We start from the raw sequence: 47,977 nt of genomic DNA, 5'->3' as shown, positions 1-47,977 counted from the left end.
CCCCACCCCGGATGGGTCACCCGGGAACCGTCACCAACCCGTTACTTATCTCGGGGACAAAAACAGTGAATTGACCCATCTGCCAGGAGTTCTGAACGATGCGGTTCCTGCCCTGGCCGGCAGGTCCTTGGCGGTCAGGGCGGGAGCGGCGGGTGATTTACCTGACGCTTCAAGTACACCCTGGGCGAAGATGGGCTGGCCTACAAGTAAATTTCAGTACAGCGCCCACTTTGTAGCCACCCCCGGCTGGGACCAGCTGCGCAGCTACACCTCATCAGCAGTGGAGCCGGAAGACTTCGACGATTTCTGGAACCGAACCATTGCCGACGCCCGGGAGTTCCCGCTCGACGCCGAATTCACCCCGGTGGGGAACCTGCTGAGTGTCATTGACAGTTTCGATGTCACGTTCGCGGGCTATGGCGGGGATCGGATCAAAGGCTGGCTGCATCTGCCGGCCAACCGCGGCGCCGGACAGGAGCTGCCCGTGGTGGTGCAGTATGTCGGCTATTCGGGTGGGCGCGGCCTGCCTGGTCCAGCAGGACACAAAATGGGCGCAGGCAGGCTACGCGCACTTCATTATGGACACCCGCAGCCAGGGGTACGGCGGCACCCTTGGTGCGACAGCAGATCCGCATCCCTCCGCCGGGAAGGTGTCCTACGCCGGGCTGATGACGCGTGGCATTTCAGCCAAGGAAGACTACTACTACCGCCGCGTTTTCGTTGACGCCTTCACGGCATTCTGTGCACCATGGCCGACGTCCCGTTCCTGCAGGATTTTCCCCGCGCCATCGACATCGCCCCGCGCGGCCCGTACCCGGAAATTGCGAATTTCCTGGCCCGCCATCGTGACCATTACGAGCCGGCACTCGGGGTCCTGGGTTACTTCGACGGTGTACACCTGGGCCGGCGCGCCACGGCGCCTGCCCTGTTCTCCGTTGCGCTAATGGACCATACCTGCCCGCCATCCACCGTCTTCGCCGCATACAACGCTTATGGCACCGGGCCGGCGGACGCCCCGCAGGCCGCTCCCGCTAAGTCGATCGAGGTCTACCGGTTCAACAACCACGAGGGAGGCCAGGAACACCACTGGGTTGCCCAGTTCCACTACCTGGCGGAGCTGCTGGCCGGTTAGCCCACGCTCGGAACCACTGCTGCGTGCGCTTCAGATCCAATGTTCCGCCCGCCGTGCGTTGCGGAACGAGCGGAGTATCTAGTGTTCCGCGAAGATGCCTTCGGCAACGTCCAGCCCTGCCTCCATCTCGCTGCTGTCCTCGTGAGAGACCGGGCCGACCATCGTGGCGGTGCCCTGTGTGCCAATAATCGCCTTGGCGGAGAGCGCCCGCGATACGTTGACCTCAAGCGGGTCCGGATTGACGAGGGCCTTGCTGTGCAGACGAAAGATCGAATTGTTGAACCGGATCTGCACGTTCCCCAGTCCCGGTGCCGGTACCATCAGGTCGGCGTCGCCGGCGAACGAACGAACGCCGATAACGGGGCCAGGAATGCGTACCGGGTCCGGCGTCGGAAAGACGAACACGCCAAAAGGCGTACAGGTGCCCGTCCCGGGTTTGCCCCCGCCGGGTACCACCTTGGCCAGGAGCTTTCCGATCATATCCAGCAACGGTTTGGGTAGGCGCTTTTTGACCCCTGCGGGGATGATTTTGTCCACCGGAACCTGCAGCATAAATCCGAGTCCCGTATAGCTGTATGCCTGTACCTGGCGGGTCTGGATATCACGTATCCGGTACGCTGCGGTGGTTCGAGCGACACCGAGCATACCCGCCGTTCCGGGTATCGGCAGGGACTGGACCTGGTTCTTCAGCGAGGTGAAACAGATCTCGAAACGATCCGACGATGGCCGCACGGGCGGGGGCCTGAGCCCCGGCGGGTGAACTGATACCTGCACAAGGCGCCTGCGCGGGTCCTCGACGTTGGGGACCGCGTCTTGGAAACCCAACCCGCGCTGGTCCCCCATGGTCACTCGTCCCGGCGGAATGCCGGCCGCGGCCAGCAGACATTCCAGGCAACGCGCCACCGTCGTCATCCGCCAAAACGAAAGACTCAGGTTGTGATCAACGTTGCCCGTTCTCGAGGCAAAACCATCGACGCTGATTTTCCACCCGGCGTCGGAGAAGCGGCCCGAGCGAACATCGGCGGCGATCTTTGCCACCAGGATTTGCAGAGCCTGAAGGTGCCTGGCGCGCAAGGCATAGTCATTGACCTTGTAGTCCCAGAGTTGAACTCCGTAGACGCGCGGGTCCTGGGTGGTCCGGGGTTCTGCCACCCCCTCCTTCGTTGATGCACCGCCTAGCCGAAACTTGGGTTCGTCGCCCCGCAGCGCGCCACATACCGGAGCCCGGGGTGAGGGCGCCTCCAATAAAGCGAAGGGTGCAGCCTCCAGTGCGAAAGGACCCGCTTCGTCAAAGGACTCCGATGCCTCCACCGATTCGGCTCCCTCCACTGCCTCCATCGCCGGCAGCGACTGCATTTCTTCAACTTCAGCGCCCTCGTCCGCGTAAAGCGCCTCGTCCAGATACGCTGATTCATCCGTGAACGCGGCTTCGTCCCTCTCCCCGACCGTTGTCCATTCGGCGGCGGGCGCTTCCGGGAGGATGCTGCCCGCCGCCAGCTTCACAACGTCCGGTACATCAGCGGACGGATCCACCAGGAATCTCCAGCCGAAATGGCGGGGAATGTTGCCATGGCTGACCCTGGTGCCTTCGACCCGGAAGCTGGGCGAGGCGGTATTCCGAAGGGCTGCGTGCACGGCCTCGCTGTGTCGGGCCGTTTGCTCCCCTGGCCGGTAGATAACACGGAGGGCGCCCGTTCCGGCCGCCATTCGGCGCTGGGCCCAGCCGATCAACCGTGCCGGGTCGGTGTAGAGGGCATCGAACGTGTAAATCTCGTGCGGGTTGTTGTGGTCAAGGATTGACATCAGCGCCGCCCCGCCGCCGGAATGCGCCGTAAGGATCAGCCTGTCCACCGCCACCGTGGCGCCCGTGCTCGCGGTGAATCTCTCAAGGGCGGCCGCTACAAGGGCTTGGAGCCCACCCGCTTGGGTCAGCGCCGGAAAGGTATAGCGCTGGTTGTTGTGCCCGGCCTTGGTCCGGGGGGCGTGGTTGCCGCGCGGCAACACCAAGAGCGTCGGTCGGGTCCGGGCAGGTCCGCCCGGCTGCTCCGGGTTTGCGATGTCCAGCCCGCTGAACGGCTCCTTCTCCTTCGCGATGTTCAGGGCATATCCGCTGGGCGTGTGCCCATGCAGGTGCACTACCACGTCGACGACGGACGGGCGGGTCATGGCATTCCACTTCAGCACAAGATCGGGATGCGTGCCCGCGTGTGATGCCAGTAGGGGCAACTCATTAACGACCAGCCTGCCGGCCGCCACATCTGATGCGGTTCCCGGATGGACTGGCGGTAGTGGCCGCGGCGGTGCGGATTTCCGGTGCCGCCTGTAGCTTTCGATTTCCGCGAGCGCCTTGCGGTTCTTGTCGCCGCTGAAGTAAGTCCATTTGGCCCAGGAGCCGCGCACGTCAACGTGCGCGAAGTTCCCGCCGATGCCGACGCCGATTCCTTCACCGCAGGCGTCGAGCGCCAGCTTCGCGATCTGCATTCCGTTCAGGCCGGCGATCTTGATGTCCGCCGCTTGGCCGCTGCAGTGGCGGCTGAGCGTTGGGCTCTTCCCAGCTCTGCGGTAGACCGCAACGTTCCGGGCCCAGGAACGGTATCCCGATGTGATCTTAACTGGCCGGGCCGCCCGGTCACGGATGGCCTGGAGCGCTGTCACAAGCTCCGCGGAAATCCTCGCCCGGTCATCGGCCCGGCCCCCGCTGGAGGCGAGTTCGCCCACGGTGAAGTTCCTGGAGAGCTTTTCCTTCCGGACGCCGGCGCCGGTCGCGTAAATGGGGACTCCGGTGTTGTGCGGGTCCCAATGCTCTTCCCCCTTCCCTTGATTGCCGGGGCTCGGGACCAGTACAAGTCCGGTTTCGAATCCCTCATGATGCTGGCCTGTCAGCAGCGGCTCTGCTGCGAGCATTGAGGCAAGTTCGGATTCCTCAACCTCGCCGTTTTCCTGCGCCTGACCGCCCAGTTCCCCGGCGCCGTCGGCGAATTGATCAGCGGCCTCGTCCGTTGCCTCGTCGGCGAATTGATCAGCGGCCTCGTCCGTTGCCTCGTCGGCGAATTCATCAGCGGCCTCGTCCGTTGACTCGTCGGCGGTTTCGTCCCAGCCAAGCTCATTCCAGGCCGCTTCGCCGGTACTCTCGTTCCATTCTGTCTGGCCGGCATATTCGTCGGCATATTCGTCGGTTGTCTCATCCCATGACGTTTCGCTGCCCCCGTCTGGGAGGGAGAACACGCTTGGAGTGGGCCATGACTCGGTGCCAACGTCCGGGACCAGATGCGCCGGGGGCGCAAATATGCTGGACATTTCAAGCTTTTCCATGGTCGTTCTTTCGCTCAGAGCCGGGGCCCGGCTGGGGCCCGGTTTCCATTACTAGACGGGACCGTCACTGGAACGGAAGCCCCGGGGCCCGGGAGCCTGGTGGGCTGCGCTGAACGCAGGTCAAGTTGGGGGCGGCGGGTGGTGATCGCCAGGTCCTTGACCCGCTCGCCGGTGCCCGATTGCCAGAGGTCGATGATGCGGTTCATGGTTTCGGCAATCTTCGGGTTGGCCACGCCGTCCTTCTTGTAGAGCAGTGTCGCCTTGTCCGTGGCGTTGAACATGCCCAATTCGATGAGCCACATCAGGGTGGACACGAGGTCTGCGAGTTCGAACAGCTCACGCGCCTGCCTCGAGGGGGCGATCCCCACCACTTTGCCGATGGCCGACAGCCGGTCGGCTGCATTCCCCAGCCCACCGGCATTGGCATGCAGGTCCACGACCAGTGACGTATCGTATTCAACGGTCAGGTGGAACCAGCTGAGCATTGTGACGTAGGCAAATTCCTCCTGAGAAACCATTCCGCCGCGCCGTCGGAGCTGCAGCATTTCGCCGATGGTTTGGCAAAGGTAGCCGATATACGTGGGATCCGTGGAATTGGAGCCCGAGGAGTTTCTGTCATTTTCGATGCCCATCCAGACCTGCCTGAGCAGTTCGTTCCATAGTTCAAGGAATCTGGTGTTGCCGGCGGTGCCGATGTTGAGCTTCCAGGGCTGGCCTTCCACGGCCTTCGTTGGAGCGTGCGGCAGGTCCAGCCCAAACATTCGCCAATAGATGTTGCGCCGGTTGATGCTGGCGTCCGGCCGCAGCTGGCTGGTCATCAGCCCGCCCATTCCGAAAAGCGGTGGATCGCGGAAGAACAGCTGCTCGGTATTCCGTGCCCAAACCAGGGTATCCACACTGGGCGCCGGAAGGCTCTCACCCCATGCGTAGCGCCGCACCACTTCGCCCAGGATCTCGAAAACGCCGGTCGCTTCCACCAAGTAGGCGTAGAGCAGGTTCTCCCATACCGGCGGGGGCGTCAGCTTCTGAAATGCGGATGTTGGGTTGTAGGGCTGCAACGGAGTTGGCGAACCTGGCGCCGGGTCAATGCCGGAAAGCAGGGTATCGCGAAGCAACTGGGGCAGCGTGGTCTTGGTAACGGCGTCCGGATCCCCCAACGGCACCGGCACCGAACCTCCGCCGCCGAGGATCGCCTGCCAGGCAGGGTTGGCAATTCCGCCTTGAGACCACACTTCTTCCAGCCATCTGCTGAGCTGCAGCGGGTGGACGGCCATTACGGCGTTGGCCTTTTCTTCAAGTTTCCATGCGGGCGCTGGTGAAACTGGATCGGGGATTAGTCCGACTAATGTCCGGAACATGGCTAGTCCTTCACGGTGGCTGAGCCGCCGGGCTGGCGGCGGGAGGGAGTCTCGGATACTGGGCTGGACGGGACCGGGCGGCCGGTGACCGAGGTCTTTTGTTTGCTGCGGTTCCTGCCCTTGTCGTGGAAGTGCGGGACTCCCACGGCTAGCGGCTCGCCATGGGCATCCCAGACTTCAACGGAAGCCACCTCCGGGTCCGCGATGACAAGTTCCCAGTACTCGTTGTCGACGTCGCCTACGGAGTAGAACGACTCGAACGGCGGATGCGGGTAGCGCAGCAGGATGCTGGCCGCGCGGCTTGGCAGTGCCTCGACGAAGGTCAAGGTGTAGCGTGCGTTCCGTGCATCGCCGGGACTGATATCAGGGGATGCGAGGATCGCCTTGTCCGGGGTTTCCCCGTGCCGACCGAAGTTTCCCAGACCGTTGCGGAGGGCGCGGAACTGCAAAATGAGTTGCTGCTGCTCCGGCCGGAGCTCCTGCTGCGGGCCGCGTCCGAAGGCGCTGACCAATTGGGCGACGTTCTGCGCGAACTGCTCGGCAGATCCCTGCGGGGTGTATTGCTCGGTCATGGTGTCATCTCTCCTGCTTATGCGGCGATGGGCCGCTCGCCGCCGAGGCGGCTCAGCCACGTTCGCATTTCGGTTGGCGTGTTTTGGGACTCGAGGCCGCGGAGTACGCTCAAGGCCAATATCCGCAGCGGCTCCAACCGCTGCAGATGGTTCGAGGTGTACAGCGAGTCCCCTGACCGCTGGGCCAAGCGGTCGAGTTCGGCCGGGGACAGCCGCCGAGGGTCTGCGAGCGCAGCAAGCGGAACGCCGTGGAATGCCTGCATCGGTTGGCGCGTGCACACATCCACGATGGTCGGCAGCAGGGGCATGCTCTCGGCCATGATCTCGGCAACCTCGCGGGGAGCCTGTCCCAGCGGGTACCGGGCCAGCCACCCGGCGCCCAGCACGTCCCAGGGCCCGGCTCCGTACCAGGAGCGGCAGAGCGCCACATTAAACTGGACCCGCAGCGCCGATATGGGGTGCGGATCGCCCGGGAGCATGCGATAGACGAGCTGGGCAGGGCCGTCAACAACCGTCGCCAGCGCTGGTACCGGCGCGTAGCCCAGCAAGGCAAAGGCGTACACGTCGCCGGCCACCTCCGCAGCCCAGGCCCGCCATACTTCGGCCACCAGTGTGTTGTGCGGTGCCAAGGCCTTGTAGAGTGCTGTGCCCAGTTCCGTCGTCCACCCTGTCAGGTGTGCCACCTGGTGACCGGTCTCGTGGACCAGGGAAGTCGGCTGCCAGAGGTTGTGCCTGGTGATCTTGATGGCAGCGGCCGGCGACAGGGAGGAATCCCACAGCCGCGCCCCGGCACGCAGGATGGAGGCGCCCAAGCCCTTGTCCAGATAGCAAAGCGCCGGCGGAGTGTCGATGTTCAACGGCCGGAGAACCTGGTCCATGCTGTAAACGGCAAGCGCGTCAAGGCCCCGCAGCACCGATGCCACGACCGGATTTGTCCGGGTGTTGACTGCGTCGCCGTAGAAATCGATGACAGCTTCGGCCCGGCTATAGCGCCGCCGCAGGATCAGCAACTCCGACCTAACGGCGGCGAGTTCGCCAACGGTCTCGGCGGCCTTGAGCGAAAAGAGGGCACGATCAGCGTGGGCGGTGAGGCGAACAACGACGGAGGTCAGGCTCCGGCGGAGGTTCAGGCCAAGGTAAGACTCGAGCTCCTTCCACGCCGCCGGTGACGCCGAAACCTCCAGGTCGCCCAAATCGACGCACGCTCGGCGCCAGTGCCGGATTTCGACACCGAGGGCCGCCCTCGCGGCGGTGGTACTGGAATCAGACATGGTGCCATCCCGGCTTCGCCGAAACGGTTGGCGGCCGCAGGGCGGCTGTCGGATGTCCGGTAACCGATGTGAAGGTCACGGTGAGGGTGACGCCGGAGGCCGGGTCCGCGACGGCGGCGCCCAGCTGCGCGCCCCGCTGGACCAGGTATTTGGAGATTGCGGTACCCGTTGACGCTGCCATGGCTGCGGCGATCCGGTTCGCTGCAGCAGGATCGCTCACCAGGGAGGAGCGCAGCAGCCGTCGGCTGATTTTCGTTGTCAGGTGTGGAAGGTAGATGGCACGAAGTTCCGAGAGTACGGCAGGCAGATCCCGCTGCCCCGAGGGGGCTGAGCGTTGGATGGATGCCAGCAGCGCCCGGGCCCGGCGCTCCGAGAGCCTGATCGCTATCCGCAGTTGCCTGCCGGCCGGATCCCAGTCAATGACGAGCAGTCGTCTGGGCCGGGCGCTCTTGCGTGCCGGCAGCTGCCCGGCGCGGATCCGGAAGTAGCGCTGTCCCGGCACCGGCTGCTGTGCCAGGGGGAATCGATGCAGCGCCAGCGGCGCGCGTCCGAGCCCGGGTTCCCGCAACAGCAGGCCCGCGGCTTCCGCTGTCAGGGGCTGGAATTCGTTGTCGACCGGGTGCTCGCCGGCAGGCAACCCTTCGTCTCGAGTGAAGTGGCCCGGTATCGTGCCCGGCAGCGTCTCGTAAAGGTCGATCTCCGCCTGTACGGGCCAACGGTCAACGCCCCGGTCCAACAGGTACGTTTCCATCGTCCCGCCGTCGGACCATCTTAATGCCCGGGCCTGCTGCCGGCTGATCGGGACGGCGAAGACCTGCGAGTATTTGCGGAACCGGTACCGCGGCCGCAGCGAGCGCGGCATCAGGATCCAGTAGCCCTCTGCGCCGGCAGATTCACGTTCGGGCAGATCTGCCCGCAGGAGCCGGTCGGGCAGGTAGGCCGCGGCGGCCCGCGAAAACGCACGCTGGACCGCGGCGCTGACCTGGAGGGGGTCCTCGAGCGCTTCATCGGTGATCTCGTCGAGAACTTCCATCGCCGTCGCTTCTACCGTGGAGGCCAGGGCCTCCCCGGACAGGGTCTGTTCCTGCTGCGGGCTTGTCTCCAGGCCCAGGGCGGTGAATCCGACGTCGACCCCGGCCTTGGCGATGAGCCGTGCCGCCTCCGGTCCCACCATCCCCTTGATCAGATTCGCCAGCGGAGTGGCAATCAGGTTGATGAGCTTCCCCCGGGCGCCGGTGAGTTTCAGTCCCAGCTTGAGCAGCGGCCGGATGGCAAGGACAACCGGCAGGAACTGTTCAATTTCGGCCGTTGGCGGCTCGGTTCCGGTGTGCTCGCTCAGCGCGCTGGCCAACCGGGCGCGCGCATCATCCAGCCCGGCAGCCTCATCGAACTCGGGCTCGATGTATTCGGATTCGTCGAATTCCCCGGATTCTTCACCGGCGGATTCGACCGGGTACAGCAGGTTTACAAGTTCGGTGTCAAAATTCTGTGCCAGCGCTCCGGCGGACCCCGCAATTTCCTCGGTTTCGGTCGCCGGGAACTCCCCTGCCTCGTCAAGACCAAGCTTGGTCATCAGGATCTTCACGGCCGGCCGCACATAGGAGGGCAGCAAGCGGGTCAGCGGGGCTGCCAGCTTCTTAACCACGCCCTTGAGCAGGGCCAAGCCGATTCCTTTGAGCCTGTTGAGGATAGGTCCGATCAGGTGCTTGCCGATGGTCTGGATGCCGCTTTTGATCGTCTGCAGCCCGCTCTTCGCCAGGTCGATAACGCCCTTCACCGGGTTCTTGATGAAGTTCCCTGCCTGGCGGACCCTCTCCTTGATGAAGGACTTCGCCTTTCGCAGCAGCTTTCCCAGAAAGTTGTCGAAGACCTCCGATCCGAGGGTGGGCGCCGGCTCCAGGGAGTCCAGGAGCTCGTCCAGTTCCTGCTCGCTCAGTCTGGTCAAATCGGTATTTTCCAGGCCCCCGCCGATCCTGTTGATCGAGTTTTCCCATTCATTTGTCAGCGGATCGATCCACTCATCGAGTGCCTCGCGGGTTCCGGCATCCGTCGGCGCCGCAGACCATTCTTGGGCATCGGCCAGCACACGCGAGGCTCCCTCGTTGAGCAGCTGTTCGAGGGCGTCCTCAAATTCCTCGTCATGGAGGGTTTCGAGGAAATCGCGTGCTTCAGCCGTTTCCCGCTCGACGTCGGCTTCGCTGTCAGCCTCGGCGCCAAAGGGGGAATCCGTGTAATAGATCGCTTCGAACAAGGCGTCACCGGACTCCTCGGAAGGAGCTTCGGCCCCCGGGGCTGCCTGGTCGGTGAAATGCGAAAGCCCCGCAAACGGGGAGGTATAGCTCCCGGCTTCTCCGGAAGAAGCCGAATAGGAATCGACGCTCATTTTCCCACCTCCATTATTCCTCTTGATCCCATGATCGGGTCCGGTGTCTTCCGGGCCGTCAATCCTGCGTATCTTCCGGCGTCAGCCGCCGCCCCGCGGCGGGACCGCCGCGCTCCGGGGACCGGGACCGCCGAGTTCCTCCAGCAGTCGCTCGACCAGCACACACACCTCGTCGACGCTGGCGAAGACCCATTGGCGCGCCGGGTCGGCGGGGTTCCCGCCGGTCAGGATGCGGACGATCAGCTGGCCCCCGTCCCGCCTGGCCCGGATAACAATGATCTGGTAGTCGGTATATTCCACTTCTGCAGCTTCCCGCCCGGCCATCGTTTGCAGCGTCAACGTTCCGTCCGCGTTGACATAGTGTTGACACCGGGTGGACGTCGGAGTCTGATGATCAAAGTGATCCATTCACGGCCGCGTATCCGGGGAGGGCCCTGATGCACCCATCACATCGTCCCGTCGTGGCACACTCTGACGGGCGGGTCAGCCTTTCGCTACTCGGAGGGTTCTCCTTGCGCATCGCCAACGCCCCGGTGTCGTTGCCCCTGCACGCCCGCCGCGTTATCGCCTACCTTTCGCTGGACAAGCTCGGGGCACACGACTGCGACCGGACGGTGCTGGCCGAACGGCTGTGGTCCGACTCAACGTCCGAACGTTGCCGCGGAAGCCTCCGGACGGCACTCTGGCGGATCCGCAGCGCCGATTCGCGCCTGATCGATGGGGATTCGGACCGGGTGTGGCTAGCCGACGACGTCGAGGTGGATGTGCACCGCCTGCGCCGACAGGCAGAACGGGTACTGACCGATGTGCGCGGTGAACCCGAACATTCGCAGTTTCTGGCACATGCGGAGGAACTTCTTCCGGGCTGGGACGAGGACTGGCTGTTGCTGGCCCGCGAGCAGTTGCGTCAGATGCGCCTGCACGCGTCCGAGGTAACCGCGCGCAGGCTTCGTGAACGGGAACGCTACATCGAAGCCATCGACGTCTTGCTGGCGGTAGTTGCCGAGGAGCCGCTGCGTGAGTCCGCGCAGCGGCTCCTGATCGATGCTCATCTGGGCGAAGGCAACGTATTCGAGGCCAGGCGGCAGCTCAACGGATATGCCCGCCTGCTGTGGACCGAACTGGGGTTGCGCCCCTCGCCGGAGTTATTCAGGAAGGTCGGCTTGGTCATGCCGGTGCAGGGAACTGCGACGCACTAGTTGCCTGCGCCGGGGGCAACAGCGCCGATACCCTGGTCCGGGGCGAGGGGTCGCAGCCGCGGGCATGCACCGAGGCCACCAGCATCGTCCCGGTCCAGGACCTCTGAATGAGGGCTTCCGATGCCGTCGTCCAGACTTCTCGTTCTTCCCCTGGTTGGAGATCGAAGCCTCCAGTAGCGGCGATGTTCCGGCAGGCCCCCGCCGCCCGCTCCGCGCCAGTAGCGGCACCGGCCAGCGAAAACACCACCATAAAGTGCCTGCACGGACCGCCCCCGGAGTCGTTGCTCACACTGACCCGGATCCGGTCCCCTGCACCCCGGGCCGCCAACCCATGGAGCCGAAGCTTCGGAGCCGGCGACGGGTCGGGAAGCCCGTAAACAAACCGGTGGAAAGCATCGACCACAGACGGCTCACCGCCCGCAACCAGGATGTCGGCCTCCAGCCCGATCGTGGAAAGCGGAGCGCTGCAATGCCGGGCGTATACGGCCCGCATGCAGGCGCGCAGGCGTTCCACCCCCAGCGCGTCGGCCAGCCCGCGGAAGAATCGGCTACCGTCCGGATAGGCATTGACCGCGGTCCGACGGTCAAAGGGACGCCGGGAACACAGTTCCACCGGGGCTTCATTGAAGTCGAAAGCCTCCAATTGGCCGGCGCCGTGCTCATGGTAGGAGGTGAAGGCCTCGTCCCACCAGCCGTCGGCCTGCGAGGCCGGCATGACCCCGCGGGAAAACCAGGAATGGAAAACCTCGTGGGCCAGCGCCCGCCGGGATGTGGTGGCCCCATGGTGGTATTCCATCCCACCGCGGTTGCCGTTGAAGAAGCAGACGAACCGGTTCCCCGGGAACCTGCCGTAGTCCGCCTCGTTCTGCGCCAGCAGACTCTCGATCCTGCCCAGCTCATGGCCGAGGTCCTCCGGTCCGGCGGAGCATTTCCAGGCCTCGACAGTGACGGCGGTGCCCGAGACCGGTAATACCACCGTCGACTTCTGGCCTTCGACGGTGGCCGCCGGGCGGAGCTCCACAAGGTGCGAAAGGGTGGTGAACGACGCCGGGAATGCAACGGACCAGCGTCCCGGGCCGCCAACGGCAACGTCCCCGTTGCTGATCAGCACGTGCGCCACCTCCGTCCCTGTCAGGGTGATGTTGAGGGTGACGGGGAACTGGTCGAACGGAAGGTTGGAGGGGAACCAGGCTTCCAGGTAGCGGCCCGCGAAGAGGTCCGACATGCCCAGCGTCCAACGCAGCGCGGGACCGTCGGACCACTCCAGCACCGGCGGCGAGGCCCCGCCCAGCTCAGCGTGCGGCAACCCCAACCGGTAGCGGAACCGAAGGCTGTGGACGGACCCGCGGTCCTGGAACCGGCGCAGGACCCGGACGGAGCCGGCCGGTCCAGCACCGACGTCGCACCCGCCGATCATTTCCGGATCGAGCGGCACCCCGTCCAGCCAGCAGCTGTCCACACTCTGACGTAAATCGAAAAACGGGTTGCCCCCGGTGGGACCCACCCGATAATCCATCGTCGCCGCGGCCACCGACGTGCCCCGGACTGCATCAAAGGACACCTCGGCCCGAAGCTCCAGGACGTGCACCGGGACCACCATTAAGCTGCCGGCCAGGGTAGCCGGCGGGGCATTGGAAAAGTCCGCGGCCCCAGGGCCCGTGCCACTCACACCTCAGGAATAGCACGGCCGGGAGGCGCTGTCACGGGAAATAGCGCCGCACACCGCCGGACGGTGCAAACCAACGCTCGCGGCGCACTATGGGCACCGCGGCTGCGGGCGGGTGTTAAGGATCCGTCAAGACTTCTGCGGGTCCGGCAGCGGCGACTGAGCCCGGTGTTAGGGTCGGCAGTGACACACGATGCCGGGCATCGCGCGGAGAGGCACGGATGACCACAATGAGCAGGCCGCCTGCGGACCCCTCGGCGGCGCGGCCGGGTGCCCGTGAAAACTTAAGGAGTTGGCTCCTGTTCGGCCTACAGGACGCAAAGGGCACCCACCAAGGGCCCGGTGCCGTGGGTGAATCGCATCTGAAGAAGCATCCATGGTGGCAGGTGATGTGCCTGACCGGCGTCGACTACTTCTCAACCCTGGGCTACCAGCCGGCCATCGCAGCGCTCGCCGCCGGTGTGATCTCGCCGCTGGCGACGATGGTACTGGTGGCTGTCACACTGTTGGGCGCCCTTCCCGTCTACCGCCGGGTTGCCGGGGAGAGCCACCGCGGCGAGGGTTCCATCGCCATGCTGGAGCGGCTGCTGCCCCGTTGGGGCGGCAAGCTTTTTGTGCTCGTTCTGCTGGGGTTCGCCGCTACGGACTTTATGATCACCATGACGTTGTCTGCGGCCGACGCCACAGCCCATGCGATCCAGAACCCGTTCGTTCCGGGCTGGTTGCAAGGCCAAAACGTGCCGGTGACTCTTTTCCTGCTGGCCATGCTCGGCGCGGTCTTCCTCCGCGGGTTTAAGGAGGCCATGGGCGTCGCGGTCGTCCTGGTCGGCATTTACCTCAGCCTCAACGTCGTGGTGGTCATCACCACAGTCCTTGAAGTGCTGGCCCACCCCGTTGCCGTCGGGGACTGGTGGACCGCCCTGACAACCTCCCATGGCAACCCGTTTATGGTGGTCGGCATCGCCCTGCTGGTCTTCCCCAAACTCGCACTGGGCCTGTCCGGCTTCGAGACCGGAGTGGCCGTGATGCCGCAAATCCAGGGAAAGCCGGGTGACACCGAGGAGAATCCGGCCGGCAGGATCGAAGGTGCCCGGCGGCTGCTGACAACCGCCGCCGTCATTATGAGCAGCTTCCTGATCACCACCAGCTTCACGACTGTGATCCTGATCCCCGAGCAGGAGTTCCAACCGGGCGGCCAGGCCAACGGCCGCGCCCTGGCTTTCCTGGCCCACGAATACCTGGGGGCAGGGTTCGGCACTGTCTACGACGTGAGCACGATCGCCATTCTCTGGTTCGCCGGCGCGTCCGCGATGGCCGGGCTGCTCAACCTCGTCCCGCGGTACCTTCCCCGCTACGGGATGGCCCCGGGGTGGGCGCGTGCCGTGCGTCCGTTGGTCCTGGTGTTCACATTGGTCGGATTCCTGATCACATGGCTGTTTAATGCCGACGTCGACGCGCAGGGCGGTGCCTACGCCACCGGCGTCCTGGTGCTGATGACCTCGGCAGCGGTTGCCGTGGCGCTCTCAGCCCGGCGCGCGAGGCAACGCAAGCGGACTCTGGGTTTTGGCGTTATAGCAGCGGTGTTCATCTACACAACGGTGGCCAACATCATTGAGCGCCCCGAAGGCATCCGGATTGCAGCGATCTTTATTGTGGGCATCATCGTGATCTCGTTGCTCTCACGCGTCCGGAGGGCCTTCGAACTTCACGCCACCCAGGTCCATCTGGACCGGCAGGCACTGGAATTTATGTCTGACGATTTGGACGGGCCCATTGCCATCATCGCGCACGAGCCGCTGCGCCTGAGCGCCACGGCCTACCGGGACAAGCTGACATCGGCGATCCAGGTCAGCCACCTGCCGGTGGACTACCAGGCGTTGTTCCTGGAAGTGGTCGTCGACGATTCCTCTGACTTTGAAACGGCTTTGGAGGTGCGAGGGGTGACCCGGCACGGGTACAGGGTCCTGGAAGTCCACGGACCCGTTGTGCCGAACACCATCGCCTCAGTGTTGCTCCACATCCGGGACGTGACCGGATTGATGCCGCATATCTACTTCCGCTGGACCGAGGGAAACCCGGTCACCAACCTGCTCCGCTTCCTCGCGTTCGGTGAGGGCGAGATCGCCCCGGTGACCCGTGAGGTGCTCCGGGAGGCCGAACCCGATGTCACCAAACGGCCCTGGGTCCACGTCGGCTGATAGCCGGACGCCTGACGTCGTGCGCAGCACTTAAAGCAGCACGGACCCGAATCCTCCGTGCGCGTTAAGACAGCGTCAAGATTCATCCTCCGGGCGTTAAGAAACCATCAGGAACCGGATATTCGGCCGTCGCTGGGAGTTGACTTTCACTAGACCCGCAAACGGGGAATGGATGAAAGGAACCTGCGATGGCCGACCTGGCTGTTATCGGAATCCTCATGGTGTCAATGGGATTCGTTATGTGGATAGGCCACGTTGTGGCCGGGATGGTCGGCACCGCCGACGAACGGCCGGAGGGCGGCAAATGAGCGCCGACGCGGTCATGTGGCTGGTCCTGCTGATTGCCGGACTGTGCCTCTTCGGGTACCTGCTGGCCGTCCTGATCCACCCGGAAAAGTGGTGAGCAGATTATGACTTTTAATGCTGCGTCCTTCATCGTCCAGGTGGCCGGACTCCTGCTGGTGCTGGCGGGCCTGCACAAGCCCTTTGGCATCTATCTGGCCCGGGTATTCGAGGGCACAAAAGCCAGCCGTCCTGAGCGCCTCTTCTACCGGCTTGCCGGAATCGACGCGGGTACTGAGCAGACCTGGTCCGTCTACCTGCGCAGCGTTCTGGCGTTTTCTGCTGTATCCATCCTGGCCGTTTACAGCCTCCAACGGCTCCAGGGCGTCCTGCCCGGCAACGGCTCCCTTCCCGGCGTGGACCCGTGGATAGCCATGAACACCGCCGTTTCCTTTGTGACCAACACGAACTGGCAAACGTATGCGCCGGAGGCCACCGTGGGCATTTTCGTTCAGATGGCCCTGCTTGCGGTCCAGAACTTCCTCTCCGCAGCGGTCGGCATCGTCGTCGCCGTCGCCCTCATCCGCGGCATCGCCCGAACGAGGACGCAACGGCTGGGCAACTTCTGGGTGGATCTGGCCCGGACGTCGTTCCGGATCCTGCTGCCGATAGCGTTTATCGCGGCAGTGGTGATGGTCCTCGGCGGCGTGGTGCAGAACTTCTGGCCGACCGACGTCACGAACCAGTTCACCGGAATCAGCCAGACCATTCCCGGCGGCCCGGTGGCGTCCCAGGAAGCCATCAAGGTCCTCGGGACCAACGGCGGCGGCTACTTCAATGCCAACTCCGCCCACCCGTTCGAGAACCCGAACGCCGTCATCAGCTTCTTCGAGGTGTTCCTGATCCTGCTCATCCCTTCGGCCCTGCCCTACGCCTTCGGCCGGATGGTCGGCGACCAGAAGCAGGGCTACACCGTGGCTGCGGTAATGGGCCTCCTGTGGCTTGCTTCCACCACCCTGATGGGATGGGCCGTGGCCTCGGGCCAGGGGGCTGCGACCGCTGCGGCCGGCGGGCTGGGCGAAGGGTTTGAACAACGCTTTGGTCCCGCGCCGAGCGCGATCTTCGCCGCGGCCACCACGCTGACCTCCACCGGCGCGGTCAACGTCGCCCATGACTCCCTGCCGCCGCTGGCCGGCGCAGTAGCCATGGTCAACATGATGCTCGGCGAAGTAGCCCCCGGCGGAACCGGCTCGGGACTTTACGGCCTGCTTATTCTGTCGATCATCGCCGTCTTCATCGCCGGCCTGATGGTGGGCCGGACCCCGGAGTACCAGGGCAAGAGGATCGGCCCAACGGAAATGAAGCTCGCAGCCATGTACATCCTGATCACTCCCACGCTGGTGCTGGCCCTGTCCGGTATCACCGTCCTGCTGCCGGATGCAGTTGCCAACGCCCCGTCGTCCGGTCCCCATCAGTTCAGTGAGGTGCTCTACGCCTTCACCTCCGGGGCCAACAACAACGGGTCCGCTTTCGGCGGCATCACCACATCAGGCCCGTACCTCTCGGTCATGATGGGCCTGGCAATGCTGTTTGGCCGCTTCCTGCCGATTATCCTGGTGCTCGCCCTCGCCGGCTCCCTGGCCCGGCAAGGCAAGGTTCCAGCCTCCGCCGGTACCGTACCCACCCACGGCTTGCTGTTCGGCGCCCTGCTGCTCGGCGTGACAGTAATTATGACCGCCGTGAGCTACTTCCCTGCCCTTGCCCTCGGGCCCCTCGCAGAAGGACTCCTCAAATGACCCGGTCCAGCCCGGCACCCGCCGCGGACACCGCCACCCGAACCTACGCCGACGGCAACCCCCTCGGCACCCCCGGCGAACACAAACACCACACTAAAACCCCGGCAAAACTGACGTTCGCAAGCGTTATGGCCGCCCTGCCTCTCGCAGTCCGGAAGCTCGCGCCCGGGCAGATGATCCATTCCCCGGTCATGTTCACAGTGCTGGTGGGCGCCGCCTTGTGCACTGCGCTCTCCTTCTACCGGCCGTCGGCCTTCGGCATTGCGGTCACCGCCTGGCTATGGCTCACCGCACTGTTCGGCACACTGTCCGAATCCATCGCGGAGGGCCGCGGCAAGGCCCAGGCCGACAGCCTCCGCGCCAGCCGCCAGGGAATCTTGGCCCGGCTCCGGCAGCCCGACGGAGCCATCAAAGAGGTCCCCGGCACCGAGCTTCGGCTCAACGACGTCGTCATTTGCGAAGCGGGAGACGTCATCCCCTCGGACGGCGAAATCATCGAGGGCCTGGCCAGCGTCGACGAATCGACGATCACCGGCGAATCGGCGCCGGTGATCCGCGAATCCGGCGGCGACCGGTGTTCCGTCACCGGCGGTACAAAGGTCCTCTCGGACCGGATCGTCATCCGCATCACCGCCGAGCCCGGCGCGACGTTTGTCGACCGGATGATCAAGCTCGTCGAGGGCGCCGTGCGGCAGAAAACGCCCAACGAGATTGCTCTCCACGTGCTGCTGGTATCACTGACCATCGTCTTCCTGGCCGTGACCATGTCACTGGCGCCGTTCGCCGCCCTCGCCGGCGCAACGCCGTCGCCGATTGTGCTGGTTGCGCTGCTGGTCTGCCTGATCCCGACCACTATCGGGGCCCTGGTCCCGGCGATCGGCATCGCCGGGATGGACCGGCTGGTCCAGCACAACGTGCTGGCGACCTCCGGCCGCGCCGTGGAGACCGCCGGAGATATCACCACCCTCCTGCTCGACAAGACCGGAACCATCACCTACGGCAACCGCCGGGCCGTGAATTTCTTCCCCGCCCATGGTGTTGAGCCGGCCCGGCTTGTGGAAGCGGCCCGGGTCTGCAGCCTGGCCGACGAAACCCCGGAAGGACGGTCCATCGTGGATCTCGCCGCCGGGGACGGTGCTGCCGGGCAGGATCTGGCAACGCTGCAGCGCAGTTCCGGTGATTTCACGGTGGTCCCTTTCAGCGCCAGCACGCGTATGAGCGGGCTGGACCTTGACGGCCGGCAGATCCGAAAGGGCGCCACCTCTGCAGTGTCCGCGTTCGTTGCCGGTTACGGCGGCCACACCCCGGCGGAGGTCACGGACCGCGTCAACGACATCTCCGCCGGGGGCGGCACTCCCCTGCTGGTCGCCCAGGTGAGCCAGGACGGCAGCGCGGAAATTTTGGGGACCGTTCACCTCGCCGACGTCGTCAAACCCGGAATGCACGCCCGATTCGACGAACTGCGGAAAATGGGCATCCGCACCGTGATGATCACCGGGGACAACCCCGTTACCGCCCGGGCGATCGCCGCCGAGGCCGGCGTCGATGATTTCCTGGCCGAAGCAACCCCCGAGGACAAACTCGCGGTCATCAAAAAGGAGCAGGCAGCCGGCCGGCTCGTGGCCATGACCGGGGACGGCACCAACGACGCCCCTGCCCTGGCCGCGGCGGACGTCGGCGTCGCCATGAACTCCGGCACCCCCGCCGCCAAGGACGCTGCCAACATGGTGGACCTCGACTCCGATCCCACCAAACTCATCAATATCGTCGGCATCGGCAAGCAACTGCTGATCACCCGCGGGGCGCTGACCACGTTCTCGGTCGCCAACGACGTCGCCAAGTACTTCGCGATTGTGCCCGCCCTCTTCACCGCGGCCTTCCCGGGGCTCGGGCTGCTGAACATCATGGGCCTGGCAACCCCCTCCTCGGCCATCCTCTCCGCGGTGATCTTCAACGCCCTGGTCATCGTCGCCTTGGTGCCGCTCGCGCTCCGGGGTGTGAAATACCGCGCCGTCTCGGCCAATCAGGCGCTGGCCCGGAACCTGCTGATCTACGGGCTCGGTGGACTCATCGCCCCCTTCGTCGGCATCAAGATCATCGACCTGATCATTTCCCTCATCCCCGGCATCGGCTAGGAAGACCATTATGAACACTCTTACCGGCTATCTGCGCCAGGCCGGAACTGCGCTGCGGTTCCTGCTCCTCGCCGCCCTCGTCCTTGGCGCCGCCTACCCGCTGGCCGTCTTTGGCGTCGGGCAGCTGATCGCCCCGTACCAGGCCAACGGGTCCATCATCAAAGACAGGGCGGGAGCCCCGGCAGCGTCTGCCTTGATCGTCCAGGCCCCCGCCGACGACGCCGGCGTCCAGGATCCGCGGTGGTTCCATGCCCGGTCTTCCGCGGTGAAATGGGACCCGGCGTCGTCATCGGCCAGCAACCTCGGTCCCAATGATCCCAAGCTCTTGGACGCCGTCACCGCCAACCGGTCAGCTGTTGCTGGCGCCGAAGGCGTCGACGCGGAACGGGTGCCGGCAGACGCGGTAACTGCCAGCGGCTCGGGTCTGGACCCGGATATCTCCCCCGCCTACGCCCGGCTGCAGGTTCCCCGCGTTGCCAGGGCGCAGCACCTGAGCGCCGATGCGGTGATGTCCCTGGTCAACAAGCACACCAGCGGCGGCTTGGAGGCCTTCCTGGGCCAGCCTTCCGTGAACGTGACTGCCCTCAACATTGATCTCGCTGCCACGGTACAGTCCAAGTGAGAGTCCACCTGAGAGTCCGAGCGAAAGGATAAGTCCATGGCCCGTGGCACGCTGCGGATCTTCCTGGGAGCCGCGCCCGGGGTCGGTAAAACCTACGCGATGCTTGAGGAAGCGCACCGCTTAAGCCGGCGCGGCGAGGACGTTGTGGTCGCCTGGGCCCTGGACCATGGGCGCAGCGACACCAGTGCCCTGCTAGAGGGGCTGGAAGTTGTGCCGTCCAAGCACCTGGCATACCGCGGGACGGAGTTTGTGGAAATGGACCTGGACGCCGTTCTTGCACGGGCTCCCGGCACCTCGGTAGTGGACGAATATGCCCACTCCAACATTCCCGGCAGCCGCCATGCCAAAAGGTGGGAGGACATCGACGAACTCCTCGATGCCGGCATCAACGTTTTGTCCACGGTCAACATCCAGCATCTGGCATCCCTGGGCGACGTCGTCAGCGCCATCACCAACGTCCGCCAGGCCGAGACCGTGCCGGACGACATCGTCCGCCGGGCAGACCAGATCCACTTGGTTGACATTTCCCCTGAGCTGCTGCGCCAGCGGCTGGGCGATGGCAAAATCTACAGCGGCGACAAGATTGACGCGGCCCTGACGAACTACTTCCGGCTGGGCAACCTCACCGCCCTGCGGGAACTGGCACTTCTCTGGCTGGCTGACCGGGTGGATGAAGGCCTGGCCAGGTACCGCGCTGAACAGGGCATCGAGGCTACCTGGCCCGCCCGGGAGCGGATTGTTGTGGGCCTGACCGGCGGCCCCGAAGGGGAGATCCTGATCCGCCGCGGGGCCCGGATCCTGAACCGCGTCAATGGCGGGGACCTGCTGGCCGTGCACGTCCGGGCGGCTGACGGCGTGGCGGGCGAATCACCCCAAGCTCTCGAAGCCCAGCGTCGTTTGATCCTGGACCTGGGCGGCAGCTACCACGTCGTGACCGGCGAGGATCCGGCTGACGCGCTGCTGGACTTCGCCCGCAGCGTCAACGCCACCCAGATTGTCGTCGGCATCTCACGCCACAAGCGGCTCGCGGGCCTCCTGGGAAGCCTGCTCGGCGGCGGCACCGGGACCAGGGTCGTGCGCGACTCCGGTGACATCGACGTCCACATGGTCTCCCACCCCCTCGGCGGCCGCGGCGCCGGTCCGCGGCGGCAACGGGACCTCGGGCGGATCCGTGTCGCCGCGGGTTTTGTCCTGTCCGTCGTACTTCCTGTACTGCTGCAGATGCTGCTCTCGCTGAACCCGGACCGGAATGTTGCCACCGCAGCACTCATCCAGCTCGCCGGGTCCGTCGCCGTCGCGCTGGTCGGCGGACTCTGGCCCGCCGTCCTGGCCGCCCTCTGGAGCAGCCTCCTGGTCAACTATTTCTCCACACCCCCACTGGGCAACCTGACCATCAGCGACCCGCAGAATCTTCTCGCCCTGTTGGTCTTTGTGGGCGTCTCCGCGGCCGTTGCCGTCGTCGTCGACCTCTCCGCCCGCCGGTCCAAGGAAGCCTCGCGCGCACGGGCGGAGGCAGCCACGCTGGGGGACCTCACCCGCAGCGCCGGCCGTGCCGAGGACACCCTAAAGGGACTCCTCGATCAGGCCCTGGACGTGTTCCAGGTCAGTGGCGCGGTCCTCTACAGTTCCGCCGGAAACCCCGGCACTGGAGGGGCAGGGAAGGCCGGCTGGCGGCTCGTGGCACAGGCCGGCACAGTCCCTTCCGCCGGCCTTGACGGTGCGGAAAACATCGAAGAGATCGACTCCACAACCCGCCTCGTCCTCTCCGGACGGACACTGCCCGCCAGTGACAGACGGTTGCTCGGTGCGTTCGGCGTGCACCTGGCCGCGCAGCTGGAGCGCCAGCAGCTGGCGGCCAGCCGCCGGGACGTCGTGCGGCTTGCCGAGGGCAACACGATGCGGACCGCCATTCTCCGTGCGGTCTCCCACGACCTTCGGACACCGCTGGCGGGCATCAAACTGGCCGTCGGCGGCCTCAGGCAGCCGGACGTCCACTACACCGACGAGGAGGAACAAGAGCTGCTCGCGACCATAGACGAATGCTCTGACCGGCTGGATGCGCTGGTGGGCAACCTGCTGGACATGTCCCGGATCACCTCCGATTCCGTCAATCCGCTCATCAGGCCAGCGCGCTGGTACGACGTGATGCCTGCCGCTCTGCAGGGAATCCCGGCCGGCCGGGTGCGGATCGAGCTGCCCGGCAATATGCCCGAAGTCGAGGCTGACGCCGGAATGCTGGAACGCGTCATCGCAAATATCGTGGAGAACGCCGTCAAGTACGCACCGGACTCCGACGTTGTGATTGTAGGAGCAGCAGGCGGGCTCAGCCACGCAACGCTGGGTGGCCAGCCTGCGGGGGAACTGCGCATCATCGACCACGGCCAGGGCGTGCCGGCGGAAAGCGTCGTACGGATGTTCCAGCCGTTCCAACGCCTCGATGACGTCCCGCAGGCAACTGGCGTGGGTCTGGGACTGGCTGTTGCCAAAGGCTTCACCGAGGCGATGGGCGGAACCCTGACCGCGGAAGGGACACCAGCTGGCGGACTGACGATGGTGATCCGGCTGCCCCTCTCTCCCGGGGCGGCATTCCACCAGACTGGGGCCCAAACTGGTGGCCAAACACGGCGTCAGGCGCAGCCAGCCCTCCCGCGGCCGCTGAACACCCAACCCGCGTCCGCGACGGAGGCCACGCAGTGAACGACGTGCTTGTGGTCGACGACGATCCCCACATTCTCAAAGCCCTCAAGATCACCCTGCATGCGCACGGATACAACGTTGTGACGGCCCCCGACGGCGATTCCGCACTTAGGGCCGCCGCCCAACACAGCTTCGCCGTCATCGTGCTGGACCTGGGCCTGCCGGACATGGACGGAACGACCGTCATCAACCGTCTCCGGCAATGGAGCCGCGTCCCGATCCTGGTCCTGTCCGCACGGCACGGCTCCGAGGACAAGGTCCGGGCCCTGGATGCCGGAGCCGACGATTACGTCACCAAACCCTTTGGACTGGACGAGCTGCTGGCGCGGCTGCGGGCCGTCCAACGCCGCAGCATCCAGGCCGACGAAACGCCCATCGTATCCACTCCCGCTTTCACTGTGGACCTGGCTAAAAAACGCATCACCCGCAACGGGGAGGATGTTCGGCTGACCCCCACCGAATGGGGCATCCTGGAACTGTTGGTCCGGAACCCCGAGAAGCTCATCACGCAACAGCAGTTGCTCACCGAAATCTGGGGTCCTGCGTATGCCAAGGAAGCCAACTACCTGCGTGTGTATATGGCCCAGCTCCGCCGCAAGCTCGAACAAGAAGCCGGCAACCCCCGCCACTTCCTGACCGAGGCGGGCATCGGATACAGGTTCATGCCCTGACCCGCAGCCATAAACCCGGCCGGGCCTTTGCACTTGTGGCCCGCGTTGGGCAGGCTGGTCTGATTGGTGCCGGAGCTGGTTTGCGCCGAAGTCCGGCCGGGGTAACGGCCGATGGAAAATTGACGCCGCGGAGTTTTACGTTGTCCCCGGCAGGATGCCCGACGACACTTGCGACGGCAGTCTATGATTCCGGCGTCGGAAAGCGTTGTTATGCACCGCGTAGGCTCGAATGCCGGCGGCGCCGGGCGCGAACGCAACGAGGGTTCGCTGGGGGAAGCCTGCCCGCTGGCGGCGGATTGTCAGCATCGGGTAAACCGGGCTGCTTACCGGGCAGTCCCTGTGGTGCGGCGTGACGAATATCATACGTGGGGCTGGGCTGACAACGCCGCCCTGCGTTCTTGGACGATCACACCGTTGAAAGGGACCTCATGAAAATTGGCAACCGAGCGTGGACCATTGTCGCGGCCGCAGGACTTGCGGGCCTGACCGGATGCTCCGCCCCTGCCGGGCAGGCACCGAGCCAGGATCCGCCTGCCTCCACTTCATCCGCGGCGCAGGCATCGCCGGGTGCAACAACTCCGGGATCATCCGGGGCTTCCTCCGGACCGGCCGCACCGGACGGGGAAACCGTGATCAAAATCCGGGACTTCGCCTATGAGATGCCGGCGTCCGTCGCGCCTGGAGCGACAATCACTGTGATCAACGAGGACACCGCCCCGCACACGGTCACCGCCAAGGACGGTGGGGCGTTTAATGCGCAGGTGGCGGCCGGGCAAACTATAACCTTCACGGCCCCCAAGGACGCTGGCGATTACGCCGTCATCTGCACGTACCATCCCCGGATGGCCGGAACACTGGTCGTGAAATGACGCCGGCCAGGCAGCGCGTAGGCCGGTCGGCTGTTGTGCGGCTGGGCCTGCGCACCCTGATTGCTGCCGGGTTGGCGATCAGTGCGGTGATCCACTTCCAGCTTGCCGCCGGTTACCAAGAGGCCGCACCGGGCGGCGTCGGGCAGGGAACCCTGTTCCGAATCCACGCTGCGGGGTCGTTGCTGGCGGCGGTGTTTGTCCTGCTCAATGGGGGCTCGCGGGCCTTTATTGGGGCGGCAGTGATGTCACTCTCGGCGTTCGCCGCGGCAATCATTTACCGCTACGTTCAGCTGCCGGAGATCGGGCCGATCCCGGCTATGTATGAGCCTGTCTGGTACCCGGAAAAGGTCCTCGCCACCGTCGTCGAGGGGCTGGCCGGGCTGCTGTCCGTTGGTGGATATCTCCTGCTGCGCAAGGGCGCGCAAACGCGCGGGCCCGGCCCCACAGCAGCGGGCGCGAGCCCCCAGGGCCCGCCGGCGTAATTTATCTCACATCCAAACACATCTGGATCCCAATCCGCTCCGAACTACTGCTGTCCCTAACGTGGGACATCACGAACACTTGCATGAGGAGAATGCTTCGATGAAGAAGACACTGCGATTCATGGCAATACCCACCCTTGCTCTGGGAGCGCTCGCCCTTTCCGGTGCCCCGGCCATGGCGGCCGACGGGTCATACCAGTCCACACTGGGACAGATCAACGGCAGCTCCGCGTCCGGCACGGTCACCGTCGACGTCACGGGTAACCAGGCGCACGTTGTGCTGAAGGTTGCAGGACTGGCCCAGACCTTTATGGACGCGCCTTACCCGCATGTTCAGCACATCCACGGCGGTGCCAAGGGCGCGTGCCCGGCACCGGGTGCGGATATGGACGGCGACGGTGTGGTCAGCACAACAGAGGGAGCTCCGTCCTATGGCGGCATTGTCACCACGCTCTCCACCACCGGCGATACCAGCCCGGCCGCCGGGCTGGACCTCAAGGTCGCCGGTCAGGGCGCCAGCTACACCGTTGACCGCACGTTCGAATTGAACGCGGAAACTAAGGCTGCCCTGGAAGCCGGAACCGCGGTTGTGGTTGTCCATGGTCTCGACCCGGCCACGCTGAGCGCTGCCGGCCAGGCGGCGAAGAGCGATCTGGCGCCTACCCTGCCGCTGGCAGCAACATCGCCGGCCCTGTGTGGAACCCTGGCTGTCGGTCAAATGTCCATGCCGGTCGGTGGCGCTGACACCGGCGTCGCACAGGGTACCAGCGGAACGGACGCGGGAACGCTCGCGCTGGGTGGTGGCCTTGTGCTTGCAGCCGCCGCCGGCGGGGTTTATCTGGTTCGCCGCCGCCATTCCGGTTCAGCGGCTTAAGCACAGCTGCCCGGACTGTCATTATGACGACAACGAATTTCGGCCGCCGCGGAAGCCTGCTGGCCTCCGCGGCGGTTGGACTTCTGCTCCTTGCCGGCTGCTCGGCAGGCAACGCAGAAATATCCGCCGGCGCCTCCGGTGCGGCACGGTCAGCGTCGCCAACACCGAACACATCCACGGCTTCGGCGACGGCCACCAGCCCGGCACCGGCCACGGTGTCCGCCCAGGCCCTTCCCACTGTGCTGCCGAAATCTACTCCTGCCTCGCTCTCCATCCCGGCGATCGGCGTCCAGACTGAACTCCTCGGCCTGGGCCTGCGGGATAACAAGTCTCTTCAGGTGCCGCCGGACGGCCCCGGAGCACCGGCTGGCTGGTACAACGGATCACCCACCCCCGGTGAACGCGGACCGGCCGTCCTGCTGGGCCACGTCAACGCGGTCGGCGGCGGACCCGGAGTTTTCGCCAACCTCCGCAGCCTTACCGCTGGAACACCTGTCACCATCCAACGGACCGACGGCTCCACCGCAACGTTCACGGTTGACCGGGCCGCAGCTTATGGCAAGGACGCGTTCCCCACCCTGGAGGTCTACGGCAATACGACTGCGGCCGAACTGCGGCTGATCACCTGCGATGGATACGATCCAGCCACGGGACTGTTCGACGACAACTACGTCGTCTACGCCACGCTCCAAACCTGACCGTCCGGTCTGTGCAACATTGCCACGGCGGCTCCGTTGCAAAACGACGCGAGCGATAATTCACAAGGAAGTGGACGCGACATGAAATACCAAAATTCCTGGCTTGCAGCACTGGCCGCGGCGTCGCTGCTGCTGTCCGGCTGCGCTGCCGCCGGAGCCGCCGCTCCCGGCGCCGCGGCGCCGACGGCGTCGGAGACCCACGCGGCGGGGCACACCGGGGAGCAACACGATACCGGCACCGACGCCCCGGCCGCGGCCGAGGGCCCACCTGAAGCGGCCCAAATGGTGTGCGGGAAAGAGACGCAGGACAATATCTCTTCGAGCCTTGCCCTCAGCGCTGCCCCGCACAGCGTGAGCAGCTGGGCCGACAAACTCTTCACCTGTACCTATCACCTTGCCGAAGGAAGCTTCGTGATCTCCGTGAAGGAATCAGCTGATCCTGCAGCGGCTCGCCAGTACTTTGATGCGCTGCAAAGTGAAGCCGGGGATGCGGCGCCGATCCAAGGGCTTGCCAACCTCGGGTTCCCGGCCTACGAGACACCCCGGGGGTCAGTTGTTTTCCTGAAGGACAACATGACCCTGTCCGTGGACGCCACAGACCTGCCCGGAGCCGTCGGGCCGAACAGCGTCACACCCGCGGCATTTGCATACCAAATCGCAACCACCATCCTGGCCTGCTGGACCGAACACCCCTAAAGCGCCCGTTAGTGGTGGCTGTGCTCGCTAGCAACTCCTACGCCCCCGGCGGCGGCCAACGGTGGCGTCAGTGGTGGCTGAGGTGCTCGTCGTCTTTCCAGATGCCGTCACCGGGCATGTCGAGCCGGCCGGTCATCGGCTCGCGCCATTGCGGGGTGTCAGTGGGTTCTCCCCAGTAGTCGGTGACTCGCACGGCTTTCCCATCCTCAAGTTCGCCGATGGTCACGTTGCGGTAGAGCCGACCGTCGCCGTAGTTGCACGTCCACTCCACCACCACAACATCTTTCAGGTGGAGGCGTCTTCCAACCTCGAGCGTAAGTTCGGCGAAATTGCCCTCGACGCTGCCGATCAGCTTTTTGGTGCGCACGACCTCGCCCATTTGAGGCCATTGCCGCACCGCATTCTCGGCCAGAGGCACACCGAGGATGTAGGCGAGGCGGGTCTCACCGTTGGACGCCGCTTGATCAGTGTTCATCGAAATATCCCTCCGTCTGTCCCCTTGTCGCCGAGTGTTGTGCCTGACCGCGGCTTAGGGGCGGCCCGTCCGGTTGATTGGATCTCCAGACTTTTTGCTGGCGTTGGGGCACACGGCCATCATCGACTAACCAACGCCGCGTTGGCAACGGTGTGTCCCAAACGGCAGTGGCAGGATCTGCCGGAATTCTTTACCCTGGCCCGCCTGCCGTGCAGCCGTCAGTCCGGGCAACGACTGCGGCCCGTTCCGGTCGGCGGATAGAGGTGGCTGCCACCTGGTGGAATACCAGCAGTTACTCCGGCGGACGTTTGCGGAACGGTCGCAGCCTTGATAAGCAAGCGGTGACTTGCCTATAGTGAAGCCATGGTTGATGTCTTCCGAGCACTCGACGATGCGACACGGCGCACAGTCCTTGATGAGTTGTCAGTGCGCGACGGTCAAACCCTGTTTGAGATCTGTTCCATGCTGACGGTGCGGCATGGCCTCAGCCTCACGCGCCAGGCGATCTCACAGCACCTCGGCGTGCTTGAGTCGGCAGGCCTCGTAGTGACGGAGCGGCGCGGACGTTCCAAGTTCCACTACTTTAACCCTGAGCCAATCGCCGAGATTACCGGACGATGGACCGCCAGAAAGAGGATCGAAGAATGAAAATTGCCCTGACGAGCCTGTTCGTCGACGACCAGCGCGCTGCCCTTGCCTTTTACACGGACGTGCTCGGTTTCTCGAAGCGCCACGACATCCCCCTCGGCGATGACTTCTGGATCACCGTTGTATCCCCCGAATCGCCGGATGGTCCGGAGCTGCTTCTCGAACCGTCGAGCCACCCGGCAGTAAAGCCGTATCGGGATGCCCTGGTCGAGGACGGCATTCCACTCGCTCAATTCGCCGTCGCTGACATCGAAGCCGAGCACTCCAGACTCACCGGCAGGGGCGTGGTGTTCACGCAGCCGCCAACTGACATCGGCACCGCTGTGGTGGCCGTCTTTGATGACACCTGCGGCAACCTCATCCAGCTCATCGAAATGAAGCGGGACGAGGACGACGCCGACTCCCGCTGAGCGAGCGACGGATTCGAACCACGGCTTCACCCAGCTGCGCGAACTCGGCGACGCCGTCTCGAAGATTCCGACCGAGGAGACCGAATCATGGGGAAAATCATGCGCCGTCGATTACTTCCGCCGTGGGCGCTTGTGTATCTGATGGGTCGATGGCCTCCACCGAGATCAAGATGAGGCCAAGATTTCGGACTTTCACCAGGAGCCCGTGCAGCGCCGGTTGATCAGGGACGAAACCGCGCAGGCTGGTCGTCCCATCGTCTTCGTGGGTCAGGGTAAGGTCGCCGAACCAGGCAGACCAGCGCTCGTCGAGGTGCCCATCCACCCGAAGCTGGTAGCCAGCGGGATCCTTTTGTTTGCGTCGCTGCCCCATTAGGACCAGGCCTCCGGCGCCGGCGGCCCGGTCCGGCTGCTGCAGCGGTGGATGACGACCTCAGCGACCGTGAGATTGATAGCCCACCCGGCGCCCAGCATAAGGTCGGTACTTAGCACGCTGGTGCCGAACGCTGCGTGTCCTATGCCTTGGGTGAATACCTGGGTGCCTGCTCCTAGGGCCAAGGCATAGGCCCGCGTCATCCATGCCTGGTGAAGGCTTATGTCGCCTCGGCGGACTGCCGCGAATCCCAGGATGATGCTGGCAGCCATGCCGGATCCGAAAGCCAGTCGAAACACATAAGCGAGTTCCCCGGTGCCCGGCTGGCGGGGGTAGAACAACGTCATCCACAGTGCAGATGCCGCCACTGCCAGGCCGAGTCCCAACAAAGCTCGTCCAGCCGTCCGGTGCCAAACCGGGTGGCGACGCCGGAGCCTGGGGGCGAATTGAACTGCGCCGACGACGGCGTATCCCACGGCGCAGACGATATGCACTGTCACAGCCAGGGGCGAGGCGGTCATCCGGGCGTTATCCGGGATAAGCGGCGGGCCGCCGGCCAGTTCCAACAGCCGCAGGCAACCGGCAGCGGCCGGAACCAGGACGAGGGCTACCAGCGCGAACGGCACCCACCCCACCTGGCGGGCCGACCGGTGGGGACGCGCCGCCGCCTGAATGCTCACTTGGCGCCTGCTTGGTGGAGCGGTGAGCTGACCGTGCCGTTGAGGCGACGGGCAGCAGGGGCGCGCAAGCCGTGCCACAGCGAGTAGCCGAGGCCGATCATGGCTACACCGGTAGGAATAGCGAACAGCCGTTCGTTGACTTGCGGAAGCAGCGGGATGGCGAGAGTTGCCACGGATCCGGCGGCGAGAAGCACGGCGGCCCACCGGGCGAGGATGCCGGCGCGGAAGAGTCCGATGCCGAACAACAGGCCGCCGCCGAGGAAGGTGGCGGCCGAGGCCAGGTTCAGGAGCTGCATCAGGCCGATGTCGCCGCTGGCCTGGCCGCCCGTCACTACGGCAAAGACGTCGTTGACGTATCCGGGCGCCATTCGGGCAAGCGTTGGAAAGACAACAGCGCCGATGACTTCGACGCTCATCATCAAGAGGTAGCCGGCGCCGAACACGAGGTACCCGATCAGGCCCAGCACTCCGGCCTGCCTCACCTGGCGCAGGTACATGCCGGTGATGCCGACCAGCGATAGGCCGGACATCAGCACCTTCAGGCTTTGTCGGACCGTGTACTCGGTGGTGGTGGCGAACTCTGCATCCAAGGGAGGGTGGCTGATCTGGACACCGATGAACAGCAGGCCTGCTGCGACGGCGGCCAGGCCGGCTGAGCGGGCGAGGCGGGCGGGTGTTATGGACATGTCTGGCTCCCTAATCGTAAGTCCCGGCCGCGTGGCGCTGCCGGATAACTCAAAGGTAGGGACGGATGGTGTGACCCGGCGTCACCCCATGATGTGACTGACAGGATGAAACATGATCGTGGTAGCGGCTAGATCAGCCCGTGGTCGCGGGCACAAATAACCGCTGCTCGGCGGCTGGTTACGCCGAGTTTGGTGAAGACGTGTTTGGTGTGGGATCGCAAGGTGTTGTGCGAGATGAACAGTTCGCGGGCGATCTCCGGTCCGGTCAGCGCGCTGTCGAGGAGCTTGAGAACCTGGATCTCCCGCTCGCTGAGGGAGTCAACGGCCGACGCCGGGCGCTCCCCTGGCCGGGAGGTTTGCGCCGCAGACCCCTTGCCCAGGTTGAGCAGCCGTGACGCGTGGGCGACGGTGCCGCCGTCGTGCATTGCCGAACGCAACAACTCCACCATGGGCGCTCCTTCGTCCAGGAACAGCCGCACGTACTCATCGGGTTCAGACGCTTCCTCCCACGCGCAGCGAAGCGCTTCGAGCGCCAGTTGTCGATGCCCCTGCACGTGGTACACCAAACCCTGGAGCATAAGGATCTCCACCACGCTGCCCGCGCGCCCGGATGCCGAGGCATGGGTCAGCAACTCCGCCAACAGGCGGTGGACGCCCCGGACGGCGCCGCCTTCCGGGTCGGCCCGCTCCTGGGCAATCAACAGCCGCACCAGCGTCAGGTGATTGTATTCCCTGAGATAGCTGACCTCGTCCGTGACGGAAAGCCCCCGTTCACGTGCCCAGCCAGCAGCCTCCGACAAGGCGCCCTGGGCTATCCAAACGCGCGCCTTGATGGCGGCTATCGGGCGCACATCCGGGAAGAACCCGGGCCGGTAGAGCTCCTCCGCCTGGTCAAGAAAATCGATGGCGCGATCGTGGTTTCCTTCATCGCGGGCCACCAGTCCCGACGCCACGAACCACCGGTAACGGCTTTCCGTCATCGGTCCGCGGTGAACAAACGCCGCGGCCAGCTCAAGGTGCTGCTTGGCGTTGCCGAGGTCTCCGGCCTGGCGATCAATTTCGCCCAGCCCGACATGCAGGTCACTGCTCGCCCGGGCCATGGATCCACCGCGCGCCCGGGCCCGCTTCAGCGACTTCTGATACAGCCGGCGTGCCTCGCCGGGACGCCCCGTCGCGAGCCACAGGTCCGCGAGCACCACCGTGCCGCTGAGCTCGTCGACCAGGTTTCCGCCTGCTCGCAGGCTCGCCACAGCCTCGGAGAACGCCCGCGCCGCTCTCCGCACGTCGCCGGCAGCCCAGGCTGCGAGCCCCAGGAACCCGGCGGCCCCGCCGCGCGCGAGATGGTCATCCGGGCCGGCAAGCTCAAGTGCCTGCCGGGCATAAGACGAGGTGGCCGCCATATCACCCCGTGCCTGTGCGAGGGAAGCCCGATAAACAGCAATTGTCGACGGCAGTGTCTGGACCTCCTCTATGCCGGCCCAGGACGGCGTCGTTCCACCGCGTGACGCTGATTCCGGCACGCCGAGTTTCACTTCCGCAGCGAGTGCGCTACCCGCGTCATCGAGCCAGGATTCCACCCCGTCAAGGTCCCCGGAGGCCATCAGCATCCCGGCAAAGAAGACACTCAGGACTGGACTGCGGCGAATGGCATCCTCGGGAAGGACGCTCAGCCAACTATGCAATACGGCATCCTGGCGGTTGCGCCGCAGTACCGGCACCGCCAACTCCATCAGGTGCACGGCACGGTCGAAGTCGAAGGCGGCCAAGGCATGCCTGACGGCGTCCTCACTCTGGTCATGGGATTCATACCACCGGCTGGCGCGCTGGTGCAGTAACGGAATCCGTTCGGGGTGCTCGCTGAGGAGGCGGGCCCGCAGCACGTCGGCGAACAGGTTGTGGTAGCGGTACCACTCACGCCGATCATCCAGCGGGACGAGGAACAGGTTCGCCCGCTCCAAGGCCGTGAGCATTTGGCTCCCGTCGCCGCGCCCGGTAAGCGCATCACAGAGCGGACCGGTGAGCCTGTTGAGAACAGCCGAGTCCAGCAAGAACCGACGAACCGCATCAGGTTGATGCCGCAGCACCTCCTCGACGAGGTAGTCGAGCACATAGCGGTCGTTCCCGGCGAAGCGGGCGATGAAGCCGGCGACGTCGTCGTGCCGTTGGAGCGAGAGCGCGGCGAGCTGAAGCGCGGCAATCCACCCCTCGGTCCGTTCTTCCAGCGTCGCCACGTCGTCCGCGGCCAGGTCCAGTCCCGCCACTTCTTTGAGGTAGGCGGCGGCCTCCTCCGAGGTGAAGCGCAGATCCGCGGCACGGATCTCGATCAGCTCGCCGCGCACCCGCCACCGGGACAGTGGCAGATCCGGGTCGGCCCGCGTGCTGATCACCACGTGCACGCGAGGCGGAAGGTGCTCAAGCAGGAAAACCATTCCCGCGCTGATATCGCCACTGTCGACCACGTGGTAGTCATCGAGCACAAGCCAAACATCAGCGGCAGCCGCGGCCAGATCGTTCAGCATCGTCGCAAGAACAAGCTCGGTGGGCATTGGTCTGGACGCGATGAGCTCAAGCGCAACCGGACCGATGCCCGGCACCGCCATTTGGAGGGCATTCACTACGTAGGTCCAGAACGACGCAGGCTCGTTGTCCGCAGGGTCGAGCGCGAGCCAGGCAACACAGCGGGCTTCACCGGGCGTTTCAGCCAGCCACTCTGCGAGCAGCGTAGTCTTGCCGAAGCCAGCCGGAGCGGATATCAGCGTAAGCCGCGGCTCTGCTCCGCCACGCAAGCGTTCGCTGAGCCTGGGGCGAGGTACCAGGGCACGTCTCAGCTTCGGAACGAACAGCTTCGTAGCAATTATCGGATATGCCATGTGATCCCCGCTGGCCAAAAGTGTGTGGCAGATAACACCAGCCTACCGAGGCGCTGGTCAACATCGATGCCGCTTCGGCAGTGCGGCCGCCTCTGGCACTCAAACCCTCCCGGGGACGGGCCCTTGCTTTAACCGATCCCGCCCCATAAGTTCGCCTTGGCCCACTAACGCTGCAAGGCCGAATGGTCCTGACCCGAAACGATATGCGCGGCACGAGAACTGAAATGATGAATGACATGGATATTGTCCAGTTCCTGGAAGACCGGACGTCGGAGCAGGAGGCGGCGCTCCGAGCCGGGGCCTTCACACTCGGCTCATCCACGAACCCCGCTGATGGCAGCGAAGACAGCGCCACCGTGCAGGAACGCATGCTGGAAGAATGCGCCCAGCAGCGAGCCCTCATTGCGAGCTGGAAGGAATCAGCCGCGGCGGAAGGGATCACCGACCCGGATGAAGCAACCGACACCATCGCCATCGCCAGGCGAACCATGCTCGTTCTGCTCGCAGGTGCCCACCGGGACCACCCGGACTACAATCCGGATTGGGACCCGGAACCGCCCACCATTGGACCCGGCGACCCGTCCCGGGGATAGATACCTTGTAGGACAACCCCCGGCCGCCTGCGTTGAATGACGGTTCGACTCCCGGCTTTTAACACTCCCCCGTCGGTGCCTCCGATCCCGGCCGGATCTACTGGGCCCGGCCGGCTGACGAGCCGCATCAGTTTTCCGGGGGTATCCATCAGCGGATCCTCATCGCGATGGCCATTGCCCTCGAGCCGCCCTTGTTGATCGCGGACGAACCGACGACAGCACTGGACGTTACCGTGCAAGCCCAGATCCTCGAGCTGCCGACCGCCTGGCTGTTATGTATGCCGGGCGAATTGTGGAAGCGGGCGACGCTGATGCTGTGCTCGGCTCCCCCGCCCATCCGTACACTGATGCCCTCCTCTGTTCGGTGCCACAAGCCGCTATGCGCGACGCAGATCTCCTGAAGAACTCAGGCCTACTGCTCAACCTGAGGGAGCCACCGTGCCTTGTGCGCTCCGCATTTGCCGTTCCCGATGCCCCAGGAGCGTCGGGGTGTCCGCGCAACAAGTGATCAGGCCGCACGAACTGCGTGGTCTGCTGCCGATCAGCGGCCGCGGACTACGCGCTCGGCAGATCCTCCCGGTCCGGCACGAAGGTGCTGCCGGGTCGATTACACCGGCAGCTACGGCGCGAGCGTATGGGCGAGCCCGGCAAGTACTGGTTCGCGGCCTAACTCGATATGGGAGTACGCAAGGGAATAAGCCAAGTCCGGGCGGCCCTGCAGGATGGCATTGCAGAGCTCCACGTGCTCGTCACGCTGAAGCTCATTGCTGCGGTTGTGGGCGAGGCCAAAGATCCAGCGCATCCGGCCAAAAAGGGGCTTCACAGAATCGACAAGTAGTCGGTTGCCGGAGAGCCGCACAATTTCGGCATGGAATTCCGCGCTGAGACCTGCAACATTCGCCTCAGGACCGTCGTCGATAGCGCGTCGTGTTTCGTCCACGAGTTCCTGCAATCTTGCACCGTCTTGACCGTCGGCAACCCGGACCGCTGCAGCACGCGCGGCAAAAGTTTCGAGGCAGAGGCGGACGTCGAAGAGTTCGTTGACGTCGGTGAGCGTCAGCCGCCGCACCGCCGCACCCCTGCGAGGTGATGTTTCGACGAAGCCGTCCTGTTCCAGGCGCTGGATGGCCTCCCGGACGGGGATCCTTGACACGCTGTGAAGTTCTGAGAGTTCCCGTTCGCGCAGCCGCGTCCCCTGCTCGTATTTGCCTGTCACAATCCCCTCAAGGACAAGCTGATACACGTGTTCGGCCCGGACCTCGTCGTCCCGCCCGTTCAGCGCATCCCCTTTCGGTTCAACCACATTCACCCCGCCGTTCATCACTCACCCTCTGGCCCTGCGGACCGTGCCGCTCAGCGTTCCACCTGAGCATACACGTGCCCGACTGCCGGCTCCGGGCACACCCACCGGCTTCCATCCTGCCTGTCCTGGATTGGCTTGCCCCGGGAATGGACACGTATCCCGGTGTGCCGCGGAGTATGGGCCGCATCAAGGCTGGTATTCCAAATAATATCGAAAGGTGATTTACATCGCACAAATGGTGCTCTAATCTATGTTTGGTATACAAAACAATGGAGCCTGCTCCGCGGACCTGAATCGAGCGTTCCCAATGACCCAGCTTCAGTCCGGTGCCACACCAACTGCTGCGAGGACGTTGCCTGGCGACAGCGCCGGCGCCAGCGGCCCCCTGTCCCCCGGCGGCCAACCCGCCGTCGCTGCCGGGGGCCAATGCGTCGAGTCGGGACCGGTGGATGAGATCTTCCACGACACCCGGCATCCGTACCCGGCACCCCTACACCCAGGCGCTGCTCTCAGCGGTGCCGTTGCCCGATCCACGGGCAGCCCGGCAGCAAGTGAAGATCAGGCTCCGCGGAGATCTTCCGTCACCGTCTAACCCGCCCAGCGGCTGCGTCTTCCGCACCCGCTGCCCGCTGTTCGACACACTGCACGAAAGCCGGCGGCAGGTGTGCATCAGCGACATTCCCTCACCGGCCGGCCCGGCCGCCCCGGCCTGCCACCACGCGGGGCTGGCCGCCGCCACCCCCGCCGGTGTGCAATAGACCCAACAAAAAGGAGCACTACATTGACTACCCTGATCCGCGCCGCCCGTCCCTGGGGGCAAGCGCTGAGCGACATCCTGCTCAAAGATGGGAAAATCGCCGGCATCGAGCCGCATAACCCCGCGCACACCCCGACGGACCCGCCAGGGACCCTCCAAGAGGCGGCCACCGTCGTCGAAGGCCGCGGCCGGCTGCTGCTCCCGTCCTTCTCCGACGTCCATGTCCACCTGGACTCGACCCGCATCGGCCTGCCGTTCCGCGAGCACACCGGAGGCCCCGGCGTTTGGACCATGATGATGAACGACCGGAAAAACTGGCGCGACGCCGAGGTCCCCCTCCAGGAACGCGTCAACAACACGCTGGGCCGGATGATCGCGCGCGGCACAACCAGGGTCCGCTCCTACGCCCAGGTCGATGTGGACTGCCGGCTGGAACGCTTCGAAGCGGTCCTGGCGGCTAAGGAACACTTCGAGGACCAGGCCGACGTCGACATCATCGCCTTCCCGCAGGCCGGTCTCCTTCTCGAGGACGGCACCGTGCCGCTGATGGAGCAGGCCCTCCGGGCCGGGGCCAACGTGATGGGTGGCATTGATCCATGCAGCCTGGACCGGGATCCCGTCCGGCACCTGGACATCGTCTTTGGCCTGGCCGAGAAGTACCAGGTTCCCATCGACATCCACCTCCACGAACCGGGCGAGCTGGGCGTCTTCAGCACGGACCTGGTGATGGAGCGAACCCGGGCCCTCGGGATGCAGGGCAAGGTCACCATGTCCCACGCCTACCAGCTGGGCAGCGTCTCCGAGGCCACCACACACCGGCTCGTCGAGGAGTTCGCGGAGCTTGACATCTCCATGGCATCCGTGGCCCCGGCGGCATCCGGGCAGCTCCCGCTCCCGCTGCTGGCGGAGGCCGGTGTCCGCGTGGGCCTGGGCGAGGACGGGCAGCGCGATTACTGGTCCCCCTACGGCAATACAGACATGCTGGACCGCACCTGGCAGCTCGCGTTCACCCATGGTTTCCGCAGGGACGAGTTGATCGAACACTGCCTGGCCATCGCTACGGTGGGCGGCGCCAGCGTGCTGGACCCGGCCGCCATCCGGCTCAACGGCACCGCGCACCGGCCCTGCCTTGACGTCGGCGATCCCGCCGAGCTGCTGCTGGTCGACGGCGAGACGGTCGCCTCCGCGGTCATGGACCGGGGCACCGACCGAACCGTGATCCACCGCGGCCGCGTTGTGGCAGACCAACTGCAACTACTTCCCTAGGCCCGCAATAAAGTGGCAGGTTCCTTTCTAAGGGACCTGCCACTTTTTTGTTTGGGGTTCAGCTTCCGACGCCGGCCGGCCGGGTCTCGCCGGTGAACACCGTGCTTTCGTCCGCAGACACGATTCGCCCGCTCACCGAGAAGTATCCCGCCAGGGACAGCAGCATGGCCACTCCCGCCAAGGCCCAGAACGCAGCTTCCCAGCCGCCGGTCACATCATGAATCAGGGCGGCCAGCACAGGTCCAAGGGAGGCGAGGGCGAACCCCAGCCCCTGGCTCATCGCCGAAAGACTCCCCGCGGTTTGGGGCCCCGTGGAGCGGAGCACCACGAGCGCAAGTCCAAGCCCGAGTCCGGCGCTCTGGACAACTCCCAGGACGCCTATCAAGAGGAACTGAAACTCAGCCGGGCCGGCCAGCACCCCGAGCAGCGCGGCGGCCACAAACATCCCCAAACCGGGCGCCATGATCTTGAGAACAGCCGGCCGGCTGGCCAGCACGGGTGCCAGCAGGCTGGCGGGAAGGCCGGCCACGCTGAACCACGCAAGATGCGCCGCAGCGTCGCCGGCGGTGAGGCCCTTCGACACCAGGAAGACTGTCAGCCATGAAGTGACCGCGAAGTAGAGCATCGCCTGGAGACCAAAGAATGCTGTCACCGCCCAGGCAGTTCCCTGGCTCCGCAGTGCGCGGGCGGCAGGGAGTAGCGGCTCCGCACCGGCCCTTGAGCTGCCGGAGCTGAAAGCATTTGAAGGTGGAATGGCGGCCAGCGTACCGGCAGGTCCGGTGGCCACCCCACCGTGTTGGAGCATCAGTATTGCCGCCAGCACAGCTGGTACAGCCCAGATGGCCAGAGCCCCGTTCAGGCTTCCGTCCAGAGCGTGCTGCAGCGGTTGGATCAACCCTGCCCCCAGTGCCGCGCCGAGTCCGAAGCCCATGCTGCACAGCCCCGTCCACCAGCCGTTGCCCTGGTTGGCCTTGACGACCTGGGGCAGCAACACGCTGGCTGCCATGATGGCCATGCCGGCCACAAAGGTGCCGGGGAGCAGTAGGGCAGGCACCAGCACCCGGGCGACCAGGGCCAAGGCCAGCAACAGCATCGCAAGAGCGATGGCTGTCCCTGCACCCAGGCGCCGGGCGAGCCACGGTCCGCACGGGGCGGACATTCCGAAGGCGAGGACCGGCAGCGCCGCAAGGAGCGGCAGCGCCGGGGCAGCTATCCCCAGCCCCTGTTCCAGTTGGCCCATTGATCCGGCGATGGTCGTAATCGCCGGCCGTAGGTTAATGGAAACGAGGCTCAAAGCGACGAGTGTCAATGCGATCTTCGAAGCTGGAGGTGTCCGGGGCCGCTCCCAGGGCGCCCGGGGGATCTTTTTCACAGTCGTCTCCTGACTATATTCTGGTATACCAAGCCTAGCCTGATCTAGGGACCGTAGGTTCACGCGCAGAACGCATGCGTGCGGCGTTCGTAAAGGAGGGTTCTTTGGAATACCAGATTCCTAAAGTGAGCTCAGGGCGCCGGTTACCGGCCGAGGGCAATCTGCCCCAGGGCGGCCGCCGCAATGAAGGATGCACTGTAGGTCACCAGCGCGACAACGATGATCTTCCAGCTCAAGGACTTCAGCGCCTTGATGTCCCGCCCGACCGTAAGCCCGATCAAAGTCAGCGCAGGTAGCCCGATGAGAATGACGTCCAGATGTCCGGTCAGCGCCGCAAGCAGACCGGCAGTGGGCAGGAACGGCGCCGACAGTACCGTTGTGAGAGTCAGCACCCACACACTGGACGGCACCGAGGGCATCAGACGGGCCAGACGGAAGGACAGCCCCGTCAGCAGCAACAGGACGACCACACCCGCCAGATCGTTCCAGGCGAAGCTCTTCGTTCCGATGACGTTCATCGCGAGGGCGGAGGCCCCGGCGATGGCGAAGGCGAGAATCGTAATCCGTGGAGTCAGCTTCAGTGCCGGATCTACCTCCACTGCCACTGGAGGGGCAAGCTGCGCCGCTGCGCTCTGTGCCGTCTTGCCTCGGGTCCCCCGCGTGGACCTGCCTTCGTCGTCCTTTCCAAAAAGGCGGCTCCAGAACGCATACAGCCTCCGGCACAGCGGCAGGGACAGGAAGACCCCCGCATAGAAGCCGACGATGTTCGTAACGAGGTTGGACAATGCGGCCAGCGCCATGATTTCACCGGCCTGTTCCGGGTAGAGCAGCGAAAGCGCCCCCACTCCCCCGAGCATCATCGACGCCGAGCCGAGCCCAAGCCCGAGGGCCAGTGCACGCGGATCGAAGATATTCAGTCCGCCCAGGAATCCGGCGAGCAGGGAGATAAAGACTGCGCCAAAGAGGCTGCCGAGCAACCACACGGAGAAAACGCCACGGTACTCCCCGGAGCGAACCCCGAAACGCTGGATGGCGAAGGCAAGAAACGACTCGCGGTCAATTGACCAGGTGGCCCCGATCGCTACCCGACCCAGCCCCATGGCCACAGCTATCGGCAAGGCGAGGATGACCGTGCCGAAGATGTGCCCGACCTCCTGAAGAAGGATGGCCGGACCGATCTCAGTGACCTTCGCCAGCGACGGCCCGATCTGCGTGCCCAGCCGAGCGAGGAAAAGGATGATTCCGATCTCCAACAGAAGCGTCGCAACGGCGCGGCTGGCACCCGAGACGCGCCGGATTCGCTGGGTTCCGATGATGCCGCCGATGACAACGGCCCAAATGATGGGGAAGAGCACCACCGGCGCCGGGCCCAGCTGAAACTTGTACGTGCCAATCAGGACGGCCGCCGTCGAGACGAGCATGGACACGGTCACCACCGTCCACCAGTGCCGGCGAGTGATCTTCTGGTCCGCGACGGATGCGGAGGTCTGACTGATTTGTTGGGCTTCTGAGGCCATGGGAGTAACTGTCCTTTGGGAAAGACCCTCCACCCTTACTGGGCGGCTGCTGGGTCGGGGGTACATGTGTGTTTTATGTCGCAACTATTTTGTATACCAAAAATATAGTAAGCCGGTTCGGACGAGATGTAAATCACGTTTGAAGCCCGGCGATTAGCTGGTTCGGATGACCGGGCCCCATCTGACCTCACCAAACCCTTGTTATTGGTATACCAAAATCGATATGGTTTGATCTGTGCGGTTCACCCTGCGGTGCCCGCTCCATCATCGACATTGGAGGTTGGTTTGCGCACCAAGTTCAGCGCAGCATTTGTGCTCGGGCATAAGGACGGTCACCACGTGCTTATCCACGACGGTGACGTTGTCTACGAGGACACGCGCATTGTGTATGTCGGGCACGGCTACGAGGGTCCCGCGGACGAGCACTATGATCTTGGCCGTTCCCTCATCACGCCGGGTCTCATCGATCTGGACGCCCTGACAGACATCGATCACCTGCTCATCGACTCGTGGGCATCGCCGGACCGGGCCACCGGTCTGCAATGGTCCGAAGACTACTTCCGAAGCCGCCGCGCGGACGTTTTCACCACAGAGGAGCGCCAGACCATCCGGAAATACGCCCTGGTGCAGTTGGCACTGCACGGCATCACTACCTACATGCCCATCGCATCGGAGATCCATTCCGCCTGGGCGGAAAGCTTTGCAGAGCTTGCCGGCATGGCCGAGACCTCCCGCGAGCTCGGCCTCCGGGGATATTTGGGCCCGGCGTTCCGCTCCGGGGTAAATATTGTCAGGGCCGATGGACAGCGCGACGTCGCATTCGACGAGAGCCAAGGGCGGGCCGGGCTCGCCGATGCCGTTCGCTTCCTGGACTACGCAGAGGATCTGGCCGATCCGCTGATTACCGGGGTTCTCCTACCGTGCAGAATTGAAACGCTGACCGCTGAACTCCTGCGCGCAACGGCCGAAATCGCCCGAGAAAGGCATGCCCTCGTTCGGTTGCACTGCCTTCAAGGGGCTCTGGAACGGGAACTGCTGCAGCGTTGGCACGGACTTACTCCCCTCCAGCTCTTGCAGAAAACAGGGCTGCTGGATGTGCGCCTACTCATCCCGCACGGAATCTTCGTGGACCGGAATCCGGCCCTGGGTGGTATGGATGCCGGTGATCTTCAAACTCTTGCGGATGCAAATATCTCCATCGTCCACTGTCCACTCACATCCTTCAGATACGGCATGGCACTCGACTCGTTCGCTGCCTTCCGGGCAGCAGGCATCAACCTGTGTCTTGGAACGGACTCCTTCCCGCCGGATCTCATCCGCGGCATGGACACCGGTGTACACCTGGCCAAACTCCTAGAGCGAAGGCCGGACGCAGCACCCGCGGAACACTACTTTGAAGCAGCAACCCTCGGCGGAGCCCGCGCCCTGGACCGCCCTGACCTGGGGAGGCTGGAAGAAGGAGCGCAAGCGGACCTCGTTGCGTTCGCTCTTGACGACTTCCGGGACGGAGTCCTGGACGACCCGATTCGAACCCTGCTGCTGAACGGAACAGCACGGCAGGCCACTCATTCCGTCGTCGCAGGGCGCATCGTAATGCGGGACGGCGACATCCCGGGCATTGATATTCCGGGCCTGAAAGTGGAGGCCCAACGGCTGTTCGCAAAGATGCGCGAAGCATACTCAGAGCGTGACAGCGAACGCCGGTCTCCGGACCAACTGTTCCCTCCGACTTTTCCCTATGCCAGTGCACCGGCTCCAAGCGCATCAAAACCATAACGCGGGACGTTTCAGCCGCGGCTTCGGCACGGGCTAGCGCATGCCCTCCCGGCGGATGGCGATGGCGATAGCCGCTGCCCGGGTTTCGACGCCGAGTTTGGCGTAGATATGTGCCAAATGCGTTTTGACTGTGGCCTCGGAGATGAACAGCCGCTGGCCGAGTTCCCGGTTGCTGAGTCCTTCGGTCAGGAGGCTCAGCAGTTCGGCCTCGCGCGGGGTCAGGATTGCGTCCGGGTTGCGCAGCTGCTGGAAGAGCCGCGAAGCCACCGGCGCGCTCATCACGCTCTTGCCCTGGACTGCGCCGCGGACAGCTGCAAATATCTCCTCGGGTGAAGCGTCCTTAAGCAGGTAGCCCATCGCCCCGGCATCCACGGCGCGGACGATGTCGGCATCAGAGTCGTAGGTGGTGAACACGAGGATCGCCTGCCGACTGTTGCGGCGCCGCAATGCCTTGATGGCCTCGATGCCGTCCATGCCGGCACCCATGGCGAGATCCATCATCACCACGGCCGGACCGTGCCGCTCCACCAGCACCAGTGCCTCCTCGCCGGAGGCTGCCTCGGCCACCACCTCAATGCCGGGCTGCGTCCCCAACAGCGTCTTGAGCCCGCTGCGGACCACCAGATGGTCATCTACCAGCAGCACGGAAATGATGTTCACTGTTTCTCCCCGGTAGGCAGTTCCGCGGCCACAACCGTCCCGCCGCCGGGGCTGCTTTCCACCGAGAACACGCCGCCGAGTTGTTCCACCCGCTGCCGCATGGCGCGCAGCCCATAGCCTCCTGTGTCCGAGGGCGGCGCCAGCGACGACGGATCGAAGCCCGCGCCGTCGTCGTATACATCCAGCGTGACAGCGCCCGGTAGAAAGCCGAGCGTGACTGTTGCGTTGGCCGCAGCCGCATGCAGCGCCGTGTTGGCCGTCGCGCTCTGGACCACCCGCAGCAGGGCGTGCCGGGTGGCGGCGGTGACGGTACGGGGCACACCGGTGACAAGGAGGCGAACACCCGGCAGGTACTGCGACGCTGCCCTGGACACGGCATCCGTCAGGGGCGCCGTATCCAGCCCGGGGGAAGCTAATTCGTGGACCAGGCTGCGGGTTTCGGCCAGGTTCTGGCGCAGCAGACTGCTGGCCGAACGGACGTCTTCACGCGCGGCCGGGCTGGGCCAGGACCGGCTGGCGGCTTCCAGGAGAAGGAGACTGCTCGCCAGGCCCTGCGTCACGGTGTCGTGGATTTCCCGGGAAACCCGGGCACGTTCTTCGATACTGCCCGCCCGCCGCTCGGTGGCCGCCAGCTGATCCTGTGCCTGCGTCAGCGCTTCATTCAGGCGGCGTTGCTCCGCAGTGTCGTGTTCAATCCTGTTATAGATCAGTGTCAGCATGAACCCGACGGCCAGCGGGCCCAAAAGCATGGCGACGTCGTTTCCGCCGCCCAGCCGGAAGAGCCCGACGGCGGTAACTGCTGCCGTCGCGCCGCCAGCGAGGTTGGCGACCCAGCCGGTGAAGGCAGTGCGGCAAAGGAAGAACAGGGCGAAGGAGCACCAGGCAAAGCTCGGCGCTGCGATCACCAGCACGGCCCACAGCCCCGCCAGGAAAAACATCCACACCGCCCAGGGCCGCCTCCGCTGCGAGAGCACAGCGATCACGGCGTACAGCGAACAGACCGCTGTGGCGAGTGCCAGGACCCCCACGTTGTCCGCGGGGCTGTGCCGCATCGCGTACCGGACCGCCGACGCGACCACCAGCACGGCAAAACCGATATGGACGACGGCGTCGATTCGGCCCAGCGGACCGCTGCCCGTGGCGGTGGCCCGTTGGTGCTGGGAGTGTTCCCGCAAAGTGGCTGATGAGGAAGGCATAGGGTCCGGTTCCGGTGGATGAAGTGCTACCCCACCATATTAAGTCCCGCGCCGTTAGGCCTCCCTCACCCTTTTGGCTGATACTCCTGGCCCGATGGGGGAGAAATCGGCAGACCAACGCCCGATGTCCCAACCGGTGCGAGGCCGAAGAATGGATTTGGGCCCGGGCCGTTGGCTTGGGCCCGCCCCCTACAGTACTCCGAGGAGAACCCGTGAAGACGTCCAAGAAGATCACCGCCGCCGCTGCTGCTGCATTGCTCATCACCGCAGGGCTAACGGCTGCCGCCAATGCCGGGCCCAACCCGGTTCCGGCTGCGGTAGCCACCACCGACATCCAGCCGTCCCCTGGAAAAGTCATTGCCCAGAACCGCATCAGCGTGGGTGCTTCGGCTGCTGCCGTACAAGCTGCCCTCGCAAAATGCCAAGCTGACAAGCTGCCGTTCGTGACGGTGGCACTCGTCGACCGCTTCGGAACCGTGCAGGCCCTTCTCCGCGGCGACAACGCCGCAGAGCACACGATTGAAGCGGCCAGGCAAAAAGCCTATACCGCAGCGGCTTTCGGTACGCCCACCAGCGAGCTGTCCAAGCGGGTCAACGGGAACGGGCCCAGCATCGCTGATCTCCCGGGCACCCTCTTCTTGGCCGGCGGGGTTCCGCTCAAGGTCGACGGGGTCTCTGTGGCGGGCATCGGTGTGGGCGGTGCTCCCGACGGTAATCTCGACGAGGCCTGTGCCGCGGCCGGGGCGGACGCCATCGCGGGTGTGGCACCGGGCACAGCCAAGTAGGAAATCACGATGTTCTGGAACCGGAATCTTGTCCTGATCTGTGCAGCGATGCTGGGGCTGGCGGCCTGCGGCCCGGGAACCGGGGAGCCACTCGGTCCCTCGTCACCGACGGGCGGGGTGAGCCCCGGACAACGACCGCCGCCACTGGCGGCACCGCCGCCTGTGGCCCCGACGATGGCTGTCTCCGCTCCGCCGGCCCGTTCCCGCGAGGCGCAGGCATCACTGGACCAGCGTCTTATCCTGGCTGCCAAGGCCAACGACGTCGCCCACGTGACAGAGCTGATCCGGGCCGGGGGCAACGTCAATGCCAAAGACTCCCGTCAGGATTCTGCGTTCCTCTACTCCGGGGCAGAAGGATTCAACGGGGTCTTGCGGCTGACGATCGCCAACGGTGCTGACGTTTCCAGCACCAACCGGTTCGGCGGGACAGCTCTGATTCCCGCCAGCGAACACGGACATGTGGAGACCGTCCGCATCCTCACAGCAGCAGGGGTTCCCGTCAACCACGTAAACAACCTGGGCTGGACCGCCCTGCAGGAGGCCATCCTGCTCAACGACGGCGGCCCCAGGCAGCAGGACGTAGTCAGGCACCTCCTCGCCGCAGGAGCGGACCCCAACATCCCGGATCCTCAGGGGCGAACGGCTTTGGAGAACGCGCACCGGCTGGGGTTTGCTGAGATCGTCAGTATCATAACGGCGGCCGGCCCAAACGACCTCTGAGAGGATGCCGTCACCACCACCCGGAGCAAATTGTGAATCGACGCCTCAAAGGGTGTGCTCGACAGATGTCCGAGGTTGAGCCCACGGACACCGCACCCGCCGACCGTGAAGGGGCAGCGATTTTGTTCCCTGAACCCACTCCAGCATAATCAGTGAACCGCCCGCACGCTGACGAGGAACACTCCACGATTGCCCGGGTCGCAACCGAAAGCCGGGGGGGCTATGAGGTCGATCATGAAAGGTGCCGGGTGCTCTCGCACGACGGCGAACCCACTCAGACCGTGGGCACTCTAGTGCTAGCGCCGCTGCGGAAGAGACCGGCCGGTTCTCATTACGGGTGGCTGCCCCGGCTCTCCGGCAATGTCATGCTGGACCTCAGAATCTGGATGCTGGGTTTCGGGCTCCTTATCGGCCTGGTCTTCCCATTTCTTCTGATCGTGCTCGGACTCTCACCCGAGGCGGCCGTGCAGCCAGGCTTCTTTGCCCTGACCGTGGCCGCGGGGCTCGCTGTCGCGGAGATCAACCATCTCCTAGTGCGTGTGGTCGTGGGGGGTCGGCTGCGTTCCCTGGTTGCCGGGATGGCTCCTGTCGAGGCTCTGTTGGTCGATGCGGCCGCGAGCGGTGACTGGACAGGATGCGATCTGGCGGGCTGCGCAATTCCAGTGGACTCAGCCGATGAATTCGGCGACGTGGCCCAGTCGTTTAACGGCCTGGTCGCCAGCCTGTCGGACAGCCACCAGGTTTCCGATGGGATCAAGAAGGTGTCGCAAGCCCTCGCTGCCCACCTGGAAATCGGCGCCCTCGCGGAGGCGGCGTTGCATGAGCTGTCGGTGCACACCGCGTGTGCTGCTGCGGCGCTGCTCACAGTTAGCAACGGCACGCTCCACGTGGCCGGATCATTGCGGATGCGAGCCGGTATCGACCTGGCGGGTACAGAGTTGGTACTCGGTGTCTTGGGCACGGCACGGCCCGCCGTGCTTATGCTGCCCGAAGACCTCGTCAGGGCCGGGGCACTGACGGAATTTACTCCGCAGGAGGTACACATCCTGCCCGTCCTGTTCGACGCGGCCACAGTCGGGGTCCTGGTGATGGCGTTCGCGGAGCACCCTGCCCCGGCGGCCAGGGCCGTGTTGGGCGCCTCGCTTCCGGGTCTGGCAGTGGCCGTGAACAACGCCCTCACGCACGAGGACCTGCAACGGATCGCAGCTTTGGATCCACTGACAGGCGTGTTCAATCGACGCTCAGGTCTGGTTCGGCTGGAGGAGGAATTCGATCGGTCCAGGCGATCCCACCAGTCACTCGGGGTGCTCATGTTCGACATTGACCATTTCAAGGTGGTCAACGATACCTTCGGGCATCTGGTCGGCGACCGAGTGCTGCGCAGCGTGGTGCAAGCGGCGCGAAAGGTCCTGCGCGGGAGCGATGTGCTGCTTCGTTTTGGCGGCGAAGAATTCATTGTTGTTTTGCCGGGGGCGACGCGGGACGATCTCGCCATAACGGGCGAGAGGATCCGACTGGCTGTCGCCGGAGCAGGCCTCCTCGAGGACGGTCACCCCATCCGTCTGACCGTCAGCGTTGGCGGTTTCGCGGGCCACGCAGGGAACACCACAACCCCGGAGGAAATGATCTGTCACGCCGACGTCGCCCTCTACTCCTCCAAGCAGTCAGGCCGGGACCGATGCGTGATTGCCTGATGGCGCAGGAGAGGCCATACCGAAGCGATAGCCCGGCCGGTGGCTACAGGCCCAGTGCCGCCTTCAGCTGCGCGACGTGGCCCTTGGCAGTGACCTGGTACTGCGCGAGTTCGACGATGCCCTCGGGGTCCACCACCACCGTGGAGCGGACCAGGCCCTCCGTAACCTCGCCGTTGACCAGCTTCTCGCCCCACGCACCGTAGGCCAGGGCCACAGCATGGTCCTCGTCGGCAAGCAGCGGGAAGGTAAGCCCCTGGTCGCCGGCGAAGGCGGCCAAGGCGGCCTGCGAATCCGGCGAGATACCGAGGACCGCATATCCGGACCTCGTGAGGGAGGCGAGGCTATCGCGGAAATCGCACGCCTCGGTCGTGCAGCCAGGGGTCGCTGCCTTCGGGTAAAAGTACACGATGGCACTCTTGCCGCGGTAGTCCGTCAACGAGACACGCTTGCCGCCGGCGTCGGTCAAGCTGAAATCCGGTGCCGGCGTTCCGGGCCGAAGCTTCGTGGGGACTCGCTGGGATGTCGGGAACAGGTTCATGGTCTTCCTTGACAGGTCGTGGGAATCGGATTTCCCGGTTGAAACAATTCAGATGGAGTATTCGGCAGGTCCACGCACTTTGGCGTAAGGACCGGGGACAAACTGGTAGCCACCGCCGCGAACCGTGGCAATCGTAGACCGGGCCCCGCCAAGCTTTCGGCGCACTCGGGCCACATAGACGTCAATGGATCGCGAGGCGCACCCCGGGAAATCCAGCGACTCCAGAAACTCCCGGAGTTCACTGCGCGCTATCGGCCTCGAGCAGTTTTCCACGAGGTAGCGCAAGAGCCTGAACTCGACCCCAGTCAGCTGCACAGGCAACTGATCGACGTGGACTGTTCCGTTGGCGAGGTCCACTGCCACCGTGCGGGGGCGCGTACCGGCCCGGAGCGGGGGCCCTGTGTCGTCCTCTCCCGGGCCCACGTCGTCGATCCCTTCGGGGGGCACGGCTTCAGGTTGCGCTGTTCCGGAGGCGGGCCAATGATGTACTTCCGCCTCCGGAACAATTCTTAGCACGCGGGCCAGGAGCACTTCGGCCGCGTGAACCATGGTCGCCTCATCTGCGCGGGACGATTCAACCCAGATTGCCAAACCCCTGGGCATGTTCTTCCGGCCAGGACCGTGCAGCAACCCGCTGGTCCCCCGGTCCGCAGGTGCCGCAGGACCGCTTGTATGGGCGTGGACAGACATGGCGGTGGGGTTTAGATGCCGCCGCGGCGCAGGAGGGTGCCGTGGGGGGTGTGGTTGT

At 64.9% G+C, this 47,977-nt stretch carries 41 protein-coding genes and 2 pseudogenes; 24 read left to right on the top strand and 19 right to left on the bottom strand.

The genetic code is table 11. The features are described 5' to 3' along the window. Nucleotides 1–190 precede the first annotated feature (190 nt). Nucleotides 191–1,132 (top strand): annotated as a pseudogene (locus tag QK287_RS16255) (acetylxylan esterase). Between the two features lie 78 nt (nucleotides 1,133–1,210). Here QK287_RS16255 and QK287_RS16250 read toward each other — a convergent pair. The 6 genes from QK287_RS16250 to QK287_RS16225 form a co-directional block, all read right to left on the bottom strand. Then, nucleotides 1,211–4,444, bottom strand: a complete 3,234-nt coding sequence (locus QK287_RS16250; RefSeq protein ID WP_226776469.1) for a D-Ala-D-Ala carboxypeptidase family metallohydrolase — start codon at nucleotides 4,442–4,444, stop codon at nucleotides 1,211–1,213. 14 nt (nucleotides 4,445–4,458) lie between these two features. Beyond that, nucleotides 4,459–5,802: a hypothetical protein gene (locus QK287_RS16245; RefSeq protein ID WP_226776470.1), complete on the bottom strand. Its 1,344-nt coding sequence runs from the start codon at nucleotides 5,800–5,802 to the stop codon at nucleotides 4,459–4,461. 2 nt (nucleotides 5,803–5,804) lie between these two features. Continuing rightward, nucleotides 5,805–6,374, bottom strand: coding sequence for a hypothetical protein (locus tag QK287_RS16240; protein ID WP_226776471.1), 570 nt, complete (start codon nucleotides 6,372–6,374; stop codon nucleotides 5,805–5,807). A 17-nt stretch (nucleotides 6,375–6,391) separates the two neighbouring features. Beyond that, the gene (locus QK287_RS16235; RefSeq protein WP_226776472.1) at nucleotides 6,392–7,645 is read right to left on the bottom strand and encodes a hypothetical protein; all 1,254 of its coding nucleotides are present in this window, start codon (nucleotides 7,643–7,645) and stop codon (nucleotides 6,392–6,394) included. After that, nucleotides 7,638–10,028, bottom strand: coding sequence for a hypothetical protein (locus tag QK287_RS16230; protein ID WP_226776473.1), 2,391 nt, complete (start codon nucleotides 10,026–10,028; stop codon nucleotides 7,638–7,640). Before QK287_RS16230 ends, QK287_RS16235 begins: the two co-directional genes overlap by 8 nt. Nucleotides 10,029–10,109: 81 nt before the next feature. After that, complete coding sequence (locus tag QK287_RS16225; RefSeq protein ID WP_226776474.1) at nucleotides 10,110–10,328, bottom strand: hypothetical protein; 219 nt, start codon at nucleotides 10,326–10,328, stop codon at nucleotides 10,110–10,112. Nucleotides 10,329–10,489: 161 nt separating this feature from the next. On the opposite strand from QK287_RS16225, the gene QK287_RS16220 reads away from it, so the two are divergent. Further along, complete coding sequence (locus QK287_RS16220; RefSeq protein WP_226776475.1) at nucleotides 10,490–11,227, top strand: BTAD domain-containing putative transcriptional regulator; 738 nt, start codon at nucleotides 10,490–10,492, stop codon at nucleotides 11,225–11,227. Here QK287_RS16220 and QK287_RS16215 read toward each other — a convergent pair. Further along, nucleotides 11,196–12,896, bottom strand: coding sequence for a hypothetical protein (locus tag QK287_RS16215; RefSeq protein WP_226776476.1), 1,701 nt, complete (start codon nucleotides 12,894–12,896; stop codon nucleotides 11,196–11,198). The two genes, QK287_RS16220 and QK287_RS16215, sit on opposite strands and share 32 nt — an antisense overlap. A 218-nt stretch (nucleotides 12,897–13,114) precedes the next feature. Here QK287_RS16215 and QK287_RS16210 point away from each other — a divergent pair, with 218 nt between their 5' ends. The 12 genes from QK287_RS16210 (at nucleotide 13,115) to QK287_RS16155 (ending at nucleotide 26,913) form a co-directional block, all read left to right on the top strand. Beyond that, the gene (locus QK287_RS16210) at nucleotides 13,115–15,091 is read left to right on the top strand and encodes an amino acid transporter (protein ID WP_282360790.1); all 1,977 of its coding nucleotides are present in this window, start codon (nucleotides 13,115–13,117) and stop codon (nucleotides 15,089–15,091) included. 304 nt (nucleotides 15,092–15,395) lie between these two features. Beyond that, nucleotides 15,396–15,494: a potassium-transporting ATPase subunit F gene (locus tag QK287_RS16205; protein WP_226760016.1), complete on the top strand. Its 99-nt coding sequence runs from the start codon at nucleotides 15,396–15,398 to the stop codon at nucleotides 15,492–15,494. Between the two features lie 7 nt (nucleotides 15,495–15,501). Further along, nucleotides 15,502–17,169 (top strand): potassium-transporting ATPase subunit KdpA, encoded by a 1,668-nt coding sequence (gene kdpA / locus QK287_RS16200; RefSeq protein ID WP_282360789.1) that lies wholly within the window; start codon nucleotides 15,502–15,504, stop codon nucleotides 17,167–17,169. Then, nucleotides 17,166–19,304 (top strand): potassium-transporting ATPase subunit KdpB, encoded by a 2,139-nt coding sequence (kdpB, locus tag QK287_RS16195; RefSeq protein WP_282360788.1) that lies wholly within the window; start codon nucleotides 17,166–17,168, stop codon nucleotides 19,302–19,304. Before kdpA ends, kdpB begins: the two co-directional genes overlap by 4 nt. A gap of 10 nt (nucleotides 19,305–19,314) precedes the next feature. Beyond that, complete coding sequence (gene kdpC / locus QK287_RS16190; RefSeq protein WP_226776480.1) at nucleotides 19,315–19,926, top strand: K(+)-transporting ATPase subunit C; 612 nt, start codon at nucleotides 19,315–19,317, stop codon at nucleotides 19,924–19,926. Between the two features lie 36 nt (nucleotides 19,927–19,962). Continuing rightward, nucleotides 19,963–22,623 (top strand): DUF4118 domain-containing protein, encoded by a 2,661-nt coding sequence (locus tag QK287_RS16185; protein WP_226776481.1) that lies wholly within the window; start codon nucleotides 19,963–19,965, stop codon nucleotides 22,621–22,623. After that, complete coding sequence (locus QK287_RS16180; RefSeq protein WP_226776482.1) at nucleotides 22,620–23,294, top strand: response regulator; 675 nt, start codon at nucleotides 22,620–22,622, stop codon at nucleotides 23,292–23,294. Before QK287_RS16185 ends, QK287_RS16180 begins: the two co-directional genes overlap by 4 nt. Before the next feature lie 428 nt (nucleotides 23,295–23,722). Then, a complete protein-coding gene (locus QK287_RS16175) occupies nucleotides 23,723–24,163 on the top strand; it encodes a cupredoxin domain-containing protein (RefSeq protein WP_282360787.1) in 441 nt (146 codons plus the stop codon). Further along, nucleotides 24,160–24,645, top strand: a complete 486-nt coding sequence (locus QK287_RS16170; RefSeq protein WP_226776484.1) for a hypothetical protein — start codon at nucleotides 24,160–24,162, stop codon at nucleotides 24,643–24,645. Before QK287_RS16175 ends, QK287_RS16170 begins: the two co-directional genes overlap by 4 nt. A 100-nt stretch (nucleotides 24,646–24,745) precedes the next feature. Next, a complete protein-coding gene (locus tag QK287_RS16165) occupies nucleotides 24,746–25,519 on the top strand; it encodes a CHRD domain-containing protein (RefSeq protein ID WP_226776485.1) in 774 nt (257 codons plus the stop codon). 23 nt (nucleotides 25,520–25,542) lie between these two features. After that, complete coding sequence (locus QK287_RS16160; RefSeq protein WP_226776486.1) at nucleotides 25,543–26,217, top strand: class F sortase; 675 nt, start codon at nucleotides 25,543–25,545, stop codon at nucleotides 26,215–26,217. Between the two features lie 81 nt (nucleotides 26,218–26,298). Further along, nucleotides 26,299–26,913, top strand: coding sequence for a hypothetical protein (locus tag QK287_RS16155; protein ID WP_226776487.1), 615 nt, complete (start codon nucleotides 26,299–26,301; stop codon nucleotides 26,911–26,913). 67 nt (nucleotides 26,914–26,980) lie between these two features. Here the strand turns inward: QK287_RS16155 and QK287_RS16150 are convergent, their stop codons facing one another. Further along, a complete protein-coding gene (locus QK287_RS16150) occupies nucleotides 26,981–27,388 on the bottom strand; it encodes a hypothetical protein (protein WP_282360786.1) in 408 nt (135 codons plus the stop codon). Nucleotides 27,389–27,751: 363 nt separating this feature from the next. Here QK287_RS16150 and QK287_RS16145 point away from each other — a divergent pair, with 363 nt between their 5' ends. After that, nucleotides 27,752–28,036: a metalloregulator ArsR/SmtB family transcription factor gene (locus QK287_RS16145; RefSeq protein WP_226776489.1), complete on the top strand. Its 285-nt coding sequence runs from the start codon at nucleotides 27,752–27,754 to the stop codon at nucleotides 28,034–28,036. After that, complete coding sequence (locus QK287_RS16140) at nucleotides 28,033–28,446, top strand: VOC family protein (protein WP_253032882.1); 414 nt, start codon at nucleotides 28,033–28,035, stop codon at nucleotides 28,444–28,446. The genes QK287_RS16145 and QK287_RS16140 overlap by 4 nt, the downstream gene beginning before the upstream one ends. Before the next feature lie 97 nt (nucleotides 28,447–28,543). Here the strand turns inward: QK287_RS16140 and QK287_RS16135 are convergent, their stop codons facing one another. From QK287_RS16135 to QK287_RS16120, 4 genes are all read right to left on the bottom strand, one after another. Further along, the gene (locus tag QK287_RS16135; protein WP_282360785.1) at nucleotides 28,544–28,816 is read right to left on the bottom strand and encodes a hypothetical protein; all 273 of its coding nucleotides are present in this window, start codon (nucleotides 28,814–28,816) and stop codon (nucleotides 28,544–28,546) included. Further along, on the bottom strand, nucleotides 28,816–29,496 hold the full coding sequence (locus tag QK287_RS16130) for a DUF2306 domain-containing protein (protein WP_282360784.1): 681 nt from the start codon (nucleotides 29,494–29,496) through the stop codon (nucleotides 28,816–28,818). The genes QK287_RS16135 and QK287_RS16130 overlap by 1 nt, the downstream gene beginning before the upstream one ends. Beyond that, complete coding sequence (locus QK287_RS16125) at nucleotides 29,493–30,182, bottom strand: hypothetical protein (protein ID WP_282360783.1); 690 nt, start codon at nucleotides 30,180–30,182, stop codon at nucleotides 29,493–29,495. The genes QK287_RS16130 and QK287_RS16125 overlap by 4 nt, the downstream gene beginning before the upstream one ends. A 128-nt stretch (nucleotides 30,183–30,310) precedes the next feature. Continuing rightward, nucleotides 30,311–32,968 (bottom strand): LuxR C-terminal-related transcriptional regulator, encoded by a 2,658-nt coding sequence (locus tag QK287_RS16120; protein ID WP_282360782.1) that lies wholly within the window; start codon nucleotides 32,966–32,968, stop codon nucleotides 30,311–30,313. 320 nt (nucleotides 32,969–33,288) lie between these two features. On the opposite strand from QK287_RS16120, the gene QK287_RS16115 reads away from it, so the two are divergent. Further along, nucleotides 33,289–33,645, top strand: coding sequence for a DUF6221 family protein (locus tag QK287_RS16115; RefSeq protein WP_226776495.1), 357 nt, complete (start codon nucleotides 33,289–33,291; stop codon nucleotides 33,643–33,645). Between the two features lie 122 nt (nucleotides 33,646–33,767). Then, nucleotides 33,768–34,153, top strand: a pseudogene (locus QK287_RS16110) (ATP-binding cassette domain-containing protein); the annotation flags it as partial. A 111-nt stretch (nucleotides 34,154–34,264) separates the two neighbouring features. Here the strand turns inward: QK287_RS16110 and QK287_RS16105 are convergent. Next, entirely contained in the window at nucleotides 34,265–34,948 is a 684-nt protein-coding gene (locus tag QK287_RS16105) for a GntR family transcriptional regulator (protein WP_226776496.1), read from the bottom strand. A gap of 449 nt (nucleotides 34,949–35,397) precedes the next feature. Here QK287_RS16105 and QK287_RS16100 point away from each other — a divergent pair, with 449 nt between their 5' ends. Both QK287_RS16100 and QK287_RS16095 read left to right on the top strand, forming a co-directional pair. After that, nucleotides 35,398–35,706, top strand: a complete 309-nt coding sequence (locus QK287_RS16100) for an oligopeptide/dipeptide ABC transporter ATP-binding protein (protein WP_282360781.1) — start codon at nucleotides 35,398–35,400, stop codon at nucleotides 35,704–35,706. Nucleotides 35,707–35,729: 23 nt separating this feature from the next. Next, a complete protein-coding gene (locus tag QK287_RS16095; protein ID WP_282360780.1) occupies nucleotides 35,730–36,971 on the top strand; it encodes an amidohydrolase family protein in 1,242 nt (413 codons plus the stop codon). 58 nt (nucleotides 36,972–37,029) lie between these two features. On the opposite strand, the gene QK287_RS16090 is transcribed toward QK287_RS16095, so the two are convergent. Both QK287_RS16090 and QK287_RS16085 read right to left on the bottom strand, forming a co-directional pair. Continuing rightward, a complete protein-coding gene (locus tag QK287_RS16090) occupies nucleotides 37,030–38,343 on the bottom strand; it encodes an MFS transporter (protein ID WP_282360779.1) in 1,314 nt (437 codons plus the stop codon). A 143-nt stretch (nucleotides 38,344–38,486) separates the two neighbouring features. Beyond that, a complete protein-coding gene (locus QK287_RS16085; RefSeq protein ID WP_282360778.1) occupies nucleotides 38,487–39,860 on the bottom strand; it encodes a DUF3100 domain-containing protein in 1,374 nt (457 codons plus the stop codon). Between the two features lie 285 nt (nucleotides 39,861–40,145). Between QK287_RS16085 and QK287_RS16080 the strand changes: the two genes are divergently transcribed. Further along, nucleotides 40,146–41,636, top strand: coding sequence for a chlorohydrolase family protein (locus tag QK287_RS16080; RefSeq protein ID WP_282360777.1), 1,491 nt, complete (start codon nucleotides 40,146–40,148; stop codon nucleotides 41,634–41,636). 33 nt (nucleotides 41,637–41,669) lie between these two features. Here QK287_RS16080 and QK287_RS16075 read toward each other — a convergent pair whose 3' ends face one another. Together QK287_RS16075 and QK287_RS16070 are read right to left on the bottom strand one after the other, a co-directional pair. Next, a complete protein-coding gene (locus tag QK287_RS16075) occupies nucleotides 41,670–42,296 on the bottom strand; it encodes a response regulator transcription factor (protein ID WP_282360776.1) in 627 nt (208 codons plus the stop codon). Further along, nucleotides 42,293–43,492: a histidine kinase gene (locus QK287_RS16070; protein WP_282360775.1), complete on the bottom strand. Its 1,200-nt coding sequence runs from the start codon at nucleotides 43,490–43,492 to the stop codon at nucleotides 42,293–42,295. Before QK287_RS16070 ends, QK287_RS16075 begins: the two co-directional genes overlap by 4 nt. 212 nt (nucleotides 43,493–43,704) lie before the next feature. Between QK287_RS16070 and QK287_RS16065 the strand changes: the two genes are divergently transcribed. The 3 genes from QK287_RS16065 (at nucleotide 43,705) to QK287_RS16055 (ending at nucleotide 46,691) form a co-directional block, all read left to right on the top strand. Further along, the gene (locus tag QK287_RS16065; RefSeq protein ID WP_282360774.1) at nucleotides 43,705–44,277 is read left to right on the top strand and encodes a heme-binding protein; all 573 of its coding nucleotides are present in this window, start codon (nucleotides 43,705–43,707) and stop codon (nucleotides 44,275–44,277) included. 174 nt (nucleotides 44,278–44,451) lie between these two features. Next, a complete protein-coding gene (locus QK287_RS16060; protein WP_282360773.1) occupies nucleotides 44,452–44,997 on the top strand; it encodes an ankyrin repeat domain-containing protein in 546 nt (181 codons plus the stop codon). 365 nt (nucleotides 44,998–45,362) lie between these two features. After that, nucleotides 45,363–46,691: a GGDEF domain-containing protein gene (locus tag QK287_RS16055; RefSeq protein WP_282360772.1), complete on the top strand. Its 1,329-nt coding sequence runs from the start codon at nucleotides 45,363–45,365 to the stop codon at nucleotides 46,689–46,691. Nucleotides 46,692–46,734: 43 nt separating this feature from the next. On the opposite strand, the gene bcp is transcribed toward QK287_RS16055, so the two are convergent. Both bcp and QK287_RS18525 read right to left on the bottom strand, forming a co-directional pair. Beyond that, the gene (bcp, locus tag QK287_RS16050; RefSeq protein WP_282360771.1) at nucleotides 46,735–47,229 is read right to left on the bottom strand and encodes a thioredoxin-dependent thiol peroxidase; all 495 of its coding nucleotides are present in this window, start codon (nucleotides 47,227–47,229) and stop codon (nucleotides 46,735–46,737) included. 48 nt (nucleotides 47,230–47,277) lie between these two features. Then, nucleotides 47,278–47,676: a winged helix-turn-helix domain-containing protein gene (locus QK287_RS18525; protein ID WP_348774719.1), complete on the bottom strand. Its 399-nt coding sequence runs from the start codon at nucleotides 47,674–47,676 to the stop codon at nucleotides 47,278–47,280. Between the last annotated feature and the right edge of the window lie 301 nt (nucleotides 47,677–47,977).

Origin of the sequence: Arthrobacter sp. AL05, assembly GCF_029960715.1 — a bacterium.
Lineage (GTDB): Bacteria > Actinomycetota > Actinomycetes > Actinomycetales > Micrococcaceae > Arthrobacter.
Note: the sequence above shows the minus strand (reverse complement) of the source record. Positions and strands in the feature narration are given on the sequence as shown.

What these genes read in the sequence shown, in the direction of transcription:
- QK287_RS16230 (WP_226776473.1), bottom strand. Translation starts at nt 10,028, where the DNA reads ATGAGCGTCGATTCCTATTCGGCTTCTTCCGGAGAAGCCGGGAGCTAT.
- kdpC (WP_226776480.1), top strand. Translation starts at nt 19,315, where the DNA reads ATGAACACTCTTACCGGCTATCTGCGCCAGGCCGGAACTGCGCTGCGG.
- QK287_RS16135 (WP_282360785.1), bottom strand. Translation starts at nt 28,816, where the DNA reads ATGGGGCAGCGACGCAAACAAAAGGATCCCGCTGGCTACCAGCTTCGG.
- kdpA (WP_282360789.1), top strand. Translation starts at nt 15,502, where the DNA reads ATGACTTTTAATGCTGCGTCCTTCATCGTCCAGGTGGCCGGACTCCTG.
- bcp (WP_282360771.1), bottom strand. Translation starts at nt 47,229, where the DNA reads ATGAACCTGTTCCCGACATCCCAGCGAGTCCCCACGAAGCTTCGGCCC.
- QK287_RS16060 (WP_282360773.1), top strand. Translation starts at nt 44,452, where the DNA reads ATGGCTGTCTCCGCTCCGCCGGCCCGTTCCCGCGAGGCGCAGGCATCA.
- QK287_RS16085 (WP_282360778.1), bottom strand. Translation starts at nt 39,860, where the DNA reads ATGGCCTCAGAAGCCCAACAAATCAGTCAGACCTCCGCATCCGTCGCG.
- QK287_RS16205 (WP_226760016.1), top strand. Translation starts at nt 15,396, where the DNA reads ATGAGCGCCGACGCGGTCATGTGGCTGGTCCTGCTGATTGCCGGACTG.
- QK287_RS16175 (WP_282360787.1), top strand. Translation starts at nt 23,723, where the DNA reads ATGAAAATTGGCAACCGAGCGTGGACCATTGTCGCGGCCGCAGGACTT.
- QK287_RS16115 (WP_226776495.1), top strand. Translation starts at nt 33,289, where the DNA reads ATGGATATTGTCCAGTTCCTGGAAGACCGGACGTCGGAGCAGGAGGCG.
- QK287_RS16245 (WP_226776470.1), bottom strand. Translation starts at nt 5,802, where the DNA reads ATGTTCCGGACATTAGTCGGACTAATCCCCGATCCAGTTTCACCAGCG.
- QK287_RS16250 (WP_226776469.1), bottom strand. Translation starts at nt 4,444, where the DNA reads ATGGAAAAGCTTGAAATGTCCAGCATATTTGCGCCCCCGGCGCATCTG.
- QK287_RS16145 (WP_226776489.1), top strand. Translation starts at nt 27,752, where the DNA reads ATGGTTGATGTCTTCCGAGCACTCGACGATGCGACACGGCGCACAGTC.
- QK287_RS16155 (WP_226776487.1), top strand. Translation starts at nt 26,299, where the DNA reads ATGAAATACCAAAATTCCTGGCTTGCAGCACTGGCCGCGGCGTCGCTG.
- QK287_RS16185 (WP_226776481.1), top strand. Translation starts at nt 19,963, where the DNA reads ATGGCCCGTGGCACGCTGCGGATCTTCCTGGGAGCCGCGCCCGGGGTC.
- QK287_RS16140 (WP_253032882.1), top strand. Translation starts at nt 28,033, where the DNA reads ATGAAAATTGCCCTGACGAGCCTGTTCGTCGACGACCAGCGCGCTGCC.
- QK287_RS16150 (WP_282360786.1), bottom strand. Translation starts at nt 27,388, where the DNA reads ATGAACACTGATCAAGCGGCGTCCAACGGTGAGACCCGCCTCGCCTAC.
- QK287_RS16240 (WP_226776471.1), bottom strand. Translation starts at nt 6,374, where the DNA reads ATGACCGAGCAATACACCCCGCAGGGATCTGCCGAGCAGTTCGCGCAG.
- QK287_RS16235 (WP_226776472.1), bottom strand. Translation starts at nt 7,645, where the DNA reads ATGTCTGATTCCAGTACCACCGCCGCGAGGGCGGCCCTCGGTGTCGAA.
- QK287_RS16170 (WP_226776484.1), top strand. Translation starts at nt 24,160, where the DNA reads ATGACGCCGGCCAGGCAGCGCGTAGGCCGGTCGGCTGTTGTGCGGCTG.
- kdpB (WP_282360788.1), top strand. Translation starts at nt 17,166, where the DNA reads ATGACCCGGTCCAGCCCGGCACCCGCCGCGGACACCGCCACCCGAACC.
- QK287_RS16070 (WP_282360775.1), bottom strand. Translation starts at nt 43,492, where the DNA reads ATGCCTTCCTCATCAGCCACTTTGCGGGAACACTCCCAGCACCAACGG.
- QK287_RS16165 (WP_226776485.1), top strand. Translation starts at nt 24,746, where the DNA reads ATGAAGAAGACACTGCGATTCATGGCAATACCCACCCTTGCTCTGGGA.
- QK287_RS16210 (WP_282360790.1), top strand. Translation starts at nt 13,115, where the DNA reads ATGACCACAATGAGCAGGCCGCCTGCGGACCCCTCGGCGGCGCGGCCG.
- QK287_RS16055 (WP_282360772.1), top strand. Translation starts at nt 45,363, where the DNA reads ATGCTGGACCTCAGAATCTGGATGCTGGGTTTCGGGCTCCTTATCGGC.
- QK287_RS16100 (WP_282360781.1), top strand. Translation starts at nt 35,398, where the DNA reads ATGAGATCTTCCACGACACCCGGCATCCGTACCCGGCACCCCTACACC.
- QK287_RS16160 (WP_226776486.1), top strand. Translation starts at nt 25,543, where the DNA reads ATGACGACAACGAATTTCGGCCGCCGCGGAAGCCTGCTGGCCTCCGCG.
- QK287_RS16125 (WP_282360783.1), bottom strand. Translation starts at nt 30,182, where the DNA reads ATGTCCATAACACCCGCCCGCCTCGCCCGCTCAGCCGGCCTGGCCGCC.